Here is a 56,159-nt window from a genome sequence, read left to right on the forward strand (position 1 = left end):
GTCGCGCTGACGAACTGCATTGTCCACGACCGGCCCTTGTCCTCCGACGGGTCCTTCTTGTACAGGTAGGCCGTCGACACGATGAACAGAGGTAGCAGCGTGGCGGTCGCGAGGATTGCCGTGCGAGCCCTGCGTGCGTAGCTGCCGTCGATGTGCTGGAACGCGTCGTAGACGACGCTGCGATGCTCGACTTCTTCCGCACCGTGCCAGCGGACCAGATCCAGCATGGTGGGGTGCATGCCCTGTTCTTCCAGGATGTCCGCGTTCAGCAGCCATTCGCCGATCACCGCGGTGAAATGCTCCATGCCTGCGAAGAGCCCGAGCCGTTCCTTTACCCACTCCTCTCGGGGCCGGCCGGTGAGCCCGTGGTCACCGAGGATGCGATCGACCAGCCATGCGATCTTCGAGACGTAGGACTCGACATCCAGCCCGATCGACTGCAGATGCTGCCGAGCGCGCTCGTGACTGCCGGCATGCATGGATTCCTGACCGATGAAGCCTTGCACCTCCTCCCGCAGGCGCTCGTCATCGATAAAGGGAAGGGCCTCTGCCAAGCACTGGGCCATAGCTCGCTCCCCCTCGGGCAGCACCAGATGCATCACGTTGACGATGTGGGTCGCGAGGGCTTCGCCGGGGATGTAATGCATCGGCACCGAGTCGAAGTCGAAGTGAACATCCCGAGCATTGATCGCGTGCGCTTCGTCGCGGTAGGGGTGCCCCGTCGCACCGGCCTTCTGCGCTGTGTCAGCCATGGAACGACCGTACACAACCACAAATTGCATTGCAATGTTGCAGCAACACCTCATGCGTATCTGTTGCAGAAGCTGGCGAAACTGCTAACGTTGAAGCGTGAAAGCCGCGTCCACCGCACCCACCAGTCCACAAGACTCCGGTGACAGCATCGAATCGCGCATCTTGGACGCGGCTTTGGTCCAGTTCGAGCGACTCGGTGTCAAGAAGACGACCATCGAGGACATCGCGCGCCAGGCGGGCGTCGACCGCGTCACCGTTTACCGGCGGGTCGGCTCACGCGACGACGTGGTGCAGGCTGTGGTGAGCCGAGAGGTCGGCGCGGTACTCGCCGAGGTAACGCAGCTCCCCGACCGACACGACAACATTGCCGATCTGGTCGCCGACATCTTCGTCACCGTTCTCACGCGATGGCGCAACCACCCCCTGGTCCACCGAATGTTGACGCTCGAACCCGAGCGCGTCATCACCAAGCTCACCACCGACGGCGCAACGACATTCGCGATGTCTGTGGCGACCACGACCGCTGCCCTCGCGCGCGCCGCCCAACATGGACTGTTACCGGAGACCTCGGACCTGATGGTGCGCGCGGAAGTCGTCTGCCGCATCGTCCACTCGCTCATCCTCGCCCCAGACGGCGGGACGCAGTTCGAATCCGATTCGGAAATGGCCGAATTCGCACGAAAGTATCTGCTGCCGATCATCGTCGACTGAAGCACGGGCTCCGCTCGGAACCCGGGGCCTCTGCCGGTCGGATCGCCTGCCCTTGAACCGAAAGCACTATCGTCCAGATCGGACTCGGGAACTCTCCTGTTCGGTTTCCTTCACGATCCAAGCGGCGATTTGTGCGCGTGAGGTGAATCCGAGTTTGGTCAAGATGTGTTCGACGTGGCCTTGCGCGGTGCGTTGCGAGATCACCAGTTCGGCGGCGATCTGCTTGTTGCTGAGTCCTCGCGCGACAAGCTCGGCGACCTGCCGCTCCCGCTTGGTCAACTTCGCGGACTTGCCCGACGCGGGCGCCTTGCCGGGGAGCCGTTCCCCGAGCGCGTACGCTACAGCAGCGTCCATGCCCATCCCCTGGCCTTGCCGGAAGGCAGCGCCGAATCCGCGAGCGCCGAGGGCACGGCGCGTCCTTCGCTCACTTTCTTCGTGAAAACGCGACATACTCCGCAAAACGGCCCGGACGCTGCTGCCGGCCAGCCAGTTGCCCTGCACGGTTCCCATCAGAACAGCCGCGCGCTCGGCGTCGCCGCGCTCGGCGACAGTCCACGCCAGAGCCTCAAGGCCGAACGCGGCGAGCACCGGGCTGTTCGGTCGCCGGTTGACGCGCAATGCCTCCTCGAGCAACTGTTGGGCACGGTCCCGCTCGCCTCGCTGCCAGGCGGCAACGCCCAAGCCGCGCAGCGCCGTCGAACGATAGAGCAATTCGCCCTGCGCTTCGGTGATGGCGAGTACCCGGCGGTAGTGCTCGCTCGCTCGTGCCACGTCGCCGCGCAGTTCGTATGACAAACGAGGATGGCCAGAGCGCTGACGTAGAGCTCTCCCGCCTGGTTCGAACCGAGCATCTCGACGGCTCGTTCGAGGGAGGTGGATGCTTCGGCAGCCTCGCCGCGAGCGAGGGCGACTACGCCGGCGGCGTAGGCGAGCTGTCCCCTGGATGGCGGGATCGGAAGTGTGCGCGGCGAGCACTCGTCCCTCCTCCAGGAAGGCGGCGGCAGCCTGGAAATTCCCCTGAGGCGCGGCAACCTCACAAGCGGCGCGCAGCGCGCTGATGCGCTCGGGTATCGATTGCGCGCATGGGTGGGCGAGAACACGATCGAGCCATAACCGGCCTTCCCCGTACAGGCCGCGAAAGCTCCAGAACTCGTGCAATGCGGCGGCAATGCGCAACCCTGCTTCTGCCGCCGCCCGAGTGTTCTCGGACAAGTAGGACTCGAGCGCTTCGCGCAGGTTGGGTTGCTCCCGTTCGAGCCGGACGATCCAGTCGGGCTGCCGAGGGCTGATCCACCCGGCTTCGGCATCCAGCGCCAACTGCTGGTACCAGGCGCGGTGACGTCGGCGCAGGTCGGTGTCCTCGCCCGACTCACGCAGCTTTTCCCGACCGTAATCGTGGACTGTCTCGAGCATCCAGAAACGCACGACGGTATGCGATACCTCCCGCATCACGATCGACTTGTCGACCAGAGAGGACAGCACGTCGAGCAGACTGTGCTCGACAGCGTCGAGTTCCGAGCCGCCGGAGCGGTCGGTGCCGCATATCTGTTCGGCGGCGTCGAGTTCGAAGCTGCCTGCGAACACCGACAGCCGGGCCCATAGCCGCTGTTCGGCCGGGGTACACAATCCGTAGCTCCAGTCGATACACCACCGCAGCGTCTGTTGACGTGTCGGCGCTGTTCGACTACCACGGGTGAGCAGCGTGTACCGATCGGTGAGCCGCGCCAGGATCTGCTCCGGTGACATCGTGCGCATCCGAGCTGCGGCCAACTCGATCGCCAGCGGCAAACCATCCAGCTCGGCACAGATCCGGGTCACAGCGGCCTTGTTGTCCTCGTCGAGTTCGAAGCCCGGCACCGCCGCTGCGGCGCGGTCGGCGAACAAGGTCACCGCGTCGTAGCGGGGAATCCCACCCAGCGTCAGCTCCCGCTCGGGGTCGGGGACCGTCAGCGGCGACACTCGCAGCACCGCTTCCCCCGCGATGTCCAACGGTTCACGACTGGTGGTCAGCACACGCACCTGCGGGCAGGTCCGCAGCAGCGTCTCGACCAGCTTCGCCACGGACTCCACCACCTGCTCGCAATTGTCGAGCACGAGCAGTGTTCTTCGCGAGCGCAGAAATTGGGCCAGAATCAACGGACTGGCGGCCACGTCCCGCATACCGAGGGTGGCCGCTACGACATCGACCAGCAACGCCGGGTCGAACACATCCGCCAGCTCGACCAACCACACGCCGTCGGGGAAATCGCGCCGCGCATGCGAAGCTGCCCGCAGCGCCAGGCGCGTCTTTCCCACACCCCCGATCCCGGTCAGAGTGACCAGCCGCGACGCAACCAGCGAACTCTTCACTTCGGACAACTCGGTGCGCCGACCCACAAAACTGGTCAGCTCGAGCGGCAGATTACCTGCACTGTCAGCACTACTCACCACTGGCGAGCGCGGTTTCCGCGAGGGTGGCTCCTGGTCTGGACGGTGGTGAATCGGTTCACCCAGCAACGCCATCTCACCCACCGGAAACCCGAGGCGGCGCCGGACCTGCCGAAGACTCTCACCCAGAGCCGCAGCCGAGGGTCGCTCATGGCGATCGCGGCTCATCGCGGCTTCCACCGCAGCCGACACATCGTCCGCGACGCCGTTCTCGCGCAGGTCCGGCATCGGACGGGTGGTGATCCGCAAAAACTGCGTCACCACGTTCTCCCCGCTTCGACGTTCGAATGCGGCATGCCCGGTGAGCGCGCAGAACAGTGTGGCGCCGAGCCCGTACACATCCGCGGCCGGAGTCGGCGCCTCTCCTTCGAGCACCTCCGGGGCGGTGAACGCCGGCGACCCGGTCAACGTCCCCGCCGCGGTCTGAAATCCACCGGCGATGTGCGCGATACCGAAATCGGTCAACGCCGGCTCGCCGTACTCGGTGAGTAGGACGTTGCCCGGTTTCACGTCCCGATGCACGATACCCAGCCGGTGCGCGCCGGCGAGCGCACCGGCGATCTTCACCCCGAGCCCCACAACGTTCTCCGCCGCGAGCGGACCATTCTTTCGGATCCACGCGTCGAGGGAACCCAGCGGGTAATAGGGCATCACCAGATAGGGCCACCCGCTTTCGGTAGCACCCGCCTCCAGCACCGTGACGACGTTCGGGTATCCGGTCAACCGCCCCATCGCACGCTGCTCTCGAAGAAACCGCTCCTGATTACCGGCATCCAACTCCGCGGTCAGCACCTTCACCGCCACCGTCCGGTCCAACCCCGGCTGCCAGCAGCGATACACCACACTGAAACCACCGCGCCCGATCTCCACCGCGTCCTCGAAACCGGCCACGGCCAGCTCCGCCGTGAGCGGCGTCAACACCTCACGGCGAGTGCGCAGCGGATCGTCGTCGGTCATCGGCCGACAACAATCCAACCAGTCTGTCTGCGGTTACCAGGCAACATGCGCTGACCTTTCGCCACTGCTCAGCGTATATCGCCGTATCGGTCGCCATAGAGCGGAGCGCAGCGCTCTCGACTGCGTCGCCTCCTGTACACCGTCTGTCGACATACTCGGTGTCGCGCGCCGGGACGCGGTGCGTGCCTCGGGTAGCTCGGCGCTGCGATCGCTCGTGGTCACGACGTCACCCCCACTCGGAGACCAGCACCAGGCGGGCGGACAGTGACCCTCGCGCATCAGAGAACCATACGATCGAACAGTCGAATCGAATCCTGATCCGAAAGGCCGGGTGGGGCGTGGTGAGTGAGTCGCGGGCAGAGCTGTTCGACGATAAGTTCGGCGAGTTCCAGCGGTGGCAAGCGAGTCCATGGGGGCGGCTACGGTACACCACCGCGGCAGCGAACCTGACCGCTCATCTGCCGGCCGGTCCGTTGGAGATCCTGGACGTGGGCGGCGGCAACGGACTCGACGCGCTCGAACTTGCCGCAAAGGGCCACCACGTCACGATCGCCGACATTTCCGAGCAGTCCCTTGCCGAGGCGCGCACCGCGGCCGCGCAACGCGGCCTCGCTGATCGTGTCACCACCCGGCATGCCGGCTTGGACACCATCGGTGACGAGTTCGGTCCGCACCGCTTCGACGTTCTACTGTGCCACAACGTGATCCAGTACCTGCCCGCTGCGGGTGGGGTGATCGCAGCACTCGCGGTGCCACTGCGGGTGAGCGGACTGATGTCGGTGATCGCGCCGAACGCCGACGCCGATCCGCTGCTCACCGCGGTGCGAAGCCTGGACCTGGACGGGGCGTTGCGGATGCTGGACGCTCCCACCCGCTACAGCGTCGCCTACGAAGCAGAAACCCGCGCCTGCTATCCCGACCGCGTCAAAGCCGACTTGGGGGCCGCCGGATTCGAAGTCATCGCTCATCGCGGCATACGCAATGTCTGCGACTACATCGTCGATGACGAACGCAAGTCCGACCCCGACTTCTACCACAAGCTCGAACGCCTCGAACTCGCGCTGGCCGACCGCTCCCCCTATATCCATATGGCCCGGTTTTTCCACCTCATCGCCAAGCTTCAGTCTCCGGAGACGGTTCCTGATACGGATTTCGGACAGCCGACCCGATAGCGATGTCTGCCGTTGCAGAAGTCCATCGACAAACTCGCCACGATGCTGAAGGACTCGTGCTCGATCGCTGCGCAACGGCCGTGAGGCGCCATCCGGCAGTCAGCTGGCTCGAGCCGGTCCAGGTGCCGCACTGGTGCCGCCTGCACGGCGATGACGGGCGGCTCGACCCCAACAACTGAGCACATGGCATCGCGGCGTCGATCGATCATCCCCGCGCGTGCGGGAGCACCCGCGTGCCCGCCTATAAGTTGACATCCATGTGGCCGTGGTACACCCACGCGTTTCGAGTAGCCGACTACTCATGCTGAAGCGCGGTGAAGGGCGCAGTATTCGAGTCGTGCCCACAAATCGATCGAACAGTCCGTACGCAGCAAGGTGCTGATCGATCAGCCAGGGCTTGGCAACCGCGCGCGAACTACTGCTGACATCGCCGACCTCTCCAGGCCGTCGTCCAACGTGTGCAGTTCTATCAAGTGATTGCTTCTTCTATATGCCGCCGCGCACATGCGTCGCGCATCCAGGTAGGTGAGACAAAATGAAGCATCTTCCCATTATCTATATCCGCGGGTATGCCGGTGCCACGAGTGGAATCGACAGCCAAGTCGACGATCCTTTCTACGGGTTCAACGAAGGCGCTACTCATATTCGGGTCGGAGGCGATGGCGACCCGATGTTCTATCAGTTCGAGGGTCCGATGCTTCGGCTGATGATCGACGAGGGATACAAATTACTCGTCCAAGGTGACCAACACGCCTACCTGGAGAACGCGGAGGACGACGAGCTCGACGCGGCATCGATCTGGGTGTACCGATTTTACGACCAGGCTGCGACGACCTTCGCGGCCCCGCGGCGGCAAAATACCTGGCAGCGACTTCAGCGGCGTTTCCGCGCCGATGGCTTCGATCTCGAAGAGGCTGCCGAAGGACTTTATGATCTGATTGAACTCGTCTTACGTAAGACTCGATCGCCCGCAGGGGCGGCGAAGTCCAAGAAGGTGATTTTGGTTGCGCACTCCATGGGGGGATTGGTCGCTCGCTGCATGATGCAAAAAATCTGCCGGACGCCCGATACGAGGAACGGCCCTGACCGCCAGAAGTCGCGACGGAAAGCAAAGGAGATAGTCGACAAGTTCTTCACGTACGGGACCCCACACGGCGGCATCGTCTTTCAGAGCAACGTGTTGAACTGGTTCGAGGAAGTGGTCGGTCCAGCAGGCTCGGACATCTTCGCTCCGGAGAAGATGTACGGATACCTAACTCCTGAAGCCAGCTTCGGTGATACGCCGCCGGAGGACGAGGAATGGGATCCACGGGCACTTCCAGAAAGTATCCTCGACGTGGATGATGTCTTCTGCCTCGTCGGTACAGACCCCCAAGATTATGGCCCCTCGAAAATTGTTGTCGGACCCAAGAGTGACGGTCTGGTATGCATCGAAAATGCCTACGTTCGCGGGGCGCACCGGGCGTTTGTGCACAAGTCGCACTCTGGCCGGTACGGCGAGGTGAACTCCGAGGAGGGCTACCAAAATTTGCGACGGTTCCTCTTCGCAAGATGGAAGGTCCGAGTCGACTTCACGGGGTTGTCGACATACCCGGTCCATATGGACGAACTACCGGCGGAGGAACAATGGCCCATCTGGCAGGCCGACGTACGGCTGTCCGTCCGCGGTCTTCCCGTAGTCATCAGCGAGCAACGAATAGACCAATACTGCCCCATTCAACTCAATGAAGAGTTGAGGCGGAATCGAGCCGACAACCTCGACACGCCCGACCGCCCGGTGCCGCTTCTGACCACCTTTCTGTTCGACCCCGCCGACCTACATTCACCCCGCGACAAGAAAGCCGCAGAACAGCACAGTGGTAGAGCGAGATACAGCATCACTCTGCGCGTAGGAAAGTTGGTCGAGCGTGAACGCGGTTTCGATTTCGCGGACCACATGGAGCAGGTTTTCGATTGGGCTGACTCATTGATCGTAGACGTCGGCCAAGATTCCGGAGAAGGGTTGCAGGCATGGATGGGATGGAACACTGAAATCAACGGGGCGATCGACGAGTTCGACCCCATTACAAAATTCCCGATCCAGCCCACCTCGATCGATGGCGGGCAATGGAAATGTCAGGTAGCACTACCGGATGCTGCGCGTGCACTGCCGATCTTCGGTGATGCGGCAGCGCTCGACATAACGATTACGGACCGGAGGTTTGCCGTGCCGAGCAAAGCAGACCGGACTGATATCGCAGTACCGGCTTGAAGCAGCGACGGGAGAATTTCGCGCCCGAACGAACTCAGTGCCTGATGACGCCGGTCTACCGCTTTTTGGACACGTGCATGGTGATCCGCGCAGTGACGAAGGCGTTGCCGTCGGCGTCGAGGACGTCGACCGGGACTACGAGTTCGGTGGGTTCGTCGCTGAACTCGGGAATGGGGTCGAGGCGGGCGACGGCGGTCACGGCGGTGGTCGCCTTGGATTTGTATTCCACGCTCATGCCGACCGGGATCCACCGGTGGGTCGCGGGGATCGTGGCGTCTGTCATCATGCCGCCGGCGAGTTCGGCCATGTTGCACGAGGCGATGGCATGAAAGGTGCCGAGGTGGTTGCGGACGCTGCGACGGTTGGGGGCACTGACCCGGCACAGTCCGGGCCGCAGCTCGAGCAGAAGGGGGTGCACGCTGCGGAAGTAGGGGGCTTTCCAGCACAGCGCCTGGGTGAACAGCCAGTTGCCGAAGGGCAAGTGTTGCAGCGTGTTCCAGAGGGCGAGGTTGGTGCTGCCCGGCCGGGTCGTTGTGGTACTGGTGGTGGTCATCGACCGTCGTCCTTCGAATGTGATCGGTCCGGGTGGGTCAGCGCAGTGCCGCGGTGACGGTGCTGTACATGGTGGTTTTTATGGCGGCGAGCGTTGCGGGGTTCTTGCCGATGATGGGGGTGAGCCGGTCGACGGCAGTAGTGAGAAGCTCGGCTTCGGAAGCGGTGGCGTCGACGAGTCCGGCGGCCAGGGCGTCCGGGCCGCCGAAACGGTGGCCGGTGGTCATGGCGGTCACCGCGGCCTGGGAGTTGAGCTTGGCCTGGATGAGGGCGGCCATGCCAGGGGTGAAGGGGATGTTGATGTCGACCTCGGGGAAACAGTAGTAGCCACGGTCCTCGCGCATGACGCGGTAATCGTGGGCGATGGCCAGCATGGCGCCTGCGCCGAAGGTGTGGCCGTTGACCGCGGCGATGGTGGGCAGCGGGAAGGTGAGGATTCGGGCGAACAGTTCCTGGACGCGGGAGACGTACCACTCGGCGCGGTCGCCGTTGGCCATCAGCCAGTCCAGGTCCAGGCCGTTGGAGTAGAACTTCCCGCTGCCGGTAGTGACCAGGCCTTGAGCGTCTCGCTCGATGGCGTCGAGGTGGGCATTGACAGTGTCGAGCCAGTCCGGCGAGAACCGGTTCTCGCCGTCTCCGAGGGTCAGCACGGCGATCTTGTCCTGATAGTGCAGGTTCGCGGTCATGGGGTTTCCTTTCACTTCGTAGTGGTTGGGGTGGTGCCACTGCTGAGCTGCGGTGGCGGTAGGGGTAGGGCCAGTACCGCACGGACGGCGGCCGCGAGGCGTTGCCGCACTGCGGGATCGGGGTTTCGTCGGCCTCGCAGCAGCAGTGCGGTGGGCAGTTCCACCACGCAATCGCGGATGACCGCGACGGCCTCGCGATCGCCCCGATCGAACACGCCGCGCGACAAACCGAGGAACAGCTCGACCAGGAACTGATCGAGTTGGCGCAGTTCCCCGGCGATGTCGTCGGGAATCTCGCTGGAACCGAGCAGTTCCTGCCGGGACACAGTCAGCAGGAAGCGACCCGATGCCGGTTGCTGTAGCAGGAATTCGGCGGGCGTGTCGGCTGCGGCGACGACTGCCTCCACCGCGTCTTCAGGGGAGGTCCCCGCGGCCCATGCGCGGTCGACCGCCTCGCGCTGTAGGGCGAGAAACCGCTGCGCGGCGCGCAGCCAGACCCGGCCCAGCAGCCCGGCGCGGGAGCCGAACGCGTGATAGATCGCCCCGTTGGACACCGAGGTGGCTTCCGAAAGCGCACGGACGGTCACCGCGGCCGGTCCGGAGTCCACGGCCATTTGCTCGGCGGCATCCATCAGGTGATCGAGGTCGTGCATTCGAGGGCGGGGCATATGCTGGAGAGTAACAGAGCACCTGCTCTATAACTAGTGAGTCCTGTGCCCATCGGCGGTTCTCACAGGTCGAACGCGTTGGCGGGTCGCAGGGAGGCGTCGGCGAGCGCTCGTCTGTGTGAATGTCGCCGCGCCGGTGCTCGACGCCGACGGGCGGGTGCCCGCGGCAGTCAGCGTCAGCGGATCTCTTCGTGGCGGCGGGTCTGCGAACCTTCGTTTTTCATCGATGGCGCCTCAACAACGGCAGCGTCTCGATGCGCCTGTCAATGGGTCGCGTAACTACGAATGGCACTGAGCGATTGAGATGCAGCCGTCGTTGAGGTCCCGGCGGCCGTCACTTCCAGGGCGATGTCGATGATCAGATCTTCCGTATGCCACGCACGTCGATGCTGTATCGCTCGAAGGCGGCGGGTTCCGCGTGGCGCAGAAAACTCGAGTAGACGGGCCGGCAAAGCCGAGCGAGAAGGTCTCGCGGTCACGCGAACCGACCGAACCCATCAGATGTCGCAGCGGGCGGCATCAGTCGTGTTCGTTCATCGCCAGAGCCGCTGACAAGGCATGGGCTGCAAGGCTTCGCGCATATCCTGATCGATTTGAATTGTTGCCACTCCCATTTCATACGCTGCCTTCGCAAAAGTGTGCGCTGCTAGGGGGCCGGCCTGGTAGTGCATCGGCGGCCAACCCGGAAATCGGACTGTGACATGGCATTGCATGGCATTGCTTTCGTCGTACGGCGCGGTCATGCGACACCAGCAACACGGTGATGGCCGATCGGGTCCAGACGATCGGAGCTCGGTTGGTCAACCGGCCCAGCCACTTCCGCGTCGCTGAGGCGAGCAGGGATACGACCAGCGTGCTGCCGACGACGAGAGGAAGACCGACGACCTGGGCCGGCCGTCCGTTGCGAGTATCGACGCGCAGTTCGACGCCGAGGCTGTGGGCTGCGGTCCAGCAGCAGGGCTGCGGCCGGGGCGGTGCGGGCGGAGGGCATCCCGTTCATTCGCCGTCCAGGATCGGCAGGAGCAGACGTGAGCTGGAGTGCACCGTGTTGACGCCCGCCGTGCCGACGGGGGCGTGACTGAACAGCAACATGGGCTGGAAGTCCTCGCGATTGTCGTCGCTGGTGAGGACCAATCGGATGCGGTGCCCGCGCTGGAACCGGCGGGCGTTGGCGACCAGCGGGATGCGGTAGTCGACCGGCTCCCCTGGAGGGACGGGAACCCGCGCCTGCATCGGGAGGACGGGTCGGCCGGTCCTACTCGCGTCCTCGTCGACGTGGCGCATGCTGGCGCGCAGCCAGCCCTGGGTGATGTCGGTAGCCTTGCCGTCCGGGCCGACGTCTTGCAGGAGCAGGATCCATGCCGTGTCGGTCGCGCTGCTGGTGGCGGTGAGCCGTAGTTCGGGGTGGCCGACCATGTCGATGTCGTCGGGAAGGGGGTCGCTGGTCCAACTCAGCTGTCCTGGCATGGGGTCCGCGCCGTCGGTGGCGTAACTACGCTCGCCCGGCCGCTCGTCGGCCGTAAGGGAGCCGTCGGCGCTGAGTGCCAGGGCGGTGTGGGTGGCAGGCGGGGGCCAGGAGTCGGCGGTGCGCCACTGTTCGGCCCCGGCAACCAGTAGCGGATGGTGGGGCCTTCGAGGATGCCGGTGTCCCGGCCCTTGAGCCAGTAGTCGAACCAGGCAAGGGCCTCGATATGCATGCTTTCCCATGGCCAGGGCAGACTGTGCTCCCCGAGCATGGCCATGCGCACGTTCGGGTTGTGCGCGAGAGCGTCCCAGGCTTCGAAGAGGCCGGTCAAGTGGAGGGGGACGCTGGACCACTCGCCGCCGAGGCAGACGGGTATGTCCACATCGGCGAGCAGTCCGGTCAGGTCACGCTCGTCCCACCACGCATCCCGGGTCGGGTGATCGGTGGCCACTGCCGCGAGCAGGCCGTTCCATGGGTGGGCGTCGTGCCCGAAGCGGCTGATCAGCCGCAGGCGGCGGTGTACCTGGACGGCATCGGCCTGGCGGAACCGCCGATGGATGGCGGGGATGGCGAAGAACCGGCGCAATAGACGGGACAAGCCCTTGCGGTAGAGGCGGTCGCCATGGGCGGACAGGACGCCCAGCGCATGGATCCAGGGGTTGACGAAGGCCTCGTTCAACAGGCCGTTGTGGTACACGGCTTCCCGGACCTGGACAGTGACGTTGAAGGGGAACAGGGCCCCGAGGTGTGGTGGGCGCTGGGTGGCTGCCTCCAACTGGCTCATGGCGTAGTAGCTGATGCCGATCATGCCTACGTTCCCGTCGCACCAGGGCTGCTCGGCGATCCACTCGACCAGGTCGAACAGGTCCTTGCGCTCCTGCTCGTCGAAAAAGGTGTAGACACCCCCGGAGCCGACCGTGCCGCGGAGGTTGGCGATGACATGGGCGTAGCCGCGCGGCACCCAGTAGTCGCTGGCGCCGGCCTCGATAATCGCCGCGGGGGCGCCGAGGTCCTGGAGCTGGCGGGGGTAAGGCGCCGCCGCGAGGAGCGCGGGGAACCTGCCCTCCTCGTCGGGCCGGTGAATGTCGGCCATGAGCTGGGTTCCGTCACGGACCGGGATGGGCACATTGTCCTCGCGGGTCGTCCCGTGCAGGGCCGTGGACAGGTTGCGGTACTGACGACCGGTCGTCTGCGGTCCGTTGAGCTGACGTTGACCGGGCTCCACTCCAGCAGCCTTGAATCTCGCCATGACACCTTCATTTCCACATGTACTGAAATTAACTTGTCCTCACCGTACGCGCGTGGGTCAGCTGCGGGCAAGGGTAATTTCCACATTCCGTGAAAATATGGGGTGCCTGGGGCGCCGCCCGGCCGGTCGCTGCCTACCAGAGGTTCGCCGGGAGGTCGCCGCCACAAGTGCACACGTTGAGCGCGGCGCTATGCGAGCCGCGTTCAGCGGCAGGCGTTCGCCGCGAGGGGTCTACAACTCGAACCAGACGCGTTTGCCAGGTGGGAGCAGGACGGCACCCAAGCGGCGGGCAAAGGCGTCGACCAAGGGCAAGCCGCACCCGACCTCGTCCTCGTCCCTGACGCTCAATAGGGCAGTCGGACTGCGCGAATCGGCGGTGGCGGCGACCCGGGCGCCGCGCTCAGCGGGTGAAGGGACAGGAGCAGGGTACGGGACAGCGTCATGTGGCGTTGCCGACCAGCTCGGACACCTGTAGCTCGGCAGCGTTGGCCCGGTGGCGAGGCTGCGGGCGGGGAGGTGCGTGGCGGTCAGGCGTTCCCCGGGATGTCCGCGCCCAGGGCGCCCGTGAGATAGTGCTGCACCGTCGGCGCGACCAGGCGGATGATCTGCTCCGAGGGGATGTCGGCGATGCGGTCGATCGCCCAGACATAACGTGTCATCGCAAGGCCCACGATCTGCGTAGAGACCAGATTTGCGCGAATTTCGGCCTCGTCATGGGGAAGGCTCGCCGACACGATCTGCAGGACGAGCGCGGAGAAGACGGAGCGGAGGCGCTCCATGGCGAAGGGCTCGTGACTTGCCGCGAGGATGATCGAGCGCAGAACCTCCGCGGTGGCCGGGTCGTCCCACATGCGCAGCGCCGCGTCCACGAAGGCTCGCCCGCGCTGCTCCAGCGGCACCAGGGCGGCCTCGGCAATGCGCTCGCCGAAGGCAGCCGGCGGCTCCAGTGCAGCCTTCAGCAGTCCCGACTTGTTCGAGAAGTAGTAGTTCACCAGCGTGGGATCCACATCGGCGGCCTGAGCCACCGACCGCAATGAGGTGCCGTTGTAGCCCCGCTCGGCGAAGGACTTGCGGGCCGCCGCCAGGATGCGGTCCGCCTGCGCGCCGCGTTCCCCACGCGGACCCCTTCCTGCTCGTGCCGCCATTTCCCGCTGTCCCCTTTTGCCTATTCGATGAGCTCGCGTGATTGCCTGCTGATGCTGATTCAGCACCTGGTCACAACATATTTCAGTATGTCGTGAAATTGCAACCAGCGTTCCGCTCCGGTCGATGCGCCGATGGACACGGCGCACCCTCCAGGTTGAGTGCGAGCAGCGGACAGACAGCTGGGTCGACCACCCTCGCCCTACCGGGGACAACTCGGCACGCCGGTCAGGGCGCAGCTGGATACAGGGGCGCCAGCCTGGCCCGGAAAAGCGAGAAACCCGCGCCGTAGCGCGGGTTTCCGGTTTGTCAGCTCCTAGATGGCGCGCACGCTCTGGGCCTGCGGACCCTTCTGGCCCTGGCCGATCTCGAACTCGACACGCTGCCCCTCGTCGAGGGACTTGAACCCGGAGCCGGAAATCTCGGAGTAGTGAACGAAAACGTCAGGACCGCCACCGTCTTGCGCGATGAACCCGAAGCCCTTTTCGCCGTTGAACCACTTCACACTGCCTTGCGTCATGTACTTTTTGTTGCTTTCTGTAGTAAGCCGAGCGATCACTTCAACAGCCCGTGCTCACCAGCAAGCATGCCACACCCCCGCCTCCTCATCACAAGGAGGTGAGGCGGCACACGCCGGCGCCGCCACCGAAGGTTGAGGTTGCCCCGCAACGCTGTCGGCCGCTGCCGTCCTCATGCGCGTCACGAGCGAGGAGGAAGCCCGTGATGGTCCATACCGTAGATCCCGCGCCGCAGGTTGCCTGAAACTCCAGATAACACATGTCTTTCCGCGTGTCGGCTGTAACAGATTGCCCGGCATCACCGAATACCTGATGGGTGCAGCCGTTTTGGTCACAACTGGCCAGTGCCCGACTCGGAGACGAGCGCTGCCGCCGAACCAAGTACACAAATCCCCCTGCACGGCGGCAGCGCCCCGGTCCTCACACCGAATAGTTCGCCGCCGCGATCCCGGCTGACGACAACGGTTTCGGCGCTACGCCAGGAGTTGCGGGCAGGACCGGACTCGTTCATGCACGCCGCGGCCTATGCCGGGGCGGCGGCCCAGCTGTCCGGGCCGAAGACCTCGTAGTGGATATTCTCGGCCGCTACGCCGTTGCCCAAGAGTGCCTCGCGCATGCCGAGCATGAAAGGCAGTGGCCCGCAGAGGTATGCCCGGGTACCGGCCGCGATAGTGATTTCGCCGAGGTCGGCGCGGCCTTCCCACAACCTGTGTTCGGGGCGGCGGGCGCCGAGATCCTCATACCAGCGATACATCACCGCGTACGGCAGGCGTTCGACGAGTTCGGCCAGTTCCGCGCGATGGGCATGGCTGCTGGGCGAGCGATCGGCATGCAGCACCGAGATCGGGCGGCTGTCGGCCGTGCCGGCGAGGTGACTGAGCATTCCCATCATCGGCGTGCATCCGATACCCGCGGAGATCAGCAGCAGCGGCGCGTCGTCGTCCTGGAGGACCAGATCACCGAACGGCGTGGTCACCTCCAGCATGTCACCTTCGAATACGTTGCGATACAGGAAATTCGACACCTCCCCCGCTGGTGCGATCGAGCCATCCGGCAGGGTGTGAGCGTCGACCCGTTTGACAGTGATGCGCCAGTCCTCGCTCGACGGCGCCGACGACAGACTGTACTGGCGAATTTGGCGCGCACCGTCCTCGAGACGCGCAGCCACCGAGAGGTATTGGCCCGGAGAGAAGGGCGGCAGTGGTGTGCCGTCTACCGAGGTGAGCACGAAGGAGACCGTGTCGGCGGACTCGTGGCGCCGTTCGCGCACGCGCACCTGCCGCCAGACGTCACCCACCGCGACACCCGCGGACCGGTAGAGGCCGGCCTCCATGGAGATCAGCGTCTCGGCCATCAGCCAGTACAACTCGTCCCACGCAGCGGCGACCTCGGCGGTGACGGCGTCACCGAGCACCTCGGCGATGGCTTCGAACAAGTACTTGTGCACGATCTGGTACTGGGCGGGCTCGATGCCCAGGGAGGCATGCTTGTTCGCGATCCGCGACAGAATGAGGTCGACACGGGCCTGATCGGGTTCGAGTTGCAGCGCCGCGAAGGCGGCGATAGCACCGGCGAGGGCTTTCTGCTGTCCGCCCTGCTTCTGGTTGCCACGATTGAACAGATCGCGTTCGAGTTCGGGGTGGGCGGCGAACATCTTGCGGTAGAACAGCGTCGTGATGTCGTCGATGGCGGCGCCTACCGCGGGCAGGGTGGCCCGGATCGTTTCTTTCGTGGTGGCCGAGAGCATGTCATTCTCCGATCGTTGCAGAAATCTGAGGGTCGGTGCCGCCTACCCGGGGCAGGGCGAGAAGGACGGAGCGGGCGGGACTTCGAGTGAGGTCGTCGATGGTGACGGTGTCGAGGGACTCGAAGAATGCTTCCTGGGCGCGGCGTAGCGCCGAGCGCAACAGACACCCTGACCGCAGCGGGCACGGATTGGCGCCGTCGCATTCGACTACTTCCGCCTCGCCCTCGAGTCGGCGTGCCAGCCATCCGACCGAGGCGGTACGCCCGAGTTCGGTGATGACCAGACCGCCGCCGCGTCCGCGGCGCGCGTCCACGATGCCCAGTTCGCCGAGCCGGGTGATCACTTTCGCCGCGTGCGCGTAGGACACCGACAACTCCTCGGCGATCTCCCGGCTTCCTGGACGTTCACCGCTGCCTACCACCGCCAGTCGCATGACGACCCGTAGCCCGAGGTCGGTGAAGCGGGTGAGCTGCATGTCCAGAAGATACGATAATTCGCATTCGCGATACCAATTATGTGAGCGGGATAACCTGGTCGGGACACCATGCCCAGGTCGCGCACATGAGGCTCACCGCAATTGCCGCGCCGGGCATTCGGCCGGCGCATCTCGCGGCCGTAGCGCAACACCCGCGGCGGAGCTGCGGGTCGTTGCGCCTCTCGGTCGAGGCCCATTGGCCCTGGGTCGCGCCTCGGCTGGACCAGATACTGAATGCCGAGCCGTGAGCCGCGCGGAACAACAGCAAGCCGCGCCCACCCGCGAATTGACCGAAAGGCCGCTGAGATGACCGTCCAACACCGTCTCGATCTTCACGGCTCGGCTTCGGCGGCGGTGATAGTGGGGACCGACGGCTCAACGGCCAGCGCCCGAGCCGTGGCCTGGGCATGAACAGGTCTTTCGCAGCGGCCCGGTGGTGGTCGGCGTGGACGCGAGCCCCGTCGGGGAGTCCGCGATCGAAGCAGCGTTTCACGAAGCGTGTGAGCGTGATGCCGAACTCGTAGCGGTCCACGCCTGGAGCGATCTGTCCGAGGGACGATTCGCCGGTACGAGCTATCTCGACATTCCGATCGCCGAGCTGGAAACCGCCGAACACGCCCTCGTGTTCTCGTGGGGGCACTCCGGCAGGCACGGTGACCACCGGGCCGCGACATCCACCCAGCGGCGGCCCACTTCGACAACACAAGAGGAATCACCATGAGAGACAAGACATCCGCCCAGCCCTACCATGCCAAGCCCGGCGAAAGCCTCGCGGACCCATACAACATCCCCGGTATAGTGCTGTTCCTCGCCGGGGTGGTGATCCCGGCCTCCACAATCACCGCGGCTGGCAACGGGTTCACCGGCTGGGTCGTCCTCGGTGGCACTGCCACCACACTGTGCTTCCTCGCCAGCGTCACGCTGTTGCGTCTCGAGCACGAACGCCTACGCCGGCTTGCCCAACGCCCCTCCCCGGTCCGGACCGAAAGGCAGCCGCAGAGCCCCGCCTGAGCAGCCGGTCGACGTATGTCGAGGGCCCTATGACTACGCCGAGTTCGGACCGGGGTCAGCATCCGCACGGCGTTGCAGGCGGGTGCACCTGTTGCCATTCCACCCGCCATTGCGGGCCGATTGACCCTCCTATGGGACTGAGATGTCGTTGGACACCGATAACAGCCTTCGACGTACACGCCCGCAGGGACCGTGACGGAAGGATGCACGATATGCGATGGACCGTTCCCGTGGTGGTGACAGCTGCCGCGGCGCTCGTCCTGCGGCACCGGATGTTGCGCTGGGGTGCCACCCGGGCAGAGGCGGCGGCCGAGTATCCCGGCGACATGCTGATACCTGACCCCACGGCCTGTTCGACCATGGCCACAACGCTCGAGGCACCTCCGCAGGCTGTCTGGTGCTGGCTGGTACAGATGGGCGCTGACCGCGCCGGCTGGTACAGCTGGGATCGTCTCGACAATGGCGGTCGGCCGAGCTCGGTGCGGATCGTGCCGGAATGGCAGAAATTGCGGGAAGGGGACCGAGTCGATGCGACGGTCGGCGGCCGCACCTATTTTACTGTGGCGATCGCCGATCCCCCGACGACGTTGGTGTTGCGCAGCGATCTCGCGTTGCCAAGCGGACGCCCCTTCGACCCGCGCGGACCACTTCCCCGCATGTTCACTCGAGGTGTGTGGGGCTTCCACCTCACCGAACTACCCGGTAGACGCACTCGTCTGGTAGTACGAACCATCGGGCGCGATGCGCCCTGTCCGGTGATGGCGGTGGCAGACTTTCTGTTCGGCCAGCCCGCTCATCTGATCATGCAAGCGCGGCAGTTCGCCAACCTGCGCCGCCGCATCCGGGCCGACGAGGACACTGCGTACTTCGCAGATACAACAGCGCCATCATGACCAATCGGTATGGTCCGGTCGCTCATTGCCGAGCGTCTCCCACCGGCCTCGGCAGGCAATTCCGGGCGTGAGCGATGGCGTCGGGAGTGTGCTCGAAGATGTGGCGTGCTCCGCCGGAGGGCAGCGCTCCGATGGCGGTGAGGCGACGGCGATGGTCGTCGCGCAGGCCGGACATGAGAACCGTGATGTGGTGGTGTTCGAGTTTGGCGATGGCGTCTTTGAGCACGATCGCGCCGGTGGTGTCGAGCGCGGTGACGCGACGCCGAATACGGCGCACTCGGCGTCCGAGAAACCGACGAAACCAGCACTCAACTCGCCGAGTTCGTCTACGAAGGCATCGATGACCGCACTCGCGTCATGATCGGCGACCTCCCACGCGGGCACGGTGTGCTCGGACTTCTCATCGAAGAACCCAAACCGCTACGACTGACCAGAATCGCCGACCATCCCGCCTCGGTCGGTTTTCCGGCACATCACCCGCCCATGCACACCTTCCTCGGGGTCCCGGTCAAAGTGCGCGAGGAAGTATTCGGCAACCTCTACCTGACCGAAAAGGCGGGCGGACAGGAGTTCACCGAAGACGACGAGGTCGTGGTCCAAGCATTGGCCGCCGCAGCAGGTATCGCCATCGAAAACGCCCGGCTCTATGAACAATCCAGAATCCGGCAACTATGGCTCGAAGCCATACGGGACGTAGCCACCGAACTACTGGCCGGCGGCGAGCCAGAGGAAGTCCTGCAATTCGTCGCCGAACGCGCACTGAAACTGACCGACTCGGCGATCACCTTCCTCGCTCTGCCCGAGGATCCCGACATTCCGCACAACGAAGTTACCGAACTTCTTGTTGTCGCCGCCGCCGGGCCGGATTCGGAAGCGATGCGCTATCGACCCGTACCGGTCGACGGATCATATGTGGGCAGAGCGTTCCGGGAAGGACGACCGGTCTCAGTGGACGAGCGGCTCGCTGACACATTCGCCGCCGCCGCTCCGGAGACGGGCCCAGCTTTGATCCTCCCGCTGCGTGCGCGGGGCTCGGTCATCGGTGTACTCGCCTCGCTGCGGCCAGCGGCAGCGCCGCCGCTCGATACCGCCACGCAGGCCATGATGGCGGCCTTCGCCGATCAGGCGGCCCTTGCCCTGCAGTTGGCCGACACCCAGCGTCGGATGCGTGAGCTCGATATCCTCTCCGACCGTGACCGCATCGCCCGCGGCCTGCACGACCACGTGATTCAGCGGCTGTTCGCGGTGGGTCTGGCCCTGCAGGGTACGGCGCAGCGGGCACGTGTGCCGGAAATCAAATCTCGGCTGACGGACACCATCGACGACGTGCAAAGCATCGTTCAGGACATTCGCCATTCGATTTTCGACCTGCAGAGCAACACGACGGCGGATTCGTCGAAGTACCGGAAACATCTGCATGGCATCGTGGTCGATATGACCGCCGAAACCGGGTTGCGGACCACCGTCCGGCTCGCCGGACCGGTCACCGTTCTGGCACCACCACTGTCCGACGACGTCGAAGCAGTTCTGCGAGAGGCGCTGAGCAATGTGGTGCGGCATGCGGCCGCGAGTACTGTGGCGGTCGAATTGCACGTCAAGGATGACGTCACCATCGAGGTGACCGATGACGGCGCGGGCATCCCGGACGACATCTCCCGCCGCAGCGGCCTGGCGAACTTGGCCACGCGGGCGGAGAACGCCTGCGGCAGCTTCAGCATCACCAACCGGCCCGAAGGCGGCGCCGTGCTGCGCTGGGCAGTCCCGCTGCCGTGACCGGTACCGGCCCCGCGCCGAACAGCAAGGCGGCGACGAGCTTCGGCGGAGGGACCAACTCTTCGTCCATGGCAGGCACTGGCCTATCATTCGGCCACGGGGTCAGGTCCTCATCGAGGTGGAGAGACGCTCGTGCACTTCTGTTGGGGGAGCGATCAGTTCAACTCCGGTGACCAGTGTGGGTTCGATCGTGATCACGCGGTCCATGGCGTGATCCACCCAGGGCCGAAGGCGCCGGGTGTATTCGGCGATCAACTCGGGGTCGGTGACGGGCCGCGCGAGGCCGGTGACCACCACCGACCAGCCCAAGCGGTCTATGGGATCGATGTCGTCCACCTCATAGGCGACCACCACTGATCGGTCTGCGCGCACGGAACCAGCCAATCCCGAGCCGAGCGCGGTGCGCACGACTATCGAGCTGCCATCGATCACCAGGTGGTTCACCGGACGAATCGCAGGCAACGCATCGCGGGTGAAAACGATCCGCCCGAAGGGCGCACTCGCCACCAGTCGCATCGCCTCGGCCCGATCGATTTCGACGCTGATCCGAGGCGGCCGATCATCGCTCTCCGGCACGCGGTCTGACCACATCTCTCCCACTCTCGATTTGGATTTGCCTTCCATGGCACCAGCGGAATCCGTGCTCGCACAGGGGCGAATGTCCTCACCGCCGCAGACCAAAGCCCCGCCGTCGGTGCGGAACGAAGCTCAGTGACGGCTGCCGGCCCGCTTCCCGCGCAGGTCATCAAGCGGATGAACGACCATCACCGGGCACGACGCGTGCCGCACCAAGGTGTTGGCCGTTGAGCCGAGCAGCATGCCTGCGAATCCACCGCGCCCGCGGCTGCCCACGACCAGCAACTGCGCGACCTTCGACCAGCTCAGCAGATGCGGAGCCGGCGCGGAGACCTCTACCTTCTCGGCGACCCGGACTTCCGGGAATTTCTCCCGCCAGCCCGCCAGGCGCTCGGCGAGAATCACCCGCTCGACGTTGTCGAGGTCGATCTCACCCAAGCTGGTGTGACCGGCGAACCGGCCGGAGTTCCAATCGCTCCAGACATGCACGGCGACGAGTTCGGCTCCGCGTTCGGCCGCTTCGGTGAACGCCGCCGCGATCGCCGCCTCACCGACCGGGCTACCGTCCACGCCGAGGACGACCGGGCCCGAAGCGTGCGTCGTGGCATCGGCGTCGGAGTCGGCGCGAACGACAACGACCGTACCGTGCGCGTGAGCGGTCACGGCCAATAGCGTGGAACCCAGATGGGTGAACGTTCCAGCGTTGCCGGTCGCGCCGATCACGACCGCATACGCCTCGGCGCTGTGCTCGATCAGCAGTTGCCTACCGGTGTCGGTGGTCGCACGAGCCGAGACACGCAGCTCCGGCGCGATCGAGCGGGCCAGGCGTTCGGCCCGGGCGACCACTTCCCTGCCCTGTTCGCGCACAGCGTCGATGACCGATGGAACGATCACCTCGTAGTCACCCAGGATCCAGCTGTTCCCCACCAGATCCATGCCGTGAAGGATCTCGAGTTCCCGTCCGCGTTCAGCCGCGAACTGGGCCGCCCACCGCACGGCGGTCCACGACCCGTCCGAACCGTCCACCCCGACGACGACCTTCGCCGTAGCGATGTGATGCGGGTCGTCGAATCGCTGGTCTGTCATGAGAACCTCCGAACTCGTGGATCGTATGGCGACTCTGCCGAGCACCGCCTCCCAACGGTATGAGCGGCATCTCAGGCAGGCCAGGTTCCAATGTCCCGCGAGTGCACCGGCCGTTCGTCCCGATCGTGGCGGCGTTTCGACTCTCTGCGGCGAGACACCATCCATCCGCCCCTCCGGTGCACCTGCGTGGCGAGGGCCGCGCACTCGGCCGTGTCCCCGGCCGGATCGTCGTCATCGCCGTGGACGGCATGCCTGGATCTGGGTGTCGGCTTGTCTGAGCCGGTTGCCGCCGCTGTTCCACACGCGGTCGAAACCGTCATCACGGAATTGCGCAGGGCCGAGCCGACGAATCGGCTCCGGAAGTAGATCAGGTCAGTGCTTCTCGGGGCACCGGATGTGGCCTGGGTTCGGCGATGGTCGGTCCGCCGTCACCTCGAACGGACGACGATCATCGGCACGTCTATCGAGTGCAGCAGCACCTTGCTGGTCGACCCCAGCACCGCGCTCGCGAATCCGCCTCGACCGTGCGTGCCCACTACCACCAGTTGCGTATTCGCCGACTCTTCCAGCAGGGACCGTGCCGGGCGATCCGCGGTGACGATGCGCAGCACGGCGACGTCCGGGTAGCGTTCGCTCCAGCCCGCGAGATTCTCTGCCAGCACCGCCTCCGCCGATTCGCGGGCGCCGTTCCATCCTCGGACGGGCACGTCCAGACCGCTCGTGTCGCTCCATGCGTGCAGCGCCACCAGGTCCACTTTCCGCCGCGACGCCTCCTCGAACGCGAGCTCGACGGCGGGCACGCTGTTGGCGGTGCCGTCGACGCCGACGAGCACCGGTTGACGGGCTGATACGGCGTCGATCGCGGAGATTCCGTGGATCACCGCGACCGGGCAGTGCGCGTGGTGGGTGGTCGCGGTACTCACCGAACCGAGCAGGCCCCGCTGGAACGCGCCGAGCCCCCTGCTACCGACCACAAGCATCCGCACCTGCGCGGAACGCTCGATGAGTAGCGGGATGACCAGTTCGAAGCTCACCTCGGTGGTGATCGCGGGCTCGTCGCCCGGCGAAGCTGTGCGCGCCACCCGCGCAGCCTCGGTGAGGATGCGTTCGCCGTCCCTGCGCATCCATTCCAGGTCGGCCTCGCCCATCGAGATGCCGGGCCCGAAACCGGTGGGTACAGCCATGGAGGTGATGATGTGCAGCGCGCAATGGTGCAGGGCTGCTTCGGCGGCCGCCCAGGCCACCGCTTGATACGAACTGGGCGACCCGTCCACCGCTGCCAGGATCGACGAGTTCGGTGGTGCGAGGCGCGAAGACCTTTCGGTAGACATGCCAACTTCCTTTCAAGGCTGCGTTCACTACCGCGTATGCGGGTCGGCCGAGTCCACCATCCGTCCAGCGGAATGATCACGCTTTCGGACATCGCCGTTTCACCTTCTTCCGACGGTGGGTGCCGTCAGCTTCGAGGATCGCGCCTCGGACGGCTCATCGGCAGAGACGAAAGTCATTCACCGGACGGGACGTCGGCCCCTGTATCCCGTGCCTCGTAGAACGCTTTCACCGCGGTCGGCAGTGTCGGATACAGGTGCCGTTCGCCGATTCTCGAGGTCAGGCCAGAAGCGTCCAGTGCGTCGCGCAGGTCATGCTTGACCCGAGCCATGGCGAAAACGATTCCCTTGCCAGATAGTTCGGCCCTGAGTTGTTCCACCGCGTCCAATGCGGTCAGGTCGACCTCTACGTTGGCCTCGGCGTTGAGCACGAACCAGCGCACCGGCGTTTCCCCGCGTTCGGCGCTCGAGCCCACTGCCGCCAGCGCTCTGCGACGGAAATCCTCCGCGTTGGCGAAACACAATGGCGCGTCGTATCGGTAGATCACCAGCCCTGGAACGGGTTTAGCGGTGGGATAGTCGTCGATGTCGTGCATTCCCGCCACCCCGGAGACAAAGCCCAAAATCGCGTCGTGGGCGCGGGCGATCCTGCGCAGTAAATCGAAGATCGACAGCGCGATCGCGACGAGCACGCCGTAGAGCACGCCGAGGCCGAGCACCGCGACGAGGGTCGCGAGCGCCAACTCGCTGCGCCGGAATCGTGCGAGACGTCGGAACTCCGCAAGGTTGATCAGCCGCAGCGCCGCGCAGATGACCAGCGCCCCCAGCGCCGCGGCCGGAAAGGCTGCGAGGATGCCGCGTGCCCCGAGCAGTACCGCCAGCACACCCCCGAGGGTGACGAGTGAATACAGCTGGGTGCGAGCGCCCATGGCGTCGGCGATGGTGGTCCTGCTGCCCGAACAGCTCACCGGGAATCCGTGCAGCAGCCCGGCCGTGAGGTTGGTGGCGCCGAGGGCCGCGAGTTCGGTGTTGGCCTCAACCCGGTCGCCGTGGCGGGCCGCGAAAGCCCGGGCAGTCAGAACACAGTCGGAGAATCCGACCACCGCGATGCCGATCGCGGGCAGGATCAGAGCAGCGAGGTCGTTCATGGCGACCGAACTCAGACCCGGCGCGGGAATACCAGCGGGGATCGCGCCGATCAACCGGATACCGAAACGGTCCAACGACAACACCGTGACCACAGCGGTCGCCAACAAGACCGCGATCAGCGGCCCGGGGACGCGAGGAGCCCGCCAGGCCAGCACCAGGAGCACGGTCAGAACCGTTGCCGCCAGCCAGAAGGTGGGCCAGTGCCAGTCACCCCAGGTTGTCGGTGAACGAACGCAATTCCGCGAGAACGGATTTCCCCTCCACTGGCACTCCGGTCACCGCTGAGAGTTGACCCACGATCATGATCCCCGCGGTCCCCGCGAGGTACCCGACCAGGACCGGTTTCGACAACAGATCCGCCAGTACTCCCAATCGAACGGCCGCAGCGGCCAGAGCCAGCACACCGACCAGCATCGCGAGCGCTGCCGCCAGCGCGGCGTACCGAGCGGGGTCACCCATCGCCAGTGGAGCCAGCGCGACGGCGGTCAGCAGCGCAGTGGTCGACTCAGGTCCCACCGACAGCTGCCGCGAAGTCGCCAGCAGGCTGTAGACCGCCAGTGGTCCGATCGCCGCCCACAGGCCGGCCACAGGCGGCAACCCCGCGATGGTCGCATAGGCCATGACCTGCGGAACGAGGTAGGCGGCCACGGTGATACCCGCGAGCAGGTCCGATCGCAACCACGCCCGCTGGTATCCCTTGAACTGCCTCGATGCCGGAAGCAAACGTGCCGGCACCGTTCCAGCATCGTCTACCGACCGCCAGGAAGTCGGCCGGAATCGAACTCTCAGACAAGGGGCACCACCAGCACAGGGCGAAGGTCCCAGCCTTCGGGCTCAGCCGCTCACACACGCGCCGCCGAACTCACCGATGCTCCGATCGCGACCGACATCGGTGTACGGGAATGGCTCGCCGACGCACTGCGACGACACGACCGGCCCGCTCATACCGCGCGAGCTGGACCGCGCTTGTGCATGAGCGGCCAGGATTGCTCACACCGAACTCGACGGCATGATGCACCACGCCTGACGGCGCACCGACGCGAATACGTGCTCGGAGAAGTCTGGAAACGTCGGACAGTGACGGCAGCGAACCCTGCTGCGCCGTCGGGCGTAACCCGGGGCGTGCTGCCGAAGGACCTCAGCATTCGGGACCAACGCCAGGCGTGTGCAAGCTCACCGATCCCTACTCTTCGAATACACAAGCATCGCCCTCCGAAGGGACGCCACGTATGTCCGCCAGTCTCTCCGACAACCCGCACCACCTGGCATCCGCTGCGGTGGTCGTCGGTATCGACGGTTCCGAACATTCTGATCTGGCCGTGCAGTGGGCCGCCGAGACAGCCGCCCGCCGCGGACGCAGGCTGCTGATCGTGCACGGCCTCGACCTCGCGACCACCCAGGCCGTGTTCGGCATGTACGACCTGATCGTGCCCGCCGTCGCCCAGAGACTCCGCGAAGAAGGGACCGCACGATTGGCCTGTGCCGAGCGGCTGGCCCGCCGCGTCGATCCCGAACTGCGTGTCGACACCGAACTATCGCCTGCCCACCCGGCCACCCTGCTGATCGAGCGATCCGAATCCGCGCACCTCGTGGCACTCGGCGCCGGAGAAGGCGGCGAACTCGCCCACGTCGGCTCCACGCTGCTCGCGGTGACCGCCCACGGACACGGTGAGATCGTGGTCGTCCGCGACACCGGCAGTGAGCAACGCATCCGCACCGACGGACCCGTCGTGGTCGGCGTGGACGGCAGCCCCGCCGCCGAAGCCGCAGTCGGCGCCGCCTTCGCCGAGGCCGACCTTCGTGGCTCTTCGCTCGTCGCGGTCCACGGGGCCGACGACTTCACCTTCCGTTCCGGGGCCGGCGCCATGGGACTGTTTCCGGCCCGGGAACTCGAGACCGCCGCACAACTCATGCTCGCCGAGCAACTCGCAGGTTGGCAGGAGAAGTTTCCTGAAGTCCAGGTGACCCGCGAGGTCTCCATCGTCCGGACACGAAATCTGCTCACCGTATGGTCGAAATCCGCGCAAGTGCTGGTGGTCGGCAGCCGGGGACGCGGCGGATTCCGGAGCCTGGTGCTCGGTTCCATCAGCAACTTCCTTGTCCAACATGCCCATTGCCCGGTCATGGTCGCCCACGAGGCCTAGAAGAGGAAACATGTCTTCGCAGATCAATCCGCCGGTTCTCGTCGGTTCCGACGGCTCCCCTGCCTCGCTGGCCGCTGTTCGCTGGGCGGCCGCCGACGCGGCCCACCGACGCGCACCGCTGAATATCGTCTACACGATCGCCGCGCCGATCGACTACGGCCCCGGCATAGCCTTTCCTCGAATCGACTACGACAGCTACCGCCAAGAGGGGCGGACGGCGCTCGAGATCGCCCGCAAGACCGCCGTGGCGGCGGCCTCTCCGATCGGCGAACTGGACATCACCGCCGATCTCGTCGAAGCGCCGCCGATCCCGGTGCTGCGCGACCGATCCGAATCCGCGAGGCTGCTCGTCGTTGGAACTCACGGGCTAGGCGCCTTCAGCCGCGGCATCCTCGGCTCGGTGAGCACGTCGCTGGCCCGGCATGCCGCATGCCCGGTCGCCGTGATCCCCATCCCGGAGCCTGCGAGCGGCCCTGTCGTGGTGGGTGTCGATGGCTCGTCGTGCAGCGCCCGTGCCATCGAGATCGCCTTCGATGAAGCCGCCCACCGCGGCGCCGAGTTGGTCGCGGTGCACACCTGGTCGGAATTCTTCCGCTACATCTCGCGCGCGGATATGCAGAACGAAGCCGAGGAACTGGTGTCGCAGAGCCTGGCCGGCTACGGCGAGAAGTATCCAGAGGTACGGGTGCGGCGGATCGTGGTCGAAGATCGCTCCGCCAAGCGACTACTCGACGAGGGCGAGAACGCGCAGCTGATCGTCGTCGGCAGTCACGGGCGCGGCGGCTTCGCAGGGATGACCCTCGGTTCGGTCAGCCAAGCGGTGCTACACGGTGCGAAGGCGCCGGTGATCATCGCCAGGTCGGCAAACTGACACCCGCTCACCTGAGAACGCGACTCGATGCAGGACGCGACGATGCGGGACACGACGATTCCGCGGCGCGCCACGTCGTGAGCGGAGCCTTCGCGGGAGCCGAGACATCGGTCAAACCCGCTCGCCTGGCGTGAATCCGTCAACGCGGAAAGTGGGGTACTCGGCCGCGATGCTCTCGAATCGGCTCAATGGCGCGGACCTGTCGATCGGGAAGTGTGGACGCGCCCCCGGCGCGACGTCGAGGTATCGCTCGAGGATCGGACCCACCCTGTCGGGGCTCACCTCCGTGAGTCGCACGTTCCACGACCCGCCATGGCGGATGAGCGCCTCGCCGCCGGCGGCTCGCACGTTCCGAACCCAGTTCGCGTTCGCGCCGAGCATGGAGACCGCGTACCAGACATCGTCGACGTCAGCCAGCACGATCGGAAACTTGATCGGCCGACCGCTCGAACGTCCCACGACCTCGAGTTCGACATCACGCGAGCGCGCGAGCCGCCCTCCCGAGCGATACTGACTCGACCAGTACCTGTTGAGTAGCCTTGCGACGGCATGAGGCCTGTCCCCACGGTAGATCCACCGCTTGATCCAGTGCAGCCCTCGCAGTCGCGGGCGTTGATCGGTCACACGCTCATCATCACACGCGATCACACACCGACTGGAACAGACAGTTGCCAGCTCGATCGTGAGGCTGGAGCCCAAGGGGACCGGTGCCCTCGCTGGTCGCCGCTGCATGCACACGCCCTGAATTCGAGGAGAAGTCGGACGTCATGAACACGATGATGCTTGCCGCAACCGTTCGATCACCAATCGGATGGCTGACCGGAGAACGGTTGCGCACCAAATGGTTGACCTGGGGAGCCTCGGGGGAAGAGATTGCGCGGGTCATGCCCGGTGACGATGCACTGGTCGACGCCGACATCGTCTCGACTCGGGCCGTCACGATCTACGCAGGCGCCGACGCGATCTGGCCGTGGCTGGTTCAACTGGGTCCCGGCCGCGGCGGCGCGTACACCTACGACTGGGTCGAGAACATGCTGGGCCTCGATATGCACAGTGCCGAACATGTCTTGCCTCGGTTCCAAAACCCTCAGGTCGGCGACAGCTTCCCGCTCGGCAAGTCCGGTCCGCGTATGCGCGTCGCGGTGCTCGAACCCGAGCACAACTTGGTCTTCGCTTCCGAAGACGGCCGCTGGGTTTGGGCATTCGGCCTCTATCCGATGGGCGCGGCGACCCGGCTCGTGAGCCGCAATCGCATCGCACTGACGGGCGCGTCCGCGTTCACGCGCGTATTCACCGTGGTCGTGATGGAACCGGGCAGTCTGGTGATGGAGCGGAAGATGCTGCGGGGCATCGAACAGCGCGCGGAGAGGCTCGGCCGGGAGCACCGGCCACCCGAAATGACAAAAGACCCTGCGCCGCGGACGCATGGCCCGTATCCGCAGCTTCGCGCACCGAGAACACTCGAGGTATGACCGCGAACGACGAAGCACCCGCCATTTCGGTACCCGCTCATCGGACGATCCTGGCCGCGTTGCGGCTGGCCACCCGCGCGCCTTCGGTACACAACACCCAGCCGTGGCGCTGGGTGTTCGACGGTACACGCTTGCACCTATACACCGACGCCGACCGGCTGCTGCCTTCGACCGACCCGCACGGGCGCCAACTGGTGATCAGCTGCGGTGCCATGCTGCACCACGCGCGGACCGCTTTCGCCGACCAGGGCTGGCACACCGACACGATGCGGGTACCCGACCGGCAGCGACCCGACCACCTCGCGGTAGTCGAATTCCGGCCGTGGCCGGACCCACCCCAGGGCATTCACACCCGAGCGCTCGCCATCGACCGGCGGCGCACCGACCGGCTGCCGATGACCGAACCGGAGGGCTTCGCCGATATCCTCCCCCGCCTGCGGATGCTCGCCTCCCCCCACGAGTTGGAACTCACCGTCCTGGATGACAACGCACGCCCTCGGCTGGCCACCGCCTCCGAGCAGGCCGGGGCTCTGCGCCGACACGACTTGCTATACCAGACCGAATTGGAATGGTGGGCAGGACATTCGGATACCCCCGAGGGCGTGCCCGCCTCCGCGCTGGTCTCCGACGCCGAAAACGCTCGGGTCGGAGTCGGACGCGCGTTCCCTCCAGCCCCGCATTCGATGCGACGTGCTCGACTCGATGATCAGGCGCGACTGGTGGTGCTCAGCAGCGAAGGGGACTCGGTGACCCAGTGGCTGCGCACCGGCGAGGCATTATCGGCTGTCCTGCTGGAATGCACCGCCGCGGGACTGGCGACCTGCGCGCTGACCCACATCACCGAACTGCCGACTACCCGCGGGGTGCTCAACGGACTCGTCCCTCGCCCGGCCGCCCCACAGGTGCTGATTCGCGTCGGCATCGCGCCCGACGACGCGGACATGATCCCGCCTACTCCTCGGCGGCCGGTGACGGACATTTTCACCGTCACCGGTTCCCGCTGACTCGTACCCGAATGGACTACGCCCGCTGGGTATGTCACACGGAATTCGCGGTGCTCAGGGAGTCGATGGCGGCCTGCAGCTTGGCGGCTGCTCGGGTGGCTACGGGTTGCAGTGCCGGTTCATTCGTCACCTGAACCATGAGTTGCGGGTTCATTGCTTCGACGATGACCTCGGAGTCGGAGCCGGGATGCCGGCGCACGACGACGTTGCAGGGGAGCAGCAGTCCGATCTGGCGGTCGATATCGACTGCTTCGTGGGCCAGAAGTGGATTGCAGGCGCCGAGGATGAGGTAGTCCTCCATGTTCTCGTCGAGTTTGGCTTTCAGGGTGGCTCGGACGTCGATCTCGGTGAGGACGCCGAATCCTTGCTCGCTCAGCGCGGCCCTGGTCCGGTCGACGGCGTCGTCGAAGCTGGTGTGCAGAGTGGTAGACAGTCCCAGATTCATGGTTCGGTCCTTTCGTGAGGGGACGATTGCGCGTCAGGCCAGAGCTAGGAACAGCTTCTCCAGCTCCTCGACGGTCATCGGCTTCTGGCCGTCGGAGCCTCGGCCGGTGAGGCATTCGCGCAGTCCGGTCGCGACGATCTTGAATCCCGCGCGGTCGAGCGCCCGCGAAACCGCGGCGAGTTGGGTCACCACGTCTTTGCAGTCGCGACCCTGCTCGATCATGGCGATGACCCCGGCGAGCTGACCGTGCGCGCGCCGCAGCCGGTTGAGTGTTTCGGTGATAGCTGTTTCGTCGCCGACCATGGTTGCTCCTTCTTTCTTCGGTACTCATGATACCCGTGGGGGTATACCCTCCGCGCCCGTGGGCGCTTCGAATTGTGATACGCCAGGGGGTATATTGGCGACATTAGCAATATACCCCCTGGGGTATCTGACCGCGCAGGAGGATTTCGGTGGCCGATATCGATTTGTATGTGGATCCGGTCTGCCCATTCGCTTGGGTGGCGGCGCAGTGGCTGCTCGACAGTGCCGCCGACGAGCACGCGGTGACCCTGCGGCAGATGAGCCTGGCCGTGCTCAACGGCGATCACGACGTCGATGCCGACCACGCCCCGATGATCGTCCGATCACGTCGGCTCGGCCGAGTGTTCGCCGCCGCCGTCCAGCGATACAGCCAGACCGCGTTCACCCCCCTCTACCTCGAGTTGGGTCAGCGGTGGCATGCGGGCGGCAGCCACGCCGACGCCGCGATGGCTGCCGCGCTGGCCGCGACCGGCTTCGATCACCAGCTGATCGAAGCCCTCGACGACACCCGTTACGACGCCGCGGTCGCCCACACCCATCACGCCAGCCAAACAGCGCTCGGCGGGCGGAGCGGCAGCCCCATCATCAGCGTCGACGGTCACGTCTTCAGCGGTCCGGTCTTGACCGAGCCACCCCAGCCCGGACACGCCGCCGAGCTGCTGGCCGCCGTCATCACCGCGGCCACAACGCCAGGATTCGCCGCGCTGCAACGCCCATACCAGGGCCCGCCCACCATCGCAGGCGCCGAGGAACAGCGCTGATGTGCTCCCCCATCATGTGCCGTGTCTGTGGCAAGACCACCTGGACCGGCTGCGGCGCGCACATCGACGCCGTTCGCGCCGCCATCCCGTCGGACCAGTGGTGCCCTGGACACGACGACGATCACGCTCCGAACCGCGTTTCCGGACGACGTCCCGGTCGCCGGTGGTTCCGCTGACTCCACCGGTCGCAGTCAGCAGTCCTGGTCAATACCCGACGTCGCGGCGGCGGAAGCCTACGAGACCGCTTACCAGCACGGCCAGTGCGGCCAGGGTGATCACCAGCATGGGCGCGGCAGCGACGGTTTGCAGCGGCGCCTTCGGAATGTGCGTGAACGGCGAGGCGTCGTCGAGCCAGTCGGGCAGATCGAAAGCGGCCGCGAAGAGCAGCACCACGGCACAGTAGGCGAAGACCGCCCATGCCACCCCCACCGCCGCTCTCGGCACCCAGCCGAGGCCGAGCGCCGCGACCGCTGTCACCGACCAGACGGCGGGGAGCCATACCAACGCCACACCGATCATCCGCAGTGGCTGGACGGGATCGGAGATCGTCAACCCGTACGTCAGCCCGACACCGAATCCGCCGAGCGCCAGCACCACCGCGCCGCCGGCCAATGCGATCGTAAGGTGGCTCGTGAGCCAGCGGTACCGACTGACCGGCGCGGCCAGAAGCGGCTCGGCTCGCCCCGCGGTCTCCTCGCCACGCGCGCGCAGTACGCTCGCGACGCCGAACGCGGCGGTGAGCAGTGCGACGATCGAAACCGTCAGGGACAAGTACGAATTCACCGCATCGGCGGCGCCGCCGGGAAGGTAGGCGGCGATCTCGGGATTATCGGCGAGGTAGTCCTCGATACTGTCGGCGAACGAACCGTACGCAGCCCCCAACGCGAAAACTCCCACAGCCCACCCGGCCAGCGAACCGCGCTGCAATCGCCAGGCCAGGCCCAGTGGTGAGCTCAGTGCCCGGGAGGCGGTCGCCGGCCCGGTCCCATACGGCAGCAGTCCGGCGCCGAAATCGCGTCGATCCAGCAGAGCGAACGCCACGGCGACCAGTGCGAGTGCCGCGGCGGCGAACAGCAGCACCGTCCACCAGCGGTCGCCCGCGTACGGGTAGCTGCGTTGTCCCCATCCGATGGGTGAAGCCCAGGACGCGGCTCCGTTGCCCACATCGCCGATCGCGCGCGCCACATAGGCGGCCGCCAGCGCAAGGCCGACCGCGCCGTAGACGCTGCGCGGATTCTCGAATATCTGCGCGGCGACGGCAGTGGCGGCGGCGAATGTGACACCCACGCCCCCGGTGACCACTCCCAGCAGCAGTGAACTTTCCGTCGGAAGCCCGGTGCCGACCGCGGCGGCGAAGACCACGAGCACCACGGCGAAATCGGCCAGCCCGGCCAGCGCGAGCGCGGCGACGGCGGGCGCCCGCCGCCCCACCCGCGCCGAGCGGAGCAGTTCCGCCCGCCCTGTCTCCTCATCCGAGCGAGTGTGCCGACCGACCAGGAACATATTCATCAAGGCGACCACCACCGTCAGATAGGCGAAGATCTCGAACACGACCTCCCCGCCGATAGTCGTCAGCAATTGGGTAGGCCCGCCCATCGCGACCGTGGCCGCACTGGCACTCATCGTCTCGCGCAGCTGCGCGAGCTTCTGCGGCGTGTCGTAGAAGCGCTGGCTACCGAGGGACTGGAAGGCGAGCAGAGCCGCGGTCCCGAGCAGCCAGCAAGGCAGCGAGAACCGCTCGCGCCGCAGCGCGAAGCGCAGCAGTGTGCCTGCTCCGGAAAGATTCTCGCGTAGCAGCGGGCGCGAAAACACAGCGGTGCTCACCGGTTCTCCTCCCCAGCGGGCGCGGCGGGGGCGCCATAGTGGCGCAGGAAGATGTCCTCGAGTGTGGGCGGTGTGCTGGTCAGGCTGCGCACGCCGAGGTCGGCGAGTACGCGAGTCACGGCGCCGATGTTGGCCGTGTCGACGTCGAACCTCGCCCGAGTGCCGTTCCGGACGAGGTCGTGCACTCCCGCTACCGCGTCGAGACCCGTCACCGGCCGGATGGTTTCCACGGTGATCGTGGTGCGCGTCAGATGCCGCAAATCCGACAGTGTGCCGCTTTCGACTGTGCGCCCGCGCCGGATGATGCTGACCCGATCGCATAGTGCCTCCACTTCGGCCAAGATGTGGCTGGACAGCAGAACGGTCCGGCCCTCGGTCTTCAATTCGGCGATGCAGCGTTGGAATTCGGCCTCTTTCAGCGGGTCGAGGCCCACAGTCGGTTCGTCGAGCAGCAGCAGTTCCGCGTCCGAGGCCAGCGCCGCGACGAGCGCGACCTTCTGCCGGTTGCCCTTCGAGTAAGCGCGCGCCTTCTGGTGGGGATCGAGATCGAATCGCTCCAGTAGATCGGCGCGGCGGCGCGGGTCGATGCCGCCACGCAGTCGGCCCATCAAGTCGATGATCTCGCCACCGGTGATACCCGGCCAGAGGATGACCTCACCGGGCACGTAGGCCAACCGGGCGTGCAGGGCGACCGCGTCGGACCACGGGTCACCGCCGAGCATGCGCACCGCCCCGGAGTCGGCCCGCAGAAGTCCCAGCAGGATGCGGATCGTCGTCGTCTTACCCGAGCCGTTCGGGCCCAAGAATCCATGTATCTCGCCGGTGCTGACGGTCAGATCCAGACCATCCAGCGCCTTCGCCGGACCGAACGATTTCGTCAGACCGGCAATCGAGAGCGCGGGCTCGCTCATCGAGGTGTCCTTTCCACCCGCCGTGGGTGGGCTGTCTCGCCGACGCTCGAATAGCGGGCACTACCAGCGTGCGGCTCCGCGGAAACCGGCGGAGGAGGACATCGACTCGAAGTCCGAGGCCGAATGTCCCACGTCTTCGGCCGCCGGATAATCGCTGCGCCCGATCCCCGCCCGCTTGCCTCTCACCGGGACTCGTCCGGCAGTCCCAGAACCTGGCCGACGGTCGCGCCACCGTCGAGCACGAATTCCGAGCCCATCGAGCATTGACGATCACCCCGCAGCCCGCAGCCGCGGCGCCGCCAAGTGCGTGCCCAGCCAGGCGCAATCACCTTTCAGCTGGGCGAACGTGCTGGATGCGTAGCCTTGACGCCACAACTTCTCCCTGGATTGGACACCCGATGATCACGGTGTTTCTGGTCGACGACCACGAGATCGTCCGCCGCGGTCTCGCCGACCTGCTCTCCGACGACCCGGAGCTGTCCGTCATCGGCGAAGCAGGCGGCGTCGCGCAAGCCCTCGCCCGCATTCCCGCACTCCGACCGGACGTCGCCGTCCTCGACGTTCGCCTGCCCGACGGCAACGGGATCGAACTGTGCCGCGATCTGCTGTCGAAACTCGACGATCTGCGCTGCCTGATCCTGACGTCGTTCACCGACGAACAGTCGATACTCGACGCTGTCCGGGCCGGGGCCAGTGGCTATGTGGTCAAGGACATCAAAGGCATGGAGCTGGCTCGAGCCATCAAGGAAGTCGGGGCCGGGCGTTCGCTGCTCGACGACAACGCCGCCTCCTCCATGCAACGACTACGCGCCGATACCGACCGTGACGGTCCCCTGGCCGGACTCACCGACCAGGAACGCAGACTCCTCGATCTGCTCGGCGAAGGACTGACCAACCGGCAGATCGCCGAACGCATGTTCCTGGCCGAGAAGACGGTGAAGAACTACGTGTCCCGGTTGCTGGCCAAGCTCGGCTTGGAACGGCGCACTCAGGCAGCCGTCTACGTGTCGAAACTCCGGTCACAGCGGTCCGGCCCAGACGTCGGCTTCTGATCATCGCAGTGGCTCGCGCTCCGGCGCGGGACGTAGGTCCTTCGCCGCAGGCTACTGCGTGCTCTACCGCCGCCCCGTCATCGGGCGCGGCCTTTGTACATGGTCAGCGGATGCAGATCGAAATACATCGACATCATGTCGGTGTGGGAATCGCGGCGGAAAATAATCCGGCCGGTGCCCAGGCCGAAGCGGCTCAGATCGATGCGGAAGACCCGCGGATCGCTTGGATGATCGGGGTGCAGCGGAAGCCCGCGCAGCAGGGCGGGGACCGGGGTCAGAACCCGCAGCATCGGACGACCCCCACTGATCCGCACTTCGACCCCGGCACCGATCATCGATCTGGCGCGAACGTCGGTCAACGATCCCGGCAGCCGGTAGTAGCCGCAGATCTCCGGCCAGATCTGCGGGTGGTGTGGAATGTCCGTGCGAATCACCGGTTCCGCGACACCGAGCAGCCCGTGCACGATTGTGGAGGTCTCGGTGTGTGGGTCAGCAGGTGGCGCACCGTCACGGGACCGAAATTCGGATCGGTGGGGACCAGGTGGTAAGCACGCAGATAGTGGCTCGTCGGCGCGTCCATATCGATCAGGCCGCGTTCCCACAGCTGCATCACCGCAATCGCCGTAAAGGTTTTGGTGATCGAAGCGATCCGGAAGATCGTGTCCTCGGTGACCGGCCGGTTCGCGGCAATATCCGCCAAGCCGTGTGCGACGAACTCCAACCGCCCGTCACGCACCACTGCGACCGCCGCACCGACGACCGGCCAGCGGTTGAACACCAGTTCCACCTGCTTCGCCAACGCTTTCTCTCCGACTCCCAGCACAGCTCCTCCGTTCACCTAACCGCCCCGTCCGGACGGCCCAACAACAGCCTGCGGCCAACTGCAATCCGCTCGACGGAGGACATCGGCTCGAACTGGGGGGCCGAAGGTCAACTCTCCCCCAGCATGCTCAGCCCGAGGCGCCACCGCGGAATGGACTACAACCGGTTTCGTCCTCTTCGCCGCTGGTGATCTCGCCCTCGCCGCGCCTGCCGGAGCGGTCATCGGTCAGGTGATGGAGCCGATCCGCCGACCATCGCCGGGCACCCGAACCAGGAAGCGGCGGTGTAAGAACACGACGAGGACGTTGTCCGGCTGGCGGAGTTAACATTTTTCTGACCCGGAAGGCGACAATTCATGACCGTACGTCGTCCTATTGTGGTCGGTGTCGACGGCTCCCCAGCCTCATTTGCTGCCATTCGCTGGGCCGCTGCTATGGCCGCCCGCCGTCATGCGCCGCTGCATCTTGTGCACGCCATCGGCGTCCCGGTCCACGCCATGCCTGTGATCGGCTCTTTGCTGTTCGATATCAGCGCATACCGCCAGATAGGTGAGTCCGCCCTCGGCCAGGGACGAAGCATTGTGGGTCAGTTGGGTGGCTTCCCCGCGGATGTCGACGTCCAGACCTTCCTCGATTTGCCAACACCGGTTGCGGCTTTGGCCGCTCGATCCGCGACGGCCCAGTTGCTCGTCATCGGTGCTCGCGGTTTGGATCCGTTGGAGCGTGTGCTGTTCGGATCGGTCGGGGTCGGTCTGATGAAGCACGCCGATTGTCCGGTGGCTGTCATCCCGGCTGCCGCGGACACAGCGCCGCCTGCGTCGCATTTGCCGATCCTGGTGGGAGTAGACGGATCGCGCTGTAGTGCCCACGCAGTGGCTATCGCATTCGACGAGGCGGCGAGCCGGGCAGTAGGACTTGTGGCGGTGACGACGTGGCCTGATCGACATGACTCACCCAGCACGGCGCAGGACCGAGCCGAGGTGTTGCTCGAAGAGAGCCTGGCGGGCTTCACCGACAAGTATCCCGATGTTCGCGTAGATCGAGTCGTCGTTGAAGGTCGCCCAGCGCAGCGGCTGCTGGAGGCGTCCCGGACCGCGCAGCTGGTCGTACTCGGTAGTCGTGGACGTGGCGGAGTTGCGGGCGCCGCGCTCGGTTCGGTCAGCCAAACGGTGCTGCAATCCAGCCGCATACCTGTCCTCATCGCTGCCTGCCGGCGATGATCGCCTCACACCGTTTCGCGGCGCGCCTGTGCACACGCGTGGCCGTCGGCCGTCGGGAGGATGCGACCGACTCGCCGATCCAGCCGCTCTGGTCAAGAATCGCCGGCCTGATGTCGCCGGAGCGGATGTCCCGGCGGAAAGGCTTGTCGAGTCATGCTCGGACCCGTTCCATGGCGACAATGTCGCTACGTTGAGAATGTCAGAGCAATACCTGTCGCCAGCACATGGTGCCGCAGCTTGTCGAGCTCCAGTAGTTCGTGGATCCATGTCGGCGTGGTGATTCGACGGCGGGTCATCTCTCGAACGGTGGTCGCGGCGACCGCGGCGGTGGCCAGAGATTGCCCACGGCCGGTCGCCCATAGTGTCGATCCGGTGGCAGTACGGGCGAGTACCACCCATCTGTCGCTGCCGGGCATGCGCTGTGGTGCCAGTGCTCGCAGCGCCGGCGCCCAGGTGAGACCAGCCAGTCCAGCAGTGGCGAGGCGGGAGTCCAATCGCAGGTAGGTGCGGACGGGGACTGCGAATTCGCGGGTGAGCCGGTGTTGGTCGGCAAAGTCGGCGCGCAGCGCAGGGAACGGCTTATATCCGGCCCCTTCGGGAATCGTGAAGTATGTCGGCCTGGTGAAGTTGCGAATGCCGGTGCCGTCGGGGTCGGGAAAATGCTGTCCCATCAGTCGGTAGGTCCAGGCCGTGGCGGCGGGGCCGTGGTGTTCGCCGGAACCGAGCCCGATCATGATGTCGACCGGGCCCGCGCCGCTCGCCAGCGCGTCGACGGCGAGCAGGGTTGTCAGGCCGGGTGCCAATCCGACCCCGAGCACTATCGGCCCCTCGACGCGCTCCAAGGCCTGCACATATTCAGAGGTCGCGGAGATCTCGACGAACGGAAGCCCCCGTTGGGCACACTCCGCAGCAAGTCGGACGTCCTCGAAGCCAGAGCAATTCACCACCATCGAAACCCCGGCCAACGCGGTCGCAAAACCGTCCATCGTGCTCAGATCGACGACCCGGTCGGCGCGTGCCGCATCGCGTCCAGCCGCCAGGGCGGCAATTCCGTCCGCGCGAAGCAGTCGCACCAGGTGCGCACCGACCGCTCCGTATCCGCCCAGCACCAGCACGCTCATCGAGCCTCCTTCGTCCCAGGCGTTCCCACGACGTCCTCAGGGCAGGATGCCGGCGGCAGCAACCGCAGGGTGAGAGCGTCGGTGACCCAAGACTCCCCCTCGTCGCCGGCACAACCACGTTGATGGACCAGCGGCTGGTAGGTCTCGACGGCCTTCATCGTCGTCGCCGTGTGTCCGCGGGCGGTGAACAGTTCGCGCGCCGCTGCCAGCATTTCGGCTCGGTTGGCCGTCGTCCGTACACCGGCGATCTTCGCTGTCATGCCTGAAATACTACTTGACTAGAGCGCAACTCTAGTGACTTCCCGCTAGCAGGTCGTAGACCTCGCCGAGCCGCTCGGGACGGGAGCGGATGACGACCGCGCGGCGGTCGTCGGTGGCGCGTTCGCGCATGATCCAGCCGGCGCGTTCCAGGCGGTCCAGGATTCCGGTGAGCGTCACGGGGTGGAGACCGGCCTGTTTCGCCAGGGCGCTGGGGCTCAGCGGTCCCTGACTGTTGATCAGGTCCAGGCAGTCGAAGTCGATGTCCTCGAGGTCCAGGGGGTCCCGACCTGCCGGTTGAGCAGCGCCAATTGGCTGCGCACATCGCGTAGCGAGCCCTTGACGCGGGTGGTCAGGCGTCGTCGGTGACGAGCATCACCCTCATTTCCTACGAAATACATATCATCTCCAAGTCATATTAAATAATATGACTTTCATATCTTACGACATTCGGTAGGGCCGGATCGGCGACCTACCGGGGAAGAGAAGGTCAACCATGTTCGTCATCATCGGAGCCACCGGAACGATCGGCCGGGAAGTCGTCACGCAGCTACGGGCGACCGGCGCGGCCGTCACCGCCGTGACCCGGGACCCCGGACAGGCACGGATGCCGATGGGAACCGTTGTGATGGGCGCCGATCCCTCGGTGCCGAGAATTCCCGCCGAAACCTGGGACGACGTCGAGGGGGTGCTGCTGAGCTCGCGCGCCGTCATCGCCTCGGCACCGGAAATCCTCTCCGCCGCAGCCGATCACGGAGCGCGCCGGGTGGTCGTGATCTCCGCGTCGACGATCGAGTACCCCGCCGGGGAGCCGCGGTTCATGGCCGGATTCCGGGCATTGGAGGCTGCGGCCGAAGCATCGGGGCTGGCGTGGACATCGTTGCGCTGCGCGGATTTCGACGCCAACACCTTGGCCTGGGTACCGCAACTGCGCGCCGGCGACGTGGTACGCGGCGCGTACGGCAAAGCCGCCACCTCGCCTATCCACGAGCGCGATATCGCCGCCGTCGCGGTCCGCGCGCTGACCGAGGACGGCCACGCGGGCCGCCACTACCTGCTGACCGGCCCCGAGTCGCTGACCCAGTACGACAAGGTCCGCATCCTGGGCGAACTCACCGGCCGCGACCTGTCGTTCCTCGAACTCACCGCCGACCAGGTGCGCGCCGGAATGAGGGCACAGGGACTGCCAGACGAGGTCCCGGCCCGGCTGCTCGGCTCACTGTCCGATTACGCCCGCGTCCCGGGTCCCACAACAGGCGCCGTCGCCGAGCTACTCGGCCGCCCCGCCCTCGATTTCGCCACCTGGGCCGCCGAACACGCCGCCGCCTTCACCCGCTGAAAGGGTCGATCATGTCCATCGACTTCACCATCATGTACGCCACCCACGACGCCTTCCGCCGCGACCTGACCCGACTGGCCACCGCCGCCGCGGTCGGCCGCGCCGACGCCCCCGGCGTCCACGCCGGCTGGGCCAACTTCACCCGCCAACTCCACGTCCACCACACCGTCGAAGACTCCGCCCTCTGGCCCCCCGTGCTGGCGCGCCTGACGAACCGCCCCGCCGACACCGCCCTCATGGCCGACATGGAAGCCGAACACGCCACCCTCGACCCCGCCCTGCACGCCGTCGACAATGCGCTGCGCACCCACTCCGCAGACCTCGCCGAACACGTTCACACACTGACACGCATCCTCACCGACCACATGGCCCACGAGGAAACCGCCGCCCTCCCCCTCATCGACGACGTGCTGACGCCCAAGGACTGGAACGCCTTTCGCGGCGCGATGGCCCGCAAACAAGGCCCCTCCGGCGCGGCGGCCTACGTCCCCTGGGTCCTCGACTCGACCACACCCGAACAGCGACGACACTTCCTGGCCGCCATGCCCGGCCCGGTCGCGGCGATCAACACGCTGTTCTGGGAACGCCGATACCGCCGGCGGGAGCTGTGGAAGCACTGACCGAGACCTGATGCCCGCACAACCTGATGTGCGTGAATCCGATGGTTCACCGCAAGCTCAGGCGGGTTTCGGATTCCACCTGGGCCGGTTCGGCGAGGTTGCGGACGAAGTAGAGGCCGGTGATGCGGTCTCCGTCGATACCGATCGCCAGGATGCCGTCGAGTTCACCGTCGACATGAACCGCCAATGCCGCAGTGCCGTTGACGGTGACGGGTTCGCCGGTGAGCGATACCGCGCTCGTACCGAGCCCGCCGACGACGAAGCGGGCCACCTTGTCGGCGCCGGTGACCGGCCGTATTGCGGCCCGTTCGACGCCGCCACCGTCACAGACGAGGACGACGTTGGGAGCCAGGACCTCGAGTAGGACCTGCGGTTCGCCCGTTTCGAGTGCACGCTGCAACGATTCCGCCGCCGCACGGGCCCGGTCCGCGGAGACCACCCGATGGGGGCGGCGGACGGTGACATGGCGGCGGGCGCGATACGCGATCCGACGGGCCACGGCAGTGGTCGTGCCGACCGCGTCGGCAATCTCGTCGTAACCGAGGTCGAACGCCTCACGCAGGACGTACACAGCGCGCTCGGTCGGCGAGAGCGTCTCGAGGACCAGCATCAACGCCCTCGACATGCGCTCGGCGAGTTCGACATGGTGGGCGGTGTCCGCAGTGGTCGGCAGCGGCTCGGGCAGCCACGGGCCGGCTGAGGATTCCGCGCGTTTCATCGACCACAGCCGGTGCAGGGACCGGCGGGTGAGGGTCCGAATCAGGTAGGCGCGCGGGTCGCTGACCTGGCCGGAGTTGATGTTGCGCCAGCACAGCCAGGTTTCCTGCAGGACGTTTTCGGCATCGGCGGTGGATCCGAGCATTTCGTAGGCGACGGTGAAGAGCAGGTTACGGTGCGCGAGAAACGTTTCGGTCGACGCGATGACGGCGGGGTCACCACCGTTGCGGTCCGTGACCTGCCGCCCACCGGGGTCGGGTGTGGTGTTCATGTAGTCCTCTCCGGTTGTCGTCAGGTCCGGCATCCGGCCACCCTGTGCGGCGTCCGCGAGCGCAGGCATCGCACAGGGTGGCCGAGTCACCATCGCCGGGCGAGATGACGGCTTACGGTGCCCTACCCGACCGATACAGTCGTGTTCTCGCCCTGGGCCAGCAGCGCCGGACGGTGCTTGCCGTCTTTAAACAGCGGTGTGAGCCGGGCTTGCGGGCCTCGGTCGCCAGGTGCTTGACGCTTGCTTCGCAGGCGATTTCCTTCAGTTTCTTGCCCATGGACCCGCTGAAGTAGAGCCGCATGCCGGTCTCGTTCTTATGACCGAGCTGGTAGATCCCGGCTTCCCGGCCGAAGCTGAGGCACATGGCGATGAACGACAGGTCGATCGCCGAGGGCTGCTCACCCGAGATCCGCCGCAGCAGCGTGTCGGCGGCGTGCGCGCCCAGGCAGTAGGCGACGTAGGCGCTCATCCGGAACGGCAGATTCGACGGTGCCGAGGAGTCGCCCGCCGCGACAATGCGTTCGTCGTCAACGCTGGTCAGGGTCTCGTCGGTGAGCAGACGCCCGGCGGCATCGGTGCGCAGCCCGCTACGGTCGGCCAGATCGGGCACCCCGAAGCCCGCCGTCCAGATCGTCACGTCACTCGGCAGCGTCCGGCCATCACCGAGCTGCACGGATTCCCGGGTCACCGCGGTGACGGCCGCCTCGGAGCCCTCGATAACGGTCACTCCCAGCTTGGCGAGGTACTTGTGGGCCGTGCGCCGTGCCTTGGGATGCAGGTACGGAACGAGGACATCACCGCAGACCAAGGTGACCGCGCGCCCCTGCTCGGCCAGCTCGGCGGCGGTCTCGACTCCGGTCGGGCCGCCCCCGATCACCATCACCGCGGCCGTCATGGGCGTGTCGAGGAGCACCGACCGCAACCGCTGTGCCGCCTCCAAAGTCGCAACCGGGTAAGCGAACTCGGCCGCGCCCGGCACCCGCGGCGTAGGGCTGCCGCTACCCACCGCGTAGATCAGGTAGTCGTAGCCGATCGTGCCGCCGTCGGTCAGTACCACCGTGCGTTCGGCCGCGTCGATCCGCTGCACGCTGTCGACCACCAGCTCGACCCCCTCGGCCAGGATGTCCTGGTACTCGACGACCGCCTCGTGGGTTTCGCCCACCAACTGGTGCAACCGCAGCCGCGGGACGAAGACCGGGCGGGGGTTGATCACGGTCACCCTGACGTCGTCGCGCTGTGTCAGGCGATTGGCGGCCATCACGCCGGCGTATCCGCCACCGACCACGACGACTTCGTACTTGTTCATCTTGTCTTTCCTTCGTTCGGTGAGAGTTTCGGGCACAGGACACCGTGTGCCCCGTCCCGGTGACTGCCGGTGCGGCGGGGTCAAGGACTTTCGGATTCAGTGGTGGGTGGCCAGCGGCGCACCGGGCAATGGCGTCGAGTCGAGGTAGCGGACCTCGTATACGCGTTCGCTGAGTCTCCACCCGTCCGGGGTTCGCTGGTAGCGGTCGGGTGTGAACAGAGATGCGACACGGTCGAAGTCACGGATCATCACCGCGTCGGTGACCTCGCCACACAGGGCGGTGATCTCGACCCGGTCCGCGATCACCAGCGGGTTGCTCATCGGGTCGTCCTCTCTGTCGGTCTGTCCACCGGGGCTTGTGCCGCGGTGACAAACCCAGCTTCGCGGCAGACCGACAACCGATCAACGTAAGCTTCGTGGACTGATTGATAACTCTGGAGTTATTCATGGAGCTACGCGATATCGAGATCTTCCTGACGCTGGCCGAGGAATTGCACTTCGGCCGCACCGCCGAACGCCTGCACGTGTCCCAGGCCCGCGTCAGCCAGGCCATCCGCACACAAGAACGACGCATCGGCACGGCGCTGTTCGAACGCACCAGTCGCCGGGTGCAGCTGACACCGGTCGGCCGGCGCCTGCGCGAAGATTTGCAGCAAGTCCACGACCTGCTCCAAGCCGCACTCGCCCGCGCCGAAGCCGCCGGGCTCAGCGCAGGCCAGACCCTCAAGATCGGAGTGTTCGGGCACGCCGGCCACGAACTGCGGCCCCTGTTCGAGACGTTCCGCACCCGCTATCCGGGTAGCGACGTCACGTTCGGCGAGGTCAACGGCGCCGACCCGTTCAACGCGCTCCGCAGCGGGGAACACGATGTGAACGTGCTGTGGCTACCCGTCCTCGAACCCGACCTCACCGTCGGCCCCACCGTGCTCACCGGCCGCCGCTTACTGGCGGTCGCCACCGACCATCCACTGGCCCAACGCGGCTCCGCGTCGCTGGAAGATCTCGCCGACAACCGTGTTGTCGACTTCGGTCCCGATGCCCCCGACTACTGGGTTGCGTCCATGGTCCCCACCCACACACCGCAGGGCCGTCGCATCCCACGCGGGCCGATCGCACGGACCTTCCATGAGATCCTTTCCCTGGTCGCGTCCGGGCAGTGCGTCCACCCGCTGGGCGAGCTCGCAGCCCGCTACAACAACCCCCCAGGCATCGCTTTCCTGCCCATGCCCGACGCCCCCGAAGTGCAATGGGCCCTGATCTGGCGCTCCACCGCCGACAGCGCCGCGATCCGCGCCCTGGCCCGCACCGCCGCCGACTTCGGCCCAATCCAACTCTGACTCAACAGAACCGCCATTCGACGACTCCAGTGCGTCCTTTCCTGTTCTCCTACGTCTGTCCTGGTGCCCATCCCTAACGGAGCGAGGAGTCACCATGACCAACCCGAATGAGTTCGAGTCCCCGGCGACAGAGCGGACGGACGCACCACCGCAGCCTGCGGCGCCCCCGTGTTGCAGCACTGACCGGCAGTCCACGTGCTGCGATCCCAGCGAAAAGGCGGCGTGCTGCGGTCCGGTGGCGGCAGGCGGTGGGTGCGGCTGCCGGTAGCCGTCACCTGGTGCGGTGCGAGCATCAAGCGGCTCGCACCGCACCCAGCAGCAGCGCTTTGCTCCGCTCGGATGGAATGCTGCGAGTGCTTCGCGGATCTCGACTGGAGACACGGCTCCGCGCGGCGACGTGTGCGCGAGCGCGATGGGCGATCTGGCCGGACAAGACGGGCAGCAAGCACGAGAGGCACGGGCGGGTCTTCCCGCTTGTGGTCAGGTCACCGTCATCGGCGGCGGTCCGACGGGCATCGAGACAGCGGCCGATGTCGCCGCTGCCAGGCCGGAGTTGCGGGTCCGAATGATCGCATCCTCGGTGGCCGGAGACCTGTCCGCTAGGGCGTACCGGCGGCTACGCACCGGACCGGCGCGGCTGACGGTCGAGATCGTCGATGACGTGGTAACGAAGTCGCCTCGGGTGCAGGCGAATCGCCTCTGGCCATTACTACCGGAACCCTTCCCCAGCCGGTGCGTGTGCGCGGTCTGTCAGTCCGATGTCGGTGTGTTCCCGCAGGCGCAAGTTCCGCTGCGGGGTTCGTAGTCGTGCACGTGGCCGGTGCGGTCCTGGCTGATCTGGCAGCAGGCGTGCAATTGGGCGTGGAGGGCGGCGCGGCCGCGTTGGACGCGGGATTTCATCCCGGAGATCGAGATACCTGCCTCATCGGCAGCGGCGGCGTGGGTGCGGGCGTCGAGGTCGACCATCCGCACCGCGGCAGCCTGCTCCGCGGGCAGCGCGGAAAGCATCGGTACCAGGCACGTGGCGAGTTCTTTCTCCGCATCCGCGTCGGTGTCGAGTTCATCCCCGTGTGCGGAGGGGTTGTCCGGGACGGCGTCGACGGGCAGTTCGCGGCGATGGGGTGCCGACCGGTAGTAGTCGGTGATCGCGTTGCGGGTGATGGCATATATCCAGCCCAGCAGCCGGTCCTGATCGCGCAGATTGTCGAGGCTTTTGGCCATCCGCAGGAACACGATCGACAGGATGTCGTCGGCGTCTTCCGGGCGCGGGACCCGCCGGGCGATGAAGGCCCGCAGATCGCTGGAAAAGCGGCGCCACAACTGCTCGAGATCGCCATGTTGCCGCTGTGGTGTGGTCGTGGCCGCTGTCTCGCTCATGATCCTGGTTCCTTCCCGTCTCCAGCATGCTCGCCCGCCGCCGCGGTGGCGAGCGTTGATGCGTCATCACCGGTACCGACGACGGTGACCGAGATCGGACGCATCCTGCGTCCAACTCCGAGGTGTCACGTCTGTATGGGTGTCGATGTCGATGTCGGGTTCTCCGATTCGACCGATCAATGAGCGCGGTGAGGAGGTGAGAGCGATGCTGACCACACATCTGTTGTCGGGTCTGACCAGTGAAGAGGTCGATCTGATCGTGGCGGAGGAACTGCATCTGCTCGACGCCGCCGCATGAGCGCCGCCGACGCCCACGCCGGGCATATCCGCTGACACAGCACACCAAATGAGCCTCTACCACCGCGCAAGGTAGAGGCCATCGGTGTGCCCGGCTCCGGGCGAGCAGCGCAAACACAAAGCCTGCCGCCGTTTCCCTGCGGGGAAAGAACGGGGCAGGTGCGTCGTCGTTCAGCGGGCGCGTGGAGGCGTCGGCGAAGGAGATCGTGCCGCATCGCACGGCCGGCCATACACACACGCAGAATCCGCTCCGTCCTTCCCCTCCCGAGGAGAAGGACGGAGCGGGTGGGTCATCGAATCAGCGAGCCCGTGTCGGCCGAACCAGACGAGTGAGGACGGGGATGGTGGTGACCGCGGCCCACAGTCCGAGCGCCGCTACCAGAGCGGTGGCGGTGTCCCCAGCAGTGGCGGTGCCGAGCACGTGCCCGCGCAGGGCGTCGGTGGCGTGTGCGACCGGATTCACCACGGCCATGGCTTGCATCCAGCCGGGCATGGTCTGGATCGGTGCGAACGCGCTCGAGATGAACATCAGCGGCATCATCACCATCATTCCGGCGAACTGGACCACGTCCGGGCGGCGTAGCCGGTCGCCGATCAGCCCGAACAGGGCGCTCATCGCTCCCGCCAGCATTACCAGAACCACGACCGCGGCCACCGCATCGACAGCGCTGCCGTGGAAGTCGAAACCCAGCAGTACGGCGGCGATCCCGAGCAGCGCGGCGCGCGCGAGGGTGAACACAGCCTCGTTGAGGGTGCGCGCCATTCCGGGCAACGTCGCCCGCATCGGCAGGGCCGCGAAGCGGTCGTGCAGGCCGTTGGTGTGATCGATCGCGGCGGAGACTCCTGCGTTGGTGCCGGCCATCACCGTGGCGACCGCGAGCATGGCCGGGGTGAGGAAGTCGATGTAGCTGACCCCGGCCGGGAAGCCGGGTCCGGCCGCGACGCTGCGGAACACCTGGCTGAACAGCACAAGCATCGCCATCGGCATGGTCAGCGAGAACATCAGCAGCTGCGGGACGCGGGCGCTGGTGCGCAGGTTCCGGACAGTGAGGGCGGTGAGCTGGTCGATGATCGGGGAACGCCCGATCGCGGTCATGGTGGTGGTCATCGGTGGGCTCCAGTGGTGTGGGCGAGGTGCGTGAAAACGTCGTCGAGGCTCGGGGACGTCACATCGAGATCGGTGACGTCGATGCCGCCGCGGTGCAGGTCGGCGACCAGCGCGGTCACGGTGGGGGCGTCATCGACGGTGACCGACACCCGCACCCGGGTGCCGTCGACCCGTTCGAGGTCCGGGGTGAACGGCAGATCCGCGATCTGGTGGGCGGGGACGGTGGCGTGCAGGACCTTGCCGCCGACGATCCGTTTCAGCTCGGCGGGGGTGCCGCGGGCGGCGACCCGGCCACGGCTCAGCACCACGATGTGATCGGCGAGCCGGTCGGCTTCCTCGAGGTATTGGGTAGTGAGCACCGCGGTGGTGCCCGCGGTGGTGAGCTCCTCGACGACATTCCAAAGTCCGGCACGGGCCAGGGGGTCCAGGCCGGTGGTCGGCTCGTCGAGGAACAGCACCGACGGGTCACCGACGAGGCTGGCGGCCAGATCGACGCGGCGGCGGGAGCCGCCCGAGAGTTCCCCGACCCGCCGGGTCGCGTACTCCCCCAGCCCGAGCCGGTCGATCAGCGCGTCGGCTCGTGCGCGGGCGGTGCGGCGCAGCCCGGTCAGGCGGCCGATCAGCTCCAAATTCTCCCTGGCGGTGAGGAACTCGTCGAGCCCGGCGTATTGACCGGTCACCCCGATCCGGCGGCGAACCTCGGTAGCATCGGCGATCACGTCCAGACCGGCGATCTGCACGCGGCCGACAGTGGGTCGCACCAGGGTGGTGAGGGCGCGGATCAGGGTGGTCTTGCCGGCGCCGTTGTGGCCGAGCACTCCCAGCGTCGCCCCAGCAGCAACTTCCAGGTCGACACCGTCGAGCGCCCAGGTCCTGCCGTAGGCGACGTGCAGATCCTCGACCACCACGGGCGGGGCGGTCATCGCACACCCCCGACGCGGTCAGCGAGGTCGTTGAACAGGTGAATGGTCATCGAAAGGTTCCTCTCGGAAGAAGGTGCGTTCCCACCCGAGTGGATGGGAGTCCGCTTCCTCAGACGAACCAGCCGCGAGATGGACGCACCGGCCGGCGGTCGCGGTCAGGCCGATCACACACGGGCGAGCCAGGCCACCGGCTGCCCGGCGTCGCGGCCCAACCCCGCGCAGGAAAAACGACGACAGCGACCGCCGCTGCAAACCCAGGTAGCCAAACCATCGAGGGGCGAACGGCAGGACGGTCGACGACGGTGTAGGGGGCGGAGCCGGCTCGGGGCTTGGGTTGCCTCGTCAGCCCGTCTGACAGCACGGGATTGTGCTCGTCCAGGTCGTCAAACGTGTGTATGGGCAGGGGCGAGAAGTGTGCTGCGCGTAAGGCACTCGTCACCACCGAGATCGTTGCCTCTTCTGTCGGATCATGTACCCACCAGCGCGACTGGTAGTCGATGGGCCGACTAGTGTCCGTGCTCGGGCGCGGACTGCAGTTCGGGCGCGGCGGCGGCCAGCAATGCGTCGCGATCGCGGCTCAACGGAGGATAGATACGCCGGGTGTTGATGGCACGCTTGGTGTCTTTGGCCACCTCGCCACACGCGACCACGTCGCGGTCCCATCCCTCGGTATACACCGCACCTGCCGGTCCCAGATCGAGAACCGTTACATACCAAGGGATTCGCAACGGCTTCACGGGCTTGCCCAGAAGATCGCCGATGACGTTGTATCCGGCCCATCGGCCCATCGGGCGGCTGTGCTGGCAGGACATCACCGACATGTGCTCGTCGTCCATTTTTGCGGCGGCGACGTCACCGGCGGCGAATACCCCGGGCACACCACAGACTCGCAGATATTCATCGACGGGGAGTCGACCCAGCCGGTCACGGTCGACTCCGAAGTCTACGGTCAGCGGGTTGGCCCGCATGCCGGCGCACCAGACGACGGTGGCGGCGGTCACCACTTCACCCGAGGAGAGCGTCACGCCGCGTTCATCGATGGCGACGACCCCGACGCCCAACCTGGTCTCGATCCCGATGTCGGCCAGCGCCGCCTCGATGACCGGTCGCGCCGACGCGCCCATGTCCGAGCCGACGAACGGGTTGCGGTCGACCAGGATGACCCGCGGTGCGGCGGCGCGCGTGGCAAAGGCGTCTGCGAGCATCGCGGGCAGCTCGGTCGCCTCTTCGATTCCCGTCAAACCCGCTCCGACGACGACTACTGTCGCGGCCGCCGGATCAGCGGGGCCCTCGGCAAGTCGGCGCAGGTGGGCTTGCAGTCTGGTCGCTGCGTCATGGGTGTCGATGTCGAAACCGAACTCCCGCAGTCCCGGGATATCGGGCTTGACCACCTGGCTGCCCAACGCGAGCACCAGTCGGTCGTAGCCATGAACGCCCGCGGTGGTTTCCACGACCCGCGCCACAGCATCGATCGCCGTCACTTCGCCGATGATGTGCTCGATTCCGACCGGATCGAGAAGAGCGCTGAGCGGGATGCGGGATGTGCTCAGATCGGTCTCGTAGTCGCGCACGCGGATGTCGTGGTACGGCGTGGAACTGATCATCGTGACATCGACGGTTCCGGCCGCCACACCGAGTTCATCGAGCCTCCGGGCCGCAGCGAGCGCCGCCCACAGACCCGCGAACCCGGACCCGAGAACCACGACACGCGAAGGATCGGTCACTGCAGCGCGCTGCACATCGTCATTCTGGACCACGGTCGGCAGGACGGGGTCGATTTTGCGGTTGCCGGGCGGCGAACAGTTTCCGTTCGAGGCGGGTTTTCGATGCGGTGGTCGCCTGACCGGCCGACGCTGTACTCGTGGCAGATCACGCCCTGGCCTGGCCGAGACGTAGCGGTGTTCAGGGATTTTCGTAGTCGGCGGACGGCCAGATGCCGCGTAGTGGGCGCATGCCGTCCTCGACGTAGTCGGCGAGGGGGCGGTTGCCGCCGTCGAGGTACCACTGTTCGAGTGCGGCGAAGTAGCCGAAGACCAGGGCGTTGGTGGCCACGCGAGCCTGTGTTTCGTTCAGCTGTCCGGTTGACGCGATCAGTGGTGCGAGCCGCTGGCTCGTGCGGTCGGCCGAGGCGCAGGCGGCCATACGCACCGATGGCTCGGTGAAGTGGTATCGGACCCTGCGCCACGGGTCTCTGTCGGCCGGAGCGCTTTCGTCTGCACCCTGGGGATCGGCGGTGTGCGCCGGTGTGGATTCGTCGGCGCGGACGGAGCGGATCAGGCTGCCGATGGGATCGTGGGGGTCCACGATCTCTTCGATTTCTTCCGCGTTCATGGTGTCGAACTCGTCGGCGACGATGATCCCTTCCTTCGTGCCGAAGAGGCGGTAGACCGTCGACGGCGAGACCTCGGCCGCGGCCGCGATCTCCTCGATGGTGACGGCGCCGAACCCCTTCGCATCGAACAGGTCGAGGGCGCGTTCCTGGATGGTGTGCATGGCCTTGAGCCGCCAGCGCTCGCGAAGTCCGGTCATGGGTCCAGATTATCAGGAAGTCACTTCCTGAAGGATGCTACTGCCGTTTAGACATTGACTGTCTGTAACGAGTCTTCTAGAGTCACTTTCTAGAGATAGTGACTTTCTCAAACGGGGTTGCGTGGCTCACGGGCTCGACGGCGCTCTGGCGCCTCCCCGTCTGGGTCCGGCCCCCGATCCACCCGACCGAACTCTCCGGAAGGACTCGCGGCATGCGAGCTGACAACCACGGCCGTCTTGGCAGACCACATCGAGCTCAGCTGTCCGAGGCGGGACCGCGATGACCACGGCCGATATTGCCGAGGCCCGGGAGCAGCCCGCCCCCCCAGATACCGCCCGCAGGGAGGAACAGAGCTTCGCAGCGCTCCTACGCCCCCATGTCGGCGGTTTCGCCGCCGTGGTCGTCCTTCAGGTGATCGGTGCTGTGGCAGGTTTGGCGCCGTTGTTGGCGGTGGTCGAGTTGGGGCGCGCGTTGTTGTCGACCGGCCCGATCGATCACGGTCGTGTCTGGTTCGTGGTGGTCCTGGGCGTGGTCGGGCTGTTCGTCCGGCTCCTGTTCACGGCCGCTTCGTCCGGTCTCGGGCACGTGCTCGACGGCCGGGTGCAGTTGTCGTTCCGCCGGCAGTTGGCCGCACATTTGGGGCGTGTGCCGATCGGCTGGTTCTCCCAGCGCCGAACGGGTGAGCTCGCCAAGGTGGTGAGCGAGGATGTGAGTGCGCTGCATCCGTTCATCGCCCACGCGCCCGGCGAGCTGGTGTCGGCGTTCGTGGTGCCGCTGGTGTCGCTGGTCTACTTGTGCACCGTCGACTGGCGGCTCACGCTGATCACGTTGGTTCCGGTGTTGCTGGCGGTGGCATTGGTCCCGTTGATGATGACCCCGGCCCGGCAACGCGAGCAGAGCGAGTTCGATGCGGCGATGGGGCGGATCGCCGATTCGGTCGTGGAGTTCGTGCAGGGCATCGCGGTGGTCAAGGCGTTCGGCGGAGGCGACCGCGCGCACCGCCGGTTCCGTACGGCGGTGGACGATTTCGCCGATACGTTCCTGCGCTGGGCGCGGGGCCTTTCCCCGATCGCCGCCGGGATGCAGCTGGCGCTCGCGCCGCCGTTCGTGCTGCTGGTCGTGCTGCTCGGCGGCACGGTCCGGATAACAGGTGGCGGGATGGCTGCCGCGGATCTGCTGCCGTTCCTGCTGCTCGGGCTGGGGCTGACCGCTCCGGTCGCGGCGCTCGGCCACGGTTTCGACGACATGCAGGCCGCCGGCCGCGCGGTCGGCAGGATCCGGGACGTGCTCGACGTCGAGCCGTTGCCCGAACCTGCCCACCCGGCCACGCCGCGAGGACACCGGGTGGAGCTGCGCGACGTCCGGTTCGGATACGACGCCGACCGCGAGGTGTTGCGCGGGATCGACCTGGTGCTCGAGCCGGGCACGGTCACCGCGCTCGTCGGACCGTCCGGTAGCGGCAAATCCACACTCGTCCAACTACTTCCCCGATTCTTCGACCCGACCTACGGGACGATCACCCTGGGCGGAATCGACCTGCGCGAAATCGGCAGCCGCCAGCTGTACCAAGCGGTCTCCTTCGTCTTCCAGGACGTGCGTCTGCTGCGTGCTTCGGTGGCCGACAACATCGCGCTGGCAGTCCCGCGCGCCGACCGCGAGCAGGTGGTACACGCCGCCCAGCTGGCGGGCATTCACACCCGGATCCTGGAGCTGCCGCACGGCTACGACACGGTGCTCGGCGACGAGGCCGGACTGTCGGGCGGTGAGGCACAGCGCCTCGCCCTCGCCCGCGCGCTGCTGGCCGACACCCCCGTTCTGGTGCTGGACGAGGCGACCGCGTTCGCGGACCCGCAGACCGAACAGGCGGTGCGTCACGCCCTGGCGAGCCTGCAGGGCGACCGGACGATCCTGGTCATCGCCCACCGGCTGGAGACCATCGCTGAGGCCGACAACGTCGTCATGGTGGAGGACGGGGTGATCGTGGAGCGCGGCGCGCCCGCGCAGTTGCTGGCCGGCCAGGGCAAGTTCGCCGCGTTCTGGCAATCCCATCGTGGAGACGAGTTGTCATGATCCGAATGCTGTTGCGCGTGCTGGGCGATCAGTACGCCGGTCCGGTGCGTCGCACCGTGGCCCTGATGACCACCACCGCGGCCCTGGAGGGGTTGTCCTACGCCCTGCTGGTCCCGGTACTCCGGGAACTGTTCGGGAGCAGCCCCGAGGACGCCTGGCCGTGGCTGATCGCGTTCGGGATCGCGGTCGCGGTCTACGCGGTGCTGCGCTACATCAGCGACCTGGCCGGTTTCCGCGCCGGAACCACGCTGCTGCGCGGCACCTATCACCGGCTCGGCGACCACCTGGCCCGGCTGCCCATCGGCTGGTACGGCGTCGGCCGCGTCGGCGAAGTGTCGGTGCTCGCCAGTCGGGGCGTCCTGGAAGCGATGAGCGTGATCGCGCACCTGCTCGCACCATTCGTCGCCGCCTCGGTGACCCCGCTGACGATCGTCGCTGTGATGCTGGCGTTCGACTGGAAGCTGGGACTGGCCGCACTGGTCGCCGTCCCGCTCGTGGCGGCGATCCAGGCCTGGACGGGACGCGCGATGGCCACCGCCGACGCCGAACGCCATGAACGTGACCAGGATGCCGGCGGGCGAGTCATCGAATACCTGCAGGCCCAGCCGGTGCTACGGACCGGCGGCCGCACCACCGAACGTTTCGACCTGCTGGACGACTCGCTACGCGGAATCCAGCGCGCCTCGCGCCGATCGGCGCTATCGGCCCTGCCCGGCATCGTCGGCCTGACGCTCGCCGTGCAGGCGATGTTCACCGTGCTGCTGGCCATGGGCGCCTACCTCGCGCTGGGCGGGAGCATCGGCGCGGCCGAGGTTCTGGCGATCCTGGTACTGGCGGCCCGCTGCGCCGAACCCCTGCTGTCGCTGGCCGACATCGGCGGCCAACTCCGCAGCGCGCGCGCCCAACTGACCCGACTGGACGCACTGCTGCGCACCGAGCCGCTGCCGGAACCGGGTGACCCGATCCAGCCGCACCACCACGACCTGGAGTTCGACGCCGTCGCCTTCCTGCACGGCGACCGCATGGTGATCGACAATCTGACGCTGACGGTGCCGCAAGGCCAGCGGTTGGCGATCGTCGGACCCTCCGGAGCGGGCAAGAGCACCCTGCTCCAACTACTCGCGCGGTTCCACGACGTGAGCAAAGGCGCGGTCCGCGTGGGCGGCGTCGACGTCCGCGACATCGATACCAGCACATTGATGGCACAGATCGCCATCGTCTTCCAGAACGTCTACCTCTTCGACGGCACCATCGAGGACAACATCCGCCTCGGCCGCCCCGAAGCCACCGACGCCGAAGTCCGCGCCGCGGCGACAGCGGCACGCCTGGACGAGGTGATCGAACGACTTCCCGGCGGCTGGGCCGCCGACGTCGGCGAAGGCGGTGCACTGCTGTCGGGCGGCGAACGTCAACGCGTCTCCATCGCCCGCGCCCTGCTGAAGAACGCTCCCATCGTCCTCCTCGACGAGGTCACCTCCGCCCTGGACCCGGTCAACGAAGCCGCTGTCCACCAGGGCATCGAACGCCTGATGGCGGGCCGCACGGTGGTGATGGTGGCCCACCGCATGCACACCGTGCAGACCGCCGACCGCGTCGTCTTCCTCGACAACGGCCGAGTCGTGGAAGAAGGCACTCATCACGGCCTGCTGGATCGAGGCGGCCGCTACGCCGACTTCTGGAACATTTCCACGGCTCGCCCTCGTGCCGTCAGCGGCGCACACGCCGATCGAGCCTGACCACACCGGCCGCGCGACTGCGGCCTGAATTCATGCCATGACCCCTGCTGTTCCCCCGAATCGGAAGTGCACTGTGTTCACCACCCCGCTGCTGTTGATCATCCCCACCCTGAGTTTCCGCGTGCTCGGCGCCTTCGGCGTCCGCCGGTTCGCCACCTGGCGAGTGTCCTTCGCGCACGGACTGGCCGTGATGCTCCTCTCGACAGGTATCGCCCACTTCATCCCCGACACCGTCGACGCGATGCCGAGCCATGACGATCTGGCGGCCATGGTTCCCGCGTTCGTTCCGTTTCCGGACCTCATGGTGTACCTGACCGGTGTGCTGGAACTGCTCGGCGCTGCCGGCCTGGTCTCGACCCGTACCCGGCGTTACGCCGGACTCGGGCTCGCTGTGCTGTTCATCTTGATGCTCCCGGCGAACGTTCATGCGGCGGTCTCGGATATTCCGTTGAACGGCGATCCGGCCACCCCTCTGTGGTTCCGGATTCCCGAGCAGATCGTGTTCATCGCTATTGCCCTGTGGGCGTCAGGTGTGACTGTCGCGAACCTGCGCATGCCGGCCGGGCGTCGACGTGACACTGCCGTCGAGGTGTAGTGCCACGACCGGAGATGCGGTGCAGTAGGTTCCGGCGTCAGCGGATGCGTTCGACTGGCTGCGGTTGTATCAGGAGGAACTGCACGGCCGGATCCCTCCCGGCCGCATACCCGGTGTGCTGGAGGCTGTGGCGGCCATGGCGCCCGCTGAACTACCGGATGTTTCGGTGCGCATCGAAATCCTCAGGCAGCCAGCCGCATTCGGCGCTAATCGATCGGCAGCACGCTCAGGATCGGGTCGTAGGCCCAGTTCAACATGCGCTCGGCGTCCTCCTTGGCGGCGATCTCACTGTCGGGTGAGCTGTGCAGGACCACACCGATCAGCGGTATTCCCGCCCTGACCGTCTCGAACAGCAGGCAGGTTCCCGCGGCGTCGGTCCATCCGGTTTTGATGCCGATAGCGCCGGGATAGTCGTGCAGCAGCAGGTTCGTGGACTGCCAGAGGTGAGCGCGGTTGCCCGGGCCGGCGGGCAGGTGATAGCTCTTCGACCTTGCGATGTCACGGAACACCGGCAGGCTCATCGCGCGCAGGCCGAGGGTTACCAGGTCCGCCGGTGTGGAGTGGGTGGAGCGGTCGGTGGGGGCGGGCAGCCCGCTGGGGTCGGTGAAATGTGTTCCCGCCAAGCCCATTCGATGGGCGGTGTCGTTCATTTCGGCGATGAAGCCGTCTTGTCCGGGCCCGTATGCCTCGGCAAGGGTGTAGGCGGCGTCGCAGCCGGACGGCAGCATCATCGCGTACAGGAGTTGTCGCGCGGTGAGCACCTCGCCGGGGACCAAGCCTGCGTTGCTTCCGTCGTACTCGGTGCAGTAGGCGATGATTCCCTGCGGCACGGTAATGGTTCGGTCGACGTCGCCGGCGTTGATCACGACCAGTGCCGTCATCACCTTCGCGATGCTGGCTATCGGGACCGGGGTGTTCGGCTCTCGCGACCACAGCACCGTGCCGGTGATTCCGTCCGCCAGCGCTGCTCCCGACGCCTGCACCGCGCCCGGCTCGAACGTCAGCCAAGGTAACTGAATATGGACCTCGCTCGCGGCGGGGGCGACCACGACTCCATGACCGGCTACCACGACCAGCGCCACGGCAACGGCCGCCTGCAAATATTTAGCAAATGTCCGCATGGGCCACATTCTGCT

General features: G+C 66.4%; 54 protein-coding genes and 4 pseudogenes. 21 read left to right on the forward strand and 37 right to left on the reverse strand.

The features are described 5' to 3' along the window. Positions 1-752, reverse strand: a 752-nt coding sequence (locus ON19_RS33590; RefSeq protein WP_043702347.1) for a metal-dependent hydrolase, incomplete at its 3' end; no start/stop codon positions are given. Between the two features lie 97 nt (positions 753-849). On the opposite strand from ON19_RS33590, the gene ON19_RS33595 reads away from it, so the two are divergent. After that, a complete protein-coding gene (locus ON19_RS33595) occupies positions 850-1,464 on the forward strand; it encodes a TetR/AcrR family transcriptional regulator (protein ID WP_043702226.1) in 615 nt (204 codons plus the stop codon). 66 nt (positions 1,465-1,530) lie between these two features. On the opposite strand, the gene ON19_RS33600 is transcribed toward ON19_RS33595, so the two are convergent. Continuing rightward, on the reverse strand, positions 1,531-4,848 hold the full coding sequence (locus ON19_RS33600; protein WP_157229965.1) for a protein kinase domain-containing protein: 3,318 nt from the start codon (positions 4,846-4,848) through the stop codon (positions 1,531-1,533). A gap of 341 nt (positions 4,849-5,189) precedes the next feature. Here ON19_RS33600 and ON19_RS33605 point away from each other — a divergent pair, with 341 nt between their 5' ends. Continuing rightward, positions 5,190-6,020, forward strand: coding sequence for a methyltransferase domain-containing protein (locus ON19_RS33605; protein WP_157229966.1), 831 nt, complete (start codon positions 5,190-5,192; stop codon positions 6,018-6,020). Positions 6,021-6,555: 535 nt separating this feature from the next. Next, positions 6,556-8,271 (forward strand): esterase/lipase family protein, encoded by a 1,716-nt coding sequence (locus ON19_RS33610; protein WP_063709525.1) that lies wholly within the window; start codon positions 6,556-6,558, stop codon positions 8,269-8,271. 55 nt (positions 8,272-8,326) lie between these two features. On the opposite strand, the gene ON19_RS33615 is transcribed toward ON19_RS33610, so the two are convergent. From ON19_RS33615 to ON19_RS33650, 11 genes and pseudogenes are all read right to left on the reverse strand, one after another. After that, a complete protein-coding gene (locus ON19_RS33615; RefSeq protein ID WP_051169574.1) occupies positions 8,327-8,824 on the reverse strand; it encodes a hotdog fold domain-containing protein in 498 nt (165 codons plus the stop codon). Between the two features lie 37 nt (positions 8,825-8,861). Next, entirely contained in the window at positions 8,862-9,509 is a 648-nt protein-coding gene (locus ON19_RS33620) for an enoyl-CoA hydratase/isomerase family protein (protein WP_043702229.1), read from the reverse strand. A gap of 11 nt (positions 9,510-9,520) precedes the next feature. Next, on the reverse strand, positions 9,521-10,162 hold the full coding sequence (locus ON19_RS33625) for a TetR/AcrR family transcriptional regulator (protein WP_043702232.1): 642 nt from the start codon (positions 10,160-10,162) through the stop codon (positions 9,521-9,523). A gap of 385 nt (positions 10,163-10,547) precedes the next feature. Further along, a pseudogene (locus tag ON19_RS45135) lies at positions 10,548-10,654 on the reverse strand (4-hydroxy-2-oxovalerate aldolase); the annotation flags it as partial. Positions 10,655-10,792: 138 nt separating this feature from the next. Then, positions 10,793-11,119 (reverse strand): annotated as a pseudogene (locus tag ON19_RS44895) (DUF6069 family protein); the annotation flags it as partial. A gap of 54 nt (positions 11,120-11,173) precedes the next feature. After that, positions 11,174-11,725, reverse strand: coding sequence for a CocE/NonD family hydrolase C-terminal non-catalytic domain-containing protein (locus ON19_RS44580; RefSeq protein WP_306307074.1), 552 nt, complete (start codon positions 11,723-11,725; stop codon positions 11,174-11,176). Next, positions 11,629-12,891 carry a CocE/NonD family hydrolase gene (locus tag ON19_RS33630; protein ID WP_306307070.1) on the reverse strand — a complete coding sequence of 421 codons (1,263 nt, stop codon included), beginning with the start codon at positions 12,889-12,891 and terminating at the stop codon, positions 11,629-11,631. The genes ON19_RS44580 and ON19_RS33630 overlap by 97 nt, the downstream gene beginning before the upstream one ends. A 527-nt stretch (positions 12,892-13,418) precedes the next feature. Beyond that, positions 13,419-14,102 (reverse strand): TetR/AcrR family transcriptional regulator, encoded by a 684-nt coding sequence (locus tag ON19_RS33635; RefSeq protein ID WP_157229967.1) that lies wholly within the window; start codon positions 14,100-14,102, stop codon positions 13,419-13,421. Positions 14,103-14,350: 248 nt separating this feature from the next. Beyond that, on the reverse strand, positions 14,351-14,554 hold the full coding sequence (locus tag ON19_RS33640; RefSeq protein WP_040871014.1) for a cold-shock protein: 204 nt from the start codon (positions 14,552-14,554) through the stop codon (positions 14,351-14,353). Between the two features lie 521 nt (positions 14,555-15,075). Further along, positions 15,076-16,299 carry a globin domain-containing protein gene (locus ON19_RS33645; protein ID WP_043702241.1) on the reverse strand — a complete coding sequence of 408 codons (1,224 nt, stop codon included), beginning with the start codon at positions 16,297-16,299 and terminating at the stop codon, positions 15,076-15,078. A gap of 1 nt (position 16,300) precedes the next feature. Next, a complete protein-coding gene (locus ON19_RS33650) occupies positions 16,301-16,774 on the reverse strand; it encodes an RrF2 family transcriptional regulator (protein WP_043702244.1) in 474 nt (157 codons plus the stop codon). A 436-nt stretch (positions 16,775-17,210) separates the two neighbouring features. Between ON19_RS33650 and ON19_RS44585 the strand changes: the two genes are divergently transcribed. The 3 genes from ON19_RS44585 (at position 17,211) to ON19_RS33665 (ending at position 18,678) form a co-directional block, all read left to right on the forward strand. Continuing rightward, positions 17,211-17,495 carry a universal stress protein gene (locus ON19_RS44585; protein ID WP_368854290.1) on the forward strand — a complete coding sequence of 95 codons (285 nt, stop codon included), beginning with the start codon at positions 17,211-17,213 and terminating at the stop codon, positions 17,493-17,495. After that, the gene (locus ON19_RS33660; RefSeq protein ID WP_051169575.1) at positions 17,492-17,785 is read left to right on the forward strand and encodes a hypothetical protein; all 294 of its coding nucleotides are present in this window, start codon (positions 17,492-17,494) and stop codon (positions 17,783-17,785) included. The genes ON19_RS44585 and ON19_RS33660 overlap by 4 nt, the downstream gene beginning before the upstream one ends. Positions 17,786-17,997: 212 nt before the next feature. Then, positions 17,998-18,678 carry a hypothetical protein gene (locus ON19_RS33665; protein ID WP_043702362.1) on the forward strand — a complete coding sequence of 227 codons (681 nt, stop codon included), beginning with the start codon at positions 17,998-18,000 and terminating at the stop codon, positions 18,676-18,678. A 22-nt stretch (positions 18,679-18,700) separates the two neighbouring features. On the opposite strand, the gene ON19_RS44215 is transcribed toward ON19_RS33665, so the two are convergent. Then, positions 18,701-18,955 carry an STAS domain-containing protein gene (locus ON19_RS44215; protein ID WP_306307072.1) on the reverse strand — a complete coding sequence of 85 codons (255 nt, stop codon included), beginning with the start codon at positions 18,953-18,955 and terminating at the stop codon, positions 18,701-18,703. Here ON19_RS44215 and ON19_RS33670 point away from each other — a divergent pair. After that, positions 18,937-20,451: pseudogene (locus ON19_RS33670) on the forward strand (GAF domain-containing sensor histidine kinase); the annotation flags it as partial. The gene ON19_RS44215 and the pseudogene ON19_RS33670 overlap by 19 nt on opposite strands. A gap of 102 nt (positions 20,452-20,553) precedes the next feature. Here the strand turns inward: ON19_RS33670 and ON19_RS33675 are convergent. The 4 genes and pseudogenes from ON19_RS33675 to ON19_RS33690 form a co-directional block, all read right to left on the reverse strand. Further along, positions 20,554-21,042, reverse strand: coding sequence for a pyridoxamine 5'-phosphate oxidase family protein (locus ON19_RS33675; RefSeq protein WP_051169576.1), 489 nt, complete (start codon positions 21,040-21,042; stop codon positions 20,554-20,556). A gap of 117 nt (positions 21,043-21,159) precedes the next feature. Continuing rightward, positions 21,160-22,113: a universal stress protein gene (locus tag ON19_RS33680; protein ID WP_051169577.1), complete on the reverse strand. Its 954-nt coding sequence runs from the start codon at positions 22,111-22,113 to the stop codon at positions 21,160-21,162. Between the two features lie 428 nt (positions 22,114-22,541). Continuing rightward, positions 22,542-23,444, reverse strand: a complete 903-nt coding sequence (locus ON19_RS33685) for a universal stress protein (RefSeq protein WP_051169578.1) — start codon at positions 23,442-23,444, stop codon at positions 22,542-22,544. Positions 23,445-23,617: 173 nt separating this feature from the next. Beyond that, positions 23,618-25,325 (reverse strand): annotated as a pseudogene (locus ON19_RS33690) (SulP family inorganic anion transporter). A gap of 494 nt (positions 25,326-25,819) precedes the next feature. Between ON19_RS33690 and ON19_RS33695 the strand changes: the two are divergent. Together ON19_RS33695 and ON19_RS33700 are read left to right on the forward strand one after the other, a co-directional pair. Further along, positions 25,820-26,734: a universal stress protein gene (locus tag ON19_RS33695; protein ID WP_043702250.1), complete on the forward strand. Its 915-nt coding sequence runs from the start codon at positions 25,820-25,822 to the stop codon at positions 26,732-26,734. Further along, positions 26,697-27,605, forward strand: a complete 909-nt coding sequence (locus ON19_RS33700) for a universal stress protein (protein WP_438803654.1) — start codon at positions 26,697-26,699, stop codon at positions 27,603-27,605. The genes ON19_RS33695 and ON19_RS33700 overlap by 38 nt, the downstream gene beginning before the upstream one ends. 111 nt (positions 27,606-27,716) lie before the next feature. On the opposite strand, the gene ON19_RS33705 is transcribed toward ON19_RS33700, so the two are convergent. Then, positions 27,717-28,229, reverse strand: a complete 513-nt coding sequence (locus ON19_RS33705; RefSeq protein WP_218006526.1) for a nitroreductase/quinone reductase family protein — start codon at positions 28,227-28,229, stop codon at positions 27,717-27,719. 83 nt (positions 28,230-28,312) lie between these two features. On the opposite strand from ON19_RS33705, the gene ON19_RS33710 reads away from it, so the two are divergent. Both ON19_RS33710 and ON19_RS33715 read left to right on the forward strand, forming a co-directional pair. Next, positions 28,313-29,077 carry an SRPBCC family protein gene (locus ON19_RS33710; RefSeq protein ID WP_174377759.1) on the forward strand — a complete coding sequence of 255 codons (765 nt, stop codon included), beginning with the start codon at positions 28,313-28,315 and terminating at the stop codon, positions 29,075-29,077. After that, positions 29,074-30,081, forward strand: a complete 1,008-nt coding sequence (locus ON19_RS33715; RefSeq protein ID WP_051169579.1) for an Acg family FMN-binding oxidoreductase — start codon at positions 29,074-29,076, stop codon at positions 30,079-30,081. Before ON19_RS33710 ends, ON19_RS33715 begins: the two co-directional genes overlap by 4 nt. A 34-nt stretch (positions 30,082-30,115) precedes the next feature. Here ON19_RS33715 and ON19_RS33720 read toward each other — a convergent pair whose 3' ends face one another. Continuing rightward, a complete protein-coding gene (locus ON19_RS33720; protein ID WP_043702255.1) occupies positions 30,116-30,526 on the reverse strand; it encodes a DUF302 domain-containing protein in 411 nt (136 codons plus the stop codon). Between the two features lie 33 nt (positions 30,527-30,559). Then, complete coding sequence (locus ON19_RS33725; protein ID WP_043702260.1) at positions 30,560-30,829, reverse strand: metal-sensitive transcriptional regulator; 270 nt, start codon at positions 30,827-30,829, stop codon at positions 30,560-30,562. Positions 30,830-30,978: 149 nt separating this feature from the next. On the opposite strand from ON19_RS33725, the gene ON19_RS33730 reads away from it, so the two are divergent. Together ON19_RS33730 and ON19_RS45260 are read left to right on the forward strand one after the other, a co-directional pair. Continuing rightward, positions 30,979-31,590 (forward strand): mycothiol-dependent nitroreductase Rv2466c family protein, encoded by a 612-nt coding sequence (locus ON19_RS33730; RefSeq protein WP_043702269.1) that lies wholly within the window; start codon positions 30,979-30,981, stop codon positions 31,588-31,590. After that, positions 31,590-31,766 (forward strand): DUF8730 family Cys-rich protein, encoded by a 177-nt coding sequence (locus tag ON19_RS45260; protein ID WP_498043929.1) that lies wholly within the window; start codon positions 31,590-31,592, stop codon positions 31,764-31,766. The genes ON19_RS33730 and ON19_RS45260 overlap by 1 nt, the downstream gene beginning before the upstream one ends. Before the next feature lie 28 nt (positions 31,767-31,794). Here the strand turns inward: ON19_RS45260 and ON19_RS33735 are convergent, their stop codons facing one another. Beyond that, positions 31,795-33,414: an ABC transporter permease gene (locus ON19_RS33735; RefSeq protein WP_043702279.1), complete on the reverse strand. Its 1,620-nt coding sequence runs from the start codon at positions 33,412-33,414 to the stop codon at positions 31,795-31,797. Continuing rightward, complete coding sequence (locus ON19_RS33740; RefSeq protein ID WP_043702281.1) at positions 33,411-34,325, reverse strand: ABC transporter ATP-binding protein; 915 nt, start codon at positions 34,323-34,325, stop codon at positions 33,411-33,413. Before ON19_RS33740 ends, ON19_RS33735 begins: the two co-directional genes overlap by 4 nt. Positions 34,326-34,723: 398 nt before the next feature. Here ON19_RS33740 and ON19_RS33745 point away from each other — a divergent pair, with 398 nt between their 5' ends. Then, positions 34,724-35,377, forward strand: a complete 654-nt coding sequence (locus ON19_RS33745) for a response regulator (protein ID WP_043702287.1) — start codon at positions 34,724-34,726, stop codon at positions 35,375-35,377. Positions 35,378-35,454: 77 nt separating this feature from the next. Here ON19_RS33745 and ON19_RS44220 read toward each other — a convergent pair whose 3' ends face one another. After that, a complete protein-coding gene (locus ON19_RS44220; protein WP_227954783.1) occupies positions 35,455-35,811 on the reverse strand; it encodes a hypothetical protein in 357 nt (118 codons plus the stop codon). Continuing rightward, a complete protein-coding gene (locus ON19_RS44225; RefSeq protein ID WP_043702290.1) occupies positions 35,808-36,200 on the reverse strand; it encodes a serine hydrolase domain-containing protein in 393 nt (130 codons plus the stop codon). Before ON19_RS44225 ends, ON19_RS44220 begins: the two co-directional genes overlap by 4 nt. Before the next feature lie 354 nt (positions 36,201-36,554). Here ON19_RS44225 and ON19_RS41040 point away from each other — a divergent pair, with 354 nt between their 5' ends. After that, positions 36,555-37,418, forward strand: coding sequence for a universal stress protein (locus tag ON19_RS41040; RefSeq protein WP_083899833.1), 864 nt, complete (start codon positions 36,555-36,557; stop codon positions 37,416-37,418). Positions 37,419-37,603: 185 nt separating this feature from the next. Here the strand turns inward: ON19_RS41040 and ON19_RS33770 are convergent, their stop codons facing one another. Genes ON19_RS33770 through ON19_RS41050 form a run of 3 tightly spaced genes read right to left on the reverse strand, consistent with a single transcriptional unit; the run spans position 37,604 to position 39,109 of the window. Further along, entirely contained in the window at positions 37,604-38,539 is a 936-nt protein-coding gene (locus ON19_RS33770) for a saccharopine dehydrogenase family protein (protein WP_043702299.1), read from the reverse strand. After that, positions 38,536-38,799: a hypothetical protein gene (locus ON19_RS44230; RefSeq protein WP_227954782.1), complete on the reverse strand. Its 264-nt coding sequence runs from the start codon at positions 38,797-38,799 to the stop codon at positions 38,536-38,538. Before ON19_RS44230 ends, ON19_RS33770 begins: the two co-directional genes overlap by 4 nt. A 31-nt stretch (positions 38,800-38,830) precedes the next feature. Next, on the reverse strand, positions 38,831-39,109 hold the full coding sequence (locus ON19_RS41050) for a MarR family transcriptional regulator (protein ID WP_218006528.1): 279 nt from the start codon (positions 39,107-39,109) through the stop codon (positions 38,831-38,833). 184 nt (positions 39,110-39,293) lie between these two features. On the opposite strand from ON19_RS41050, the gene ON19_RS33785 reads away from it, so the two are divergent. Together ON19_RS33785 and ON19_RS33790 are read left to right on the forward strand one after the other, a co-directional pair. Further along, positions 39,294-40,136, forward strand: a complete 843-nt coding sequence (locus ON19_RS33785; protein ID WP_043702306.1) for an NAD(P)H-binding protein — start codon at positions 39,294-39,296, stop codon at positions 40,134-40,136. Positions 40,137-40,147: 11 nt separating this feature from the next. Next, a complete protein-coding gene (locus ON19_RS33790) occupies positions 40,148-40,756 on the forward strand; it encodes a hemerythrin domain-containing protein (protein WP_043702308.1) in 609 nt (202 codons plus the stop codon). A 46-nt stretch (positions 40,757-40,802) separates the two neighbouring features. Here ON19_RS33790 and ON19_RS33795 read toward each other — a convergent pair whose 3' ends face one another. The 3 genes from ON19_RS33795 to ON19_RS33805 all read right to left on the reverse strand — a co-directional run bounded on the left by ON19_RS33795 (position 40,803) and on the right by ON19_RS33805 (position 43,371). Further along, a complete protein-coding gene (locus ON19_RS33795; protein ID WP_083899835.1) occupies positions 40,803-41,744 on the reverse strand; it encodes a sigma factor-like helix-turn-helix DNA-binding protein in 942 nt (313 codons plus the stop codon). Positions 41,745-41,856: 112 nt separating this feature from the next. Beyond that, complete coding sequence (locus ON19_RS33800) at positions 41,857-43,050, reverse strand: NAD(P)/FAD-dependent oxidoreductase (RefSeq protein ID WP_043702311.1); 1,194 nt, start codon at positions 43,048-43,050, stop codon at positions 41,857-41,859. Positions 43,051-43,146: 96 nt separating this feature from the next. Beyond that, a complete protein-coding gene (locus tag ON19_RS33805; protein ID WP_043702314.1) occupies positions 43,147-43,371 on the reverse strand; it encodes a hypothetical protein in 225 nt (74 codons plus the stop codon). A gap of 125 nt (positions 43,372-43,496) precedes the next feature. Between ON19_RS33805 and ON19_RS33810 the strand changes: the two genes are divergently transcribed. After that, positions 43,497-44,387 carry a LysR family transcriptional regulator gene (locus ON19_RS33810; RefSeq protein WP_043702317.1) on the forward strand — a complete coding sequence of 297 codons (891 nt, stop codon included), beginning with the start codon at positions 43,497-43,499 and terminating at the stop codon, positions 44,385-44,387. A gap of 750 nt (positions 44,388-45,137) precedes the next feature. Here ON19_RS33810 and ON19_RS33815 read toward each other — a convergent pair. The 5 genes from ON19_RS33815 to ON19_RS33835 all read right to left on the reverse strand — a co-directional run bounded on the left by ON19_RS33815 (position 45,138) and on the right by ON19_RS33835 (position 50,621). After that, complete coding sequence (locus ON19_RS33815; RefSeq protein WP_043702320.1) at positions 45,138-45,764, reverse strand: sigma-70 family RNA polymerase sigma factor; 627 nt, start codon at positions 45,762-45,764, stop codon at positions 45,138-45,140. Between the two features lie 595 nt (positions 45,765-46,359). Then, a complete protein-coding gene (locus ON19_RS33820; protein ID WP_043702323.1) occupies positions 46,360-47,169 on the reverse strand; it encodes an ABC transporter permease in 810 nt (269 codons plus the stop codon). After that, positions 47,166-48,092: an ATP-binding cassette domain-containing protein gene (locus ON19_RS33825; protein WP_043702326.1), complete on the reverse strand. Its 927-nt coding sequence runs from the start codon at positions 48,090-48,092 to the stop codon at positions 47,166-47,168. The genes ON19_RS33820 and ON19_RS33825 overlap by 4 nt, the downstream gene beginning before the upstream one ends. Positions 48,093-48,598: 506 nt before the next feature. Then, positions 48,599-49,816 (reverse strand): NAD(P)/FAD-dependent oxidoreductase, encoded by a 1,218-nt coding sequence (locus ON19_RS33830; RefSeq protein ID WP_043702388.1) that lies wholly within the window; start codon positions 49,814-49,816, stop codon positions 48,599-48,601. A gap of 178 nt (positions 49,817-49,994) precedes the next feature. Beyond that, positions 49,995-50,621 carry a TetR/AcrR family transcriptional regulator gene (locus ON19_RS33835; RefSeq protein WP_043702330.1) on the reverse strand — a complete coding sequence of 209 codons (627 nt, stop codon included), beginning with the start codon at positions 50,619-50,621 and terminating at the stop codon, positions 49,995-49,997. Positions 50,622-50,901: 280 nt separating this feature from the next. Between ON19_RS33835 and ON19_RS33840 the strand changes: the two genes are divergently transcribed. The 3 genes from ON19_RS33840 (at position 50,902) to ON19_RS33850 (ending at position 55,023) form a co-directional block, all read left to right on the forward strand. Beyond that, the gene (locus tag ON19_RS33840; protein ID WP_043702332.1) at positions 50,902-52,692 is read left to right on the forward strand and encodes an ABC transporter ATP-binding protein; all 1,791 of its coding nucleotides are present in this window, start codon (positions 50,902-50,904) and stop codon (positions 52,690-52,692) included. Continuing rightward, positions 52,689-54,428, forward strand: a complete 1,740-nt coding sequence (locus tag ON19_RS33845; RefSeq protein WP_043702335.1) for an ABC transporter ATP-binding protein — start codon at positions 52,689-52,691, stop codon at positions 54,426-54,428. Before ON19_RS33840 ends, ON19_RS33845 begins: the two co-directional genes overlap by 4 nt. Positions 54,429-54,501: 73 nt before the next feature. Beyond that, positions 54,502-55,023 carry a DoxX family protein gene (locus ON19_RS33850; protein ID WP_043702338.1) on the forward strand — a complete coding sequence of 174 codons (522 nt, stop codon included), beginning with the start codon at positions 54,502-54,504 and terminating at the stop codon, positions 55,021-55,023. 206 nt (positions 55,024-55,229) lie between these two features. On the opposite strand, the gene ON19_RS33855 is transcribed toward ON19_RS33850, so the two are convergent. After that, the gene (locus ON19_RS33855) at positions 55,230-56,144 is read right to left on the reverse strand and encodes a D-alanyl-D-alanine carboxypeptidase family protein (RefSeq protein WP_051169580.1); all 915 of its coding nucleotides are present in this window, start codon (positions 56,142-56,144) and stop codon (positions 55,230-55,232) included. Between the last annotated feature and the right edge of the window lie 15 nt (positions 56,145-56,159).

This window comes from Nocardia abscessus NBRC 100374, from assembly GCF_000308455.1.
GTDB classification, from domain to species: domain Bacteria; phylum Actinomycetota; class Actinomycetes; order Mycobacteriales; family Mycobacteriaceae; genus Nocardia; species Nocardia abscessus.

What these genes read in the sequence shown, in the direction of transcription:
- ON19_RS33600 (WP_157229965.1), bottom strand. Translation starts at nt 4,848, where the DNA reads ATGACCGACGACGATCCGCTGCGCACTCGCCGTGAGGTGTTGACGCCG.
- ON19_RS33610 (WP_063709525.1), top strand. Translation starts at nt 6,556, where the DNA reads ATGAAGCATCTTCCCATTATCTATATCCGCGGGTATGCCGGTGCCACG.
- ON19_RS33615 (WP_051169574.1), bottom strand. Translation starts at nt 8,824, where the DNA reads ATGACCACCACCAGTACCACAACGACCCGGCCGGGCAGCACCAACCTC.
- ON19_RS33620 (WP_043702229.1), bottom strand. Translation starts at nt 9,509, where the DNA reads ATGACCGCGAACCTGCACTATCAGGACAAGATCGCCGTGCTGACCCTC.
- ON19_RS33625 (WP_043702232.1), bottom strand. Translation starts at nt 10,162, where the DNA reads ATGCACGACCTCGATCACCTGATGGATGCCGCCGAGCAAATGGCCGTG.
- ON19_RS33630 (WP_306307070.1), bottom strand. Translation starts at nt 12,891, where the DNA reads ATGGCGAGATTCAAGGCTGCTGGAGTGGAGCCCGGTCAACGTCAGCTC.
- ON19_RS33640 (WP_040871014.1), bottom strand. Translation starts at nt 14,554, where the DNA reads ATGACGCAAGGCAGTGTGAAGTGGTTCAACGGCGAAAAGGGCTTCGGG.
- ON19_RS33645 (WP_043702241.1), bottom strand. Translation starts at nt 16,299, where the DNA reads ATGCTCTCGGCCACCACGAAAGAAACGATCCGGGCCACCCTGCCCGCG.
- ON19_RS33650 (WP_043702244.1), bottom strand. Translation starts at nt 16,774, where the DNA reads ATGCAGCTCACCCGCTTCACCGACCTCGGGCTACGGGTCGTCATGCGA.
- ON19_RS33660 (WP_051169575.1), top strand. Translation starts at nt 17,492, where the DNA reads ATGAGAGACAAGACATCCGCCCAGCCCTACCATGCCAAGCCCGGCGAA.
- ON19_RS33665 (WP_043702362.1), top strand. Translation starts at nt 17,998, where the DNA reads ATGCGATGGACCGTTCCCGTGGTGGTGACAGCTGCCGCGGCGCTCGTC.
- ON19_RS33675 (WP_051169576.1), bottom strand. Translation starts at nt 21,042, where the DNA reads ATGTGGTCAGACCGCGTGCCGGAGAGCGATGATCGGCCGCCTCGGATC.
- ON19_RS33680 (WP_051169577.1), bottom strand. Translation starts at nt 22,113, where the DNA reads ATGACAGACCAGCGATTCGACGACCCGCATCACATCGCTACGGCGAAG.
- ON19_RS33685 (WP_051169578.1), bottom strand. Translation starts at nt 23,444, where the DNA reads ATGTCTACCGAAAGGTCTTCGCGCCTCGCACCACCGAACTCGTCGATC.
- ON19_RS33695 (WP_043702250.1), top strand. Translation starts at nt 25,820, where the DNA reads ATGTCCGCCAGTCTCTCCGACAACCCGCACCACCTGGCATCCGCTGCG.
- ON19_RS33700 (WP_438803654.1), top strand. Translation starts at nt 26,697, where the DNA reads ATGCCCATTGCCCGGTCATGGTCGCCCACGAGGCCTAGAAGAGGAAAC.
- ON19_RS33715 (WP_051169579.1), top strand. Translation starts at nt 29,074, where the DNA reads ATGACCGCGAACGACGAAGCACCCGCCATTTCGGTACCCGCTCATCGG.
- ON19_RS33720 (WP_043702255.1), bottom strand. Translation starts at nt 30,526, where the DNA reads ATGAATCTGGGACTGTCTACCACTCTGCACACCAGCTTCGACGACGCC.
- ON19_RS33725 (WP_043702260.1), bottom strand. Translation starts at nt 30,829, where the DNA reads ATGGTCGGCGACGAAACAGCTATCACCGAAACACTCAACCGGCTGCGG.
- ON19_RS45260 (WP_498043929.1), top strand. Translation starts at nt 31,590, where the DNA reads ATGTGCTCCCCCATCATGTGCCGTGTCTGTGGCAAGACCACCTGGACC.
- ON19_RS33740 (WP_043702281.1), bottom strand. Translation starts at nt 34,325, where the DNA reads ATGAGCGAGCCCGCGCTCTCGATTGCCGGTCTGACGAAATCGTTCGGT.
- ON19_RS33745 (WP_043702287.1), top strand. Translation starts at nt 34,724, where the DNA reads ATGATCACGGTGTTTCTGGTCGACGACCACGAGATCGTCCGCCGCGGT.
- ON19_RS41040 (WP_083899833.1), top strand. Translation starts at nt 36,555, where the DNA reads ATGACCGTACGTCGTCCTATTGTGGTCGGTGTCGACGGCTCCCCAGCC.
- ON19_RS33770 (WP_043702299.1), bottom strand. Translation starts at nt 38,539, where the DNA reads ATGAGCGTGCTGGTGCTGGGCGGATACGGAGCGGTCGGTGCGCACCTG.
- ON19_RS44230 (WP_227954782.1), bottom strand. Translation starts at nt 38,799, where the DNA reads ATGACAGCGAAGATCGCCGGTGTACGGACGACGGCCAACCGAGCCGAA.
- ON19_RS33785 (WP_043702306.1), top strand. Translation starts at nt 39,294, where the DNA reads ATGTTCGTCATCATCGGAGCCACCGGAACGATCGGCCGGGAAGTCGTC.
- ON19_RS33790 (WP_043702308.1), top strand. Translation starts at nt 40,148, where the DNA reads ATGTCCATCGACTTCACCATCATGTACGCCACCCACGACGCCTTCCGC.
- ON19_RS33795 (WP_083899835.1), bottom strand. Translation starts at nt 41,744, where the DNA reads ATGAACACCACACCCGACCCCGGTGGGCGGCAGGTCACGGACCGCAAC.
- ON19_RS33800 (WP_043702311.1), bottom strand. Translation starts at nt 43,050, where the DNA reads ATGAACAAGTACGAAGTCGTCGTGGTCGGTGGCGGATACGCCGGCGTG.
- ON19_RS33805 (WP_043702314.1), bottom strand. Translation starts at nt 43,371, where the DNA reads ATGAGCAACCCGCTGGTGATCGCGGACCGGGTCGAGATCACCGCCCTG.
- ON19_RS33810 (WP_043702317.1), top strand. Translation starts at nt 43,497, where the DNA reads ATGGAGCTACGCGATATCGAGATCTTCCTGACGCTGGCCGAGGAATTG.
- ON19_RS33815 (WP_043702320.1), bottom strand. Translation starts at nt 45,764, where the DNA reads ATGAGCGAGACAGCGGCCACGACCACACCACAGCGGCAACATGGCGAT.
- ON19_RS33820 (WP_043702323.1), bottom strand. Translation starts at nt 47,169, where the DNA reads ATGACCACCACCATGACCGCGATCGGGCGTTCCCCGATCATCGACCAG.
- ON19_RS33825 (WP_043702326.1), bottom strand. Translation starts at nt 48,092, where the DNA reads ATGACCGCCCCGCCCGTGGTGGTCGAGGATCTGCACGTCGCCTACGGC.
- ON19_RS33835 (WP_043702330.1), bottom strand. Translation starts at nt 50,621, where the DNA reads ATGACCGGACTTCGCGAGCGCTGGCGGCTCAAGGCCATGCACACCATC.
- ON19_RS33840 (WP_043702332.1), top strand. Translation starts at nt 50,902, where the DNA reads ATGACCACGGCCGATATTGCCGAGGCCCGGGAGCAGCCCGCCCCCCCA.
- ON19_RS33845 (WP_043702335.1), top strand. Translation starts at nt 52,689, where the DNA reads ATGATCCGAATGCTGTTGCGCGTGCTGGGCGATCAGTACGCCGGTCCG.
- ON19_RS33855 (WP_051169580.1), bottom strand. Translation starts at nt 56,144, where the DNA reads ATGCGGACATTTGCTAAATATTTGCAGGCGGCCGTTGCCGTGGCGCTG.